Origin of the sequence: Streptomyces aurantiogriseus (assembly GCF_014649375.1) — a bacterium.
Taxonomy (GTDB): Bacteria; Actinomycetota; Actinomycetes; order Streptomycetales; family Streptomycetaceae; genus Streptomyces; species Streptomyces aurantiogriseus.
Genome location: NZ_BMSX01000017.1, coordinates 169,122 through 223,105, shown reverse-complemented (window position 1 = coordinate 223,105; position 53,984 = coordinate 169,122). Strand labels below are relative to the sequence as shown.

At 71.5% G+C, this 53,984-nt stretch carries 58 protein-coding genes (1 of these 58 only partly in view); 24 read left to right on the top strand and 34 right to left on the bottom strand.

Features of this window, described 5'->3' with window-relative positions; all coding sequences use genetic code 11:
• The 16 genes from IE263_RS32085 to IE263_RS32010 all read right to left on the bottom strand — a co-directional run.
• On the bottom strand, positions 1 to 975 hold the 5' portion of the coding sequence (locus IE263_RS32085) for an ABC transporter permease (RefSeq protein ID WP_189941338.1). 321 nt of this gene lie to the left of the window's left edge; the window shows 975 of its 1,296 coding nt (coding positions 1–975); the start codon lies at positions 973 to 975; its stop codon lies beyond the left edge, outside the window.
• Positions 972 to 1,856, bottom strand: coding sequence for an ABC transporter ATP-binding protein (locus IE263_RS32080; protein WP_189941337.1), 885 nt, complete (start codon positions 1,854 to 1,856; stop codon positions 972 to 974). The genes IE263_RS32085 and IE263_RS32080 overlap by 4 nt, the downstream gene beginning before the upstream one ends.
• A 30-nt stretch (positions 1,857 to 1,886) precedes the next feature.
• Positions 1,887 to 3,155: a YcaO-like family protein gene (locus IE263_RS32075; protein WP_189941336.1), complete on the bottom strand. Its 1,269-nt coding sequence runs from the start codon at positions 3,153 to 3,155 to the stop codon at positions 1,887 to 1,889.
• Entirely contained in the window at positions 3,152 to 5,710 is a 2,559-nt protein-coding gene (gene lanKC / locus IE263_RS32070) for a class III lanthionine synthetase LanKC (protein ID WP_189941335.1), read from the bottom strand. The genes IE263_RS32075 and lanKC overlap by 4 nt, the downstream gene beginning before the upstream one ends.
• Before the next feature lie 54 nt (positions 5,711 to 5,764).
• A complete protein-coding gene (gene mpaP / locus IE263_RS32065; protein WP_189941334.1) occupies positions 5,765 to 7,396 on the bottom strand; it encodes a daptide biosynthesis intramembrane metalloprotease in 1,632 nt (543 codons plus the stop codon).
• 175 nt (positions 7,397 to 7,571) lie between these two features.
• Positions 7,572 to 7,733, bottom strand: coding sequence for a daptide-type RiPP (locus tag IE263_RS32060; RefSeq protein ID WP_189941333.1), 162 nt, complete (start codon positions 7,731 to 7,733; stop codon positions 7,572 to 7,574).
• A 75-nt stretch (positions 7,734 to 7,808) separates the two neighbouring features.
• Positions 7,809 to 7,970 carry a daptide-type RiPP gene (locus IE263_RS32055; RefSeq protein WP_189941333.1) on the bottom strand — a complete coding sequence of 54 codons (162 nt, stop codon included), beginning with the start codon at positions 7,968 to 7,970 and terminating at the stop codon, positions 7,809 to 7,811.
• A gap of 53 nt (positions 7,971 to 8,023) precedes the next feature.
• The gene (locus IE263_RS32050) at positions 8,024 to 8,185 is read right to left on the bottom strand and encodes a daptide-type RiPP (protein WP_189941332.1); all 162 of its coding nucleotides are present in this window, start codon (positions 8,183 to 8,185) and stop codon (positions 8,024 to 8,026) included.
• A 50-nt stretch (positions 8,186 to 8,235) separates the two neighbouring features.
• Positions 8,236 to 8,400 (bottom strand): daptide-type RiPP, encoded by a 165-nt coding sequence (locus IE263_RS32045; RefSeq protein ID WP_189941331.1) that lies wholly within the window; start codon positions 8,398 to 8,400, stop codon positions 8,236 to 8,238.
• Positions 8,401 to 8,458: 58 nt separating this feature from the next.
• Positions 8,459 to 9,781 (bottom strand): daptide-type RiPP biosynthesis dehydogenase, encoded by a 1,323-nt coding sequence (mpaC, locus tag IE263_RS32040; protein ID WP_189941330.1) that lies wholly within the window; start codon positions 9,779 to 9,781, stop codon positions 8,459 to 8,461.
• 207 nt (positions 9,782 to 9,988) lie between these two features.
• Positions 9,989 to 10,162 (bottom strand): daptide-type RiPP, encoded by a 174-nt coding sequence (locus IE263_RS32035; protein ID WP_189941329.1) that lies wholly within the window; start codon positions 10,160 to 10,162, stop codon positions 9,989 to 9,991.
• A gap of 41 nt (positions 10,163 to 10,203) precedes the next feature.
• Positions 10,204 to 11,466, bottom strand: coding sequence for a daptide-type RiPP biosynthesis aminotransferase (mpaD, locus tag IE263_RS32030; protein WP_189941328.1), 1,263 nt, complete (start codon positions 11,464 to 11,466; stop codon positions 10,204 to 10,206).
• Positions 11,463 to 12,269: a daptide-type RiPP biosynthesis methyltransferase gene (gene mpaM, locus IE263_RS32025; RefSeq protein WP_189941327.1), complete on the bottom strand. Its 807-nt coding sequence runs from the start codon at positions 12,267 to 12,269 to the stop codon at positions 11,463 to 11,465. Before mpaM ends, mpaD begins: the two co-directional genes overlap by 4 nt.
• On the bottom strand, positions 12,266 to 13,345 hold the full coding sequence (gene mpaB, locus IE263_RS32020) for a daptide biosynthesis RiPP recognition protein (RefSeq protein ID WP_189941326.1): 1,080 nt from the start codon (positions 13,343 to 13,345) through the stop codon (positions 12,266 to 12,268). Before mpaB ends, mpaM begins: the two co-directional genes overlap by 4 nt.
• Before the next feature lie 151 nt (positions 13,346 to 13,496).
• Entirely contained in the window at positions 13,497 to 14,459 is a 963-nt protein-coding gene (locus IE263_RS32015) for an LLM class flavin-dependent oxidoreductase (RefSeq protein WP_189941325.1), read from the bottom strand.
• A gap of 185 nt (positions 14,460 to 14,644) precedes the next feature.
• Positions 14,645 to 14,956, bottom strand: coding sequence for a hypothetical protein (locus IE263_RS32010; protein WP_189941324.1), 312 nt, complete (start codon positions 14,954 to 14,956; stop codon positions 14,645 to 14,647).
• 295 nt (positions 14,957 to 15,251) lie between these two features.
• On the opposite strand from IE263_RS32010, the gene IE263_RS32005 reads away from it, so the two are divergent.
• Both IE263_RS32005 and hemB read left to right on the top strand, forming a co-directional pair.
• Positions 15,252 to 16,196, top strand: a complete 945-nt coding sequence (locus tag IE263_RS32005) for a LuxR C-terminal-related transcriptional regulator (RefSeq protein WP_189941323.1) — start codon at positions 15,252 to 15,254, stop codon at positions 16,194 to 16,196.
• A 359-nt stretch (positions 16,197 to 16,555) separates the two neighbouring features.
• Positions 16,556 to 17,548 (top strand): porphobilinogen synthase, encoded by a 993-nt coding sequence (gene hemB, locus IE263_RS32000; RefSeq protein WP_189941322.1) that lies wholly within the window; start codon positions 16,556 to 16,558, stop codon positions 17,546 to 17,548.
• 23 nt (positions 17,549 to 17,571) lie between these two features.
• On the opposite strand, the gene IE263_RS31995 is transcribed toward hemB, so the two are convergent.
• Complete coding sequence (locus IE263_RS31995) at positions 17,572 to 17,769, bottom strand: hypothetical protein (protein WP_189941379.1); 198 nt, start codon at positions 17,767 to 17,769, stop codon at positions 17,572 to 17,574.
• Here IE263_RS31995 and IE263_RS31990 point away from each other — a divergent pair.
• Together IE263_RS31990 and IE263_RS31985 are read left to right on the top strand one after the other, a co-directional pair.
• The gene (locus tag IE263_RS31990; protein WP_189941321.1) at positions 17,768 to 18,031 is read left to right on the top strand and encodes a hypothetical protein; all 264 of its coding nucleotides are present in this window, start codon (positions 17,768 to 17,770) and stop codon (positions 18,029 to 18,031) included. The two genes, IE263_RS31995 and IE263_RS31990, sit on opposite strands and share 2 nt — an antisense overlap.
• A 60-nt stretch (positions 18,032 to 18,091) precedes the next feature.
• Positions 18,092 to 19,327: an aminotransferase-like domain-containing protein gene (locus IE263_RS31985; protein ID WP_189941320.1), complete on the top strand. Its 1,236-nt coding sequence runs from the start codon at positions 18,092 to 18,094 to the stop codon at positions 19,325 to 19,327.
• A 9-nt stretch (positions 19,328 to 19,336) separates the two neighbouring features.
• On the opposite strand, the gene IE263_RS31980 is transcribed toward IE263_RS31985, so the two are convergent.
• The 3 genes from IE263_RS31980 to argS form a co-directional block, all read right to left on the bottom strand.
• Positions 19,337 to 20,158, bottom strand: coding sequence for a DUF4253 domain-containing protein (locus IE263_RS31980; protein WP_189941319.1), 822 nt, complete (start codon positions 20,156 to 20,158; stop codon positions 19,337 to 19,339).
• Positions 20,159 to 20,269: 111 nt separating this feature from the next.
• Positions 20,270 to 20,434, bottom strand: coding sequence for a hypothetical protein (locus IE263_RS31975; protein ID WP_189941318.1), 165 nt, complete (start codon positions 20,432 to 20,434; stop codon positions 20,270 to 20,272).
• Between the two features lie 87 nt (positions 20,435 to 20,521).
• On the bottom strand, positions 20,522 to 22,288 hold the full coding sequence (gene argS / locus IE263_RS31970; RefSeq protein ID WP_189941317.1) for an arginine--tRNA ligase: 1,767 nt from the start codon (positions 22,286 to 22,288) through the stop codon (positions 20,522 to 20,524).
• Between the two features lie 194 nt (positions 22,289 to 22,482).
• Between argS and lysS the strand changes: the two genes are divergently transcribed.
• Entirely contained in the window at positions 22,483 to 24,225 is a 1,743-nt protein-coding gene (gene lysS / locus IE263_RS31965; protein WP_189941316.1) for a lysine--tRNA ligase, read from the top strand.
• Positions 24,226 to 24,316: 91 nt separating this feature from the next.
• Here lysS and IE263_RS31960 read toward each other — a convergent pair whose 3' ends face one another.
• The 3 genes from IE263_RS31960 to IE263_RS31950 form a co-directional block, all read right to left on the bottom strand.
• Entirely contained in the window at positions 24,317 to 25,696 is a 1,380-nt protein-coding gene (locus IE263_RS31960; protein WP_189941315.1) for a DUF2637 domain-containing protein, read from the bottom strand.
• 76 nt (positions 25,697 to 25,772) lie between these two features.
• Positions 25,773 to 26,687 carry a DUF3558 family protein gene (locus IE263_RS31955; protein WP_189941314.1) on the bottom strand — a complete coding sequence of 305 codons (915 nt, stop codon included), beginning with the start codon at positions 26,685 to 26,687 and terminating at the stop codon, positions 25,773 to 25,775.
• 117 nt (positions 26,688 to 26,804) lie between these two features.
• Positions 26,805 to 27,638: a DUF3558 domain-containing protein gene (locus tag IE263_RS31950; protein ID WP_189941313.1), complete on the bottom strand. Its 834-nt coding sequence runs from the start codon at positions 27,636 to 27,638 to the stop codon at positions 26,805 to 26,807.
• A 214-nt stretch (positions 27,639 to 27,852) separates the two neighbouring features.
• Here IE263_RS31950 and IE263_RS31945 point away from each other — a divergent pair, with 214 nt between their 5' ends.
• A complete protein-coding gene (locus IE263_RS31945) occupies positions 27,853 to 29,046 on the top strand; it encodes an RtcB family protein (RefSeq protein WP_189941312.1) in 1,194 nt (397 codons plus the stop codon).
• A gap of 38 nt (positions 29,047 to 29,084) precedes the next feature.
• Here IE263_RS31945 and IE263_RS31940 read toward each other — a convergent pair whose 3' ends face one another.
• From IE263_RS31940 to IE263_RS31930, 3 genes are all read right to left on the bottom strand, one after another.
• The gene (locus IE263_RS31940) at positions 29,085 to 29,918 is read right to left on the bottom strand and encodes an LAGLIDADG family homing endonuclease (protein WP_189941377.1); all 834 of its coding nucleotides are present in this window, start codon (positions 29,916 to 29,918) and stop codon (positions 29,085 to 29,087) included.
• A gap of 160 nt (positions 29,919 to 30,078) precedes the next feature.
• The gene (locus IE263_RS31935; protein ID WP_189941311.1) at positions 30,079 to 30,255 is read right to left on the bottom strand and encodes a hypothetical protein; all 177 of its coding nucleotides are present in this window, start codon (positions 30,253 to 30,255) and stop codon (positions 30,079 to 30,081) included.
• On the bottom strand, positions 30,255 to 31,031 hold the full coding sequence (locus tag IE263_RS31930) for an SDR family NAD(P)-dependent oxidoreductase (RefSeq protein WP_189941310.1): 777 nt from the start codon (positions 31,029 to 31,031) through the stop codon (positions 30,255 to 30,257). The genes IE263_RS31935 and IE263_RS31930 overlap by 1 nt, the downstream gene beginning before the upstream one ends.
• 151 nt (positions 31,032 to 31,182) lie before the next feature.
• Between IE263_RS31930 and IE263_RS31925 the strand changes: the two genes are divergently transcribed.
• Positions 31,183 to 31,620 (top strand): ester cyclase, encoded by a 438-nt coding sequence (locus IE263_RS31925; protein ID WP_189941309.1) that lies wholly within the window; start codon positions 31,183 to 31,185, stop codon positions 31,618 to 31,620.
• A gap of 36 nt (positions 31,621 to 31,656) precedes the next feature.
• Here the strand turns inward: IE263_RS31925 and IE263_RS31920 are convergent, their stop codons facing one another.
• Entirely contained in the window at positions 31,657 to 31,992 is a 336-nt protein-coding gene (locus IE263_RS31920; protein ID WP_189941308.1) for a YnfA family protein, read from the bottom strand.
• 159 nt (positions 31,993 to 32,151) lie between these two features.
• On the opposite strand from IE263_RS31920, the gene IE263_RS31915 reads away from it, so the two are divergent.
• From IE263_RS31915 to IE263_RS31905, 3 genes are read left to right on the top strand one after another with little or no spacing between them, the layout of a single operon-like run.
• Complete coding sequence (locus tag IE263_RS31915) at positions 32,152 to 32,625, top strand: MarR family winged helix-turn-helix transcriptional regulator (RefSeq protein ID WP_189941307.1); 474 nt, start codon at positions 32,152 to 32,154, stop codon at positions 32,623 to 32,625.
• Between the two features lie 12 nt (positions 32,626 to 32,637).
• Positions 32,638 to 33,669 (top strand): permease, encoded by a 1,032-nt coding sequence (locus tag IE263_RS31910; protein ID WP_189941306.1) that lies wholly within the window; start codon positions 32,638 to 32,640, stop codon positions 33,667 to 33,669.
• Positions 33,666 to 34,466 carry a TIGR03943 family putative permease subunit gene (locus IE263_RS31905; RefSeq protein ID WP_189941305.1) on the top strand — a complete coding sequence of 267 codons (801 nt, stop codon included), beginning with the start codon at positions 33,666 to 33,668 and terminating at the stop codon, positions 34,464 to 34,466. The genes IE263_RS31910 and IE263_RS31905 overlap by 4 nt, the downstream gene beginning before the upstream one ends.
• Positions 34,467 to 34,484: 18 nt before the next feature.
• Here IE263_RS31905 and IE263_RS31900 read toward each other — a convergent pair whose 3' ends face one another.
• Complete coding sequence (locus tag IE263_RS31900) at positions 34,485 to 34,889, bottom strand: winged helix-turn-helix transcriptional regulator (RefSeq protein WP_189941304.1); 405 nt, start codon at positions 34,887 to 34,889, stop codon at positions 34,485 to 34,487.
• A 124-nt stretch (positions 34,890 to 35,013) separates the two neighbouring features.
• On the opposite strand from IE263_RS31900, the gene IE263_RS31895 reads away from it, so the two are divergent.
• Entirely contained in the window at positions 35,014 to 35,904 is an 891-nt protein-coding gene (locus IE263_RS31895) for an NADP-dependent oxidoreductase (RefSeq protein WP_189941303.1), read from the top strand.
• A gap of 84 nt (positions 35,905 to 35,988) precedes the next feature.
• Here IE263_RS31895 and IE263_RS31890 read toward each other — a convergent pair whose 3' ends face one another.
• The gene (locus IE263_RS31890) at positions 35,989 to 36,774 is read right to left on the bottom strand and encodes a helix-turn-helix transcriptional regulator (RefSeq protein WP_189941302.1); all 786 of its coding nucleotides are present in this window, start codon (positions 36,772 to 36,774) and stop codon (positions 35,989 to 35,991) included.
• A 171-nt stretch (positions 36,775 to 36,945) separates the two neighbouring features.
• Between IE263_RS31890 and IE263_RS31885 the strand changes: the two genes are divergently transcribed.
• The 5 genes from IE263_RS31885 (at position 36,946) to IE263_RS31865 (ending at position 42,517) form a co-directional block, all read left to right on the top strand.
• Positions 36,946 to 38,031, top strand: coding sequence for an LLM class flavin-dependent oxidoreductase (locus IE263_RS31885; protein ID WP_189941301.1), 1,086 nt, complete (start codon positions 36,946 to 36,948; stop codon positions 38,029 to 38,031).
• Positions 38,028 to 38,624 carry a CE1759 family FMN reductase gene (locus IE263_RS31880; RefSeq protein WP_189941300.1) on the top strand — a complete coding sequence of 199 codons (597 nt, stop codon included), beginning with the start codon at positions 38,028 to 38,030 and terminating at the stop codon, positions 38,622 to 38,624. The genes IE263_RS31885 and IE263_RS31880 overlap by 4 nt, the downstream gene beginning before the upstream one ends.
• Positions 38,625 to 38,896: 272 nt before the next feature.
• Positions 38,897 to 39,610, top strand: a complete 714-nt coding sequence (locus IE263_RS31875; RefSeq protein WP_189941299.1) for a response regulator transcription factor — start codon at positions 38,897 to 38,899, stop codon at positions 39,608 to 39,610.
• Between the two features lie 11 nt (positions 39,611 to 39,621).
• Positions 39,622 to 41,049, top strand: coding sequence for a sensor histidine kinase (locus IE263_RS31870; protein ID WP_189941298.1), 1,428 nt, complete (start codon positions 39,622 to 39,624; stop codon positions 41,047 to 41,049).
• A gap of 202 nt (positions 41,050 to 41,251) precedes the next feature.
• A complete protein-coding gene (locus IE263_RS31865; RefSeq protein ID WP_189941297.1) occupies positions 41,252 to 42,517 on the top strand; it encodes an ArgE/DapE family deacylase in 1,266 nt (421 codons plus the stop codon).
• A 28-nt stretch (positions 42,518 to 42,545) separates the two neighbouring features.
• Here IE263_RS31865 and IE263_RS31860 read toward each other — a convergent pair whose 3' ends face one another.
• On the bottom strand, positions 42,546 to 43,010 hold the full coding sequence (locus IE263_RS31860; RefSeq protein WP_189941296.1) for a hypothetical protein: 465 nt from the start codon (positions 43,008 to 43,010) through the stop codon (positions 42,546 to 42,548).
• Between the two features lie 210 nt (positions 43,011 to 43,220).
• Here IE263_RS31860 and IE263_RS31855 point away from each other — a divergent pair, with 210 nt between their 5' ends.
• The 4 genes from IE263_RS31855 (at position 43,221) to IE263_RS31840 (ending at position 48,849) form a co-directional block, all read left to right on the top strand.
• On the top strand, positions 43,221 to 44,417 hold the full coding sequence (locus IE263_RS31855) for an MFS transporter (RefSeq protein ID WP_189941295.1): 1,197 nt from the start codon (positions 43,221 to 43,223) through the stop codon (positions 44,415 to 44,417).
• Between the two features lie 128 nt (positions 44,418 to 44,545).
• A complete protein-coding gene (locus IE263_RS31850; RefSeq protein ID WP_189941294.1) occupies positions 44,546 to 45,052 on the top strand; it encodes a hypothetical protein in 507 nt (168 codons plus the stop codon).
• Between the two features lie 117 nt (positions 45,053 to 45,169).
• Positions 45,170 to 45,931: an SMODS-associated NUDIX domain-containing protein gene (locus IE263_RS31845; protein ID WP_189941293.1), complete on the top strand. Its 762-nt coding sequence runs from the start codon at positions 45,170 to 45,172 to the stop codon at positions 45,929 to 45,931.
• A 107-nt stretch (positions 45,932 to 46,038) separates the two neighbouring features.
• Positions 46,039 to 48,849 (top strand): aminoglycoside phosphotransferase family protein, encoded by a 2,811-nt coding sequence (locus IE263_RS31840; RefSeq protein WP_189941292.1) that lies wholly within the window; start codon positions 46,039 to 46,041, stop codon positions 48,847 to 48,849.
• Positions 48,850 to 48,925: 76 nt separating this feature from the next.
• On the opposite strand, the gene IE263_RS31835 is transcribed toward IE263_RS31840, so the two are convergent.
• The 3 genes from IE263_RS31835 to IE263_RS31825 all read right to left on the bottom strand — a co-directional run bounded on the left by IE263_RS31835 (position 48,926) and on the right by IE263_RS31825 (position 51,118).
• A complete protein-coding gene (locus IE263_RS31835) occupies positions 48,926 to 50,077 on the bottom strand; it encodes a substrate-binding domain-containing protein (RefSeq protein ID WP_189941291.1) in 1,152 nt (383 codons plus the stop codon).
• A gap of 102 nt (positions 50,078 to 50,179) precedes the next feature.
• Complete coding sequence (locus IE263_RS31830; RefSeq protein ID WP_189941290.1) at positions 50,180 to 50,539, bottom strand: hypothetical protein; 360 nt, start codon at positions 50,537 to 50,539, stop codon at positions 50,180 to 50,182.
• A gap of 165 nt (positions 50,540 to 50,704) precedes the next feature.
• Positions 50,705 to 51,118, bottom strand: a complete 414-nt coding sequence (locus tag IE263_RS31825) for an arsenate reductase ArsC (RefSeq protein ID WP_189941289.1) — start codon at positions 51,116 to 51,118, stop codon at positions 50,705 to 50,707.
• A gap of 106 nt (positions 51,119 to 51,224) precedes the next feature.
• On the opposite strand from IE263_RS31825, the gene IE263_RS31820 reads away from it, so the two are divergent.
• Both IE263_RS31820 and IE263_RS31815 read left to right on the top strand, forming a co-directional pair.
• On the top strand, positions 51,225 to 51,533 hold the full coding sequence (locus tag IE263_RS31820; RefSeq protein WP_189941288.1) for an ArsR/SmtB family transcription factor: 309 nt from the start codon (positions 51,225 to 51,227) through the stop codon (positions 51,531 to 51,533).
• The gene (locus IE263_RS31815) at positions 51,530 to 52,309 is read left to right on the top strand and encodes an aquaporin (protein ID WP_189941287.1); all 780 of its coding nucleotides are present in this window, start codon (positions 51,530 to 51,532) and stop codon (positions 52,307 to 52,309) included. Before IE263_RS31820 ends, IE263_RS31815 begins: the two co-directional genes overlap by 4 nt.
• Positions 52,310 to 52,336: 27 nt before the next feature.
• Here IE263_RS31815 and IE263_RS31810 read toward each other — a convergent pair whose 3' ends face one another.
• On the bottom strand, positions 52,337 to 52,705 hold the full coding sequence (locus IE263_RS31810; protein WP_189941286.1) for an ArsR/SmtB family transcription factor: 369 nt from the start codon (positions 52,703 to 52,705) through the stop codon (positions 52,337 to 52,339).
• 168 nt (positions 52,706 to 52,873) lie between these two features.
• Here IE263_RS31810 and IE263_RS31805 point away from each other — a divergent pair, with 168 nt between their 5' ends.
• A complete protein-coding gene (locus IE263_RS31805) occupies positions 52,874 to 53,344 on the top strand; it encodes an ArsI/CadI family heavy metal resistance metalloenzyme (RefSeq protein ID WP_229911283.1) in 471 nt (156 codons plus the stop codon).
• Positions 53,345 to 53,487: 143 nt separating this feature from the next.
• Positions 53,488 to 53,907 (top strand): DUF7144 family membrane protein, encoded by a 420-nt coding sequence (locus tag IE263_RS31800; protein ID WP_189941284.1) that lies wholly within the window; start codon positions 53,488 to 53,490, stop codon positions 53,905 to 53,907.
• Positions 53,908 to 53,984 lie beyond the last annotated feature (77 nt).

Here is a 53,984-nt window from a genome sequence, read left to right as displayed (position 1 = left end):
GCCGGCGGCGGCGAAGACGCAGGCCAGGACGGCGATGCCGACCACGTAGTAGACGAGGAACCAGCCCAGGCCCGCGGTGACCTGGCCGAAGGTCTCCTCGTGACCGGCCGCGACCAGGCCGATCGCGGCGGCGGCCGTGAACGCGACCATCTGGGCCAGCGCCAGCGTCGTACTGCCGACGATCTTGCCGATGAGGAGGTCGCGGAGACGGACCGAGCTCGCGATGATCTCGACCACCCGGTTCTGCTTCTCCTCCACGATGCTGGTGGCCAGCGAGACGCCGAGCAGGACGGCGGCGAGGTAGAAGAGGAAGCCGAAGAAGTACGTCGCCATGCGGACGACCGTCTCGGGTGTCTCGTCGGGCGAGAGCAGGGTGTGCTGGAGCGTGGCGCCCTTGGCCAGGTCCGCCATGCTGGTGCCGGCGGCGGTGGCGTTGGCCTCCATCGCGTTCGCCTGGACGGCGGCGCCGAGCCAGGTGGCGGCGGTGGAGTCGGTGTCGGTGTCGCCGAGGAGGGCCCAGCCGGTGGGGGTGCGGAGCAGGCCCGCGTCGACGTCGCCGGAGCGGACGGCGGCTCGTACGGCTTCCTCGGAGGACTCCTGGCGGAGGGTGATGTCGATGTCCTGGTCCGACCGGTCGGCGAGGCTTTCGGCTTGCTTCACCAGTTCCGAGGAGGCCGGGGCGACCGCGGCGACGGTGATCTTGCCGGTCGTCGAGGCGATGTAGAACTGCAGGCCGACCGCGCCGAGGATGACGGCGAGGGTGGCGAGGGTGGAGAGCAGGAAGCCGCGGTCGCGGATCTTCACGGAGATCTCGCGGGCGGTGACGATGCGCCAGGCGGAGGGGATCCGGGGCTGGGGTGCGGGGGGTTCGGTGCGCATGGTGGGGCTGGGCTTCTCGGGGGTCGGGTCGGGGGTCGGGTCGGAGTTCGGCCCGGTGGACGGCTGGGGCGTCGTCTCGGTCGTCAGCGTGGTCATGCTGCGGTCATCTCCCTGAACACGTCGGCGACACTGGGGACGATCTCGGCGAACTCGCGGACCGGGCCCCGGCGCAGTGCCTCCGCCAGGAGTCGGTCGGCCACGTCGTCCGTGGCGAGTTCCAGCAGGGCGGTGCCGTTCTCCGATGTGATGACGTCGACGCCCTTCACGCCGCGCACCCAGTCGGTGGGGCCGCCGGTCACCAGGCGGTGCCGGACGCGGCCGCGGCGGCGCAGGCTGTCGGCGGTGCCGCGGGCCAGGGTGCGGCCCGCGGCCTGGATGACCAGGTCGTCGCAGAGCCGCTCGACGAGCTCCAGCTGGTGGGAGGAGAACAGCACCGGCACACCGCGGTCGGTGTGCTCACGCAGCAGCTCCGCCATGGAGTCGACGGCGTGCGGGTCGAGACCGGAGAACGGCTCGTCCAGGACCAGCAGGTGCGGTTCGCCGATCAGCGCCGCCGCGATCTGCACGCGCTGCTGGTTGCCGAGGGAGAGCGACTCCAGGCGCTCGGTGCGCTTCTCGGTGAGCGACAGGCGGTCGATCAGGTCCGAGGCGGAGCGTTCCGCGGCGCGGGCGGTCAGGCCACGCAGACGGCCCAGGTAGACCAGCTGGCCGAGCACGGTCTGCTTCGGGTACAGGCCGCGCTCCTCGGGCATGTAGCCGAAGCCGCGCCGGTCGGCGGCCGTGACCGGCGTGCCGTTCCAGCGGATCTCGCCGCCGCTCAGGGCCAGGACGCCCATGATCATGCGCATGGTGGTGGTCTTGCCGGCGCCGTTCCCGCCGACGAAGCCGGTCATCCGGCCCTCGTCGACACGGAAGGAGACGTGGTCGACCACGCAGCGGTCGCCGAAGCGGCGTACCACGTTGTCCAGTTCCAGCATCGTGCGTGTTCCTCTTCGTCTCGGCGTGTCTCAGGGCAGGGGGTGGGGGGCGGCGGACCGGTGGTCGGCCAGGCGGGCGGGGCAGCCGGTGCGTTCAGGCACGGTGGTCAGACGGGGCAGGTGCCAGGTCCAGTCGTGGGTCTCGTCCATGCGGAGGTGCTGGTAGCCGGCCGGGATCACTTTCACTGCCTGCCAGCCCATCGCCGTGGTGGTGGCGGGCAGGCGGGGGGTGAGGTCGACGACGAGCGGGTCGGCGCCGTCGGCGAGGAGGGCGGCGGTGAGGTCGTCCGTGCTCACTCGACGTTCCGTCATCGGCTCCTGCGCCGGGGTGAATCCGGCGACCCAGTCGCGTACGGCGGTGCAGGCGCGGCCGGTGAGCATGTACTGGATGCGGTCGTGCTCGGTGACCACCGGGTCCGGCGCGTGGACCGGGCCGCCGTCCTGCCGGGTGGCGTCCAGCGCGGCGCGGACCTGCCAGGCCTCCTGGAGGGCGCCGAGCAGGGCGTCGTGGGGGCGGTCGGAGGCCTTCATGCCGACGGTGGCCGTCGCGCCGGGGCGGTGCGCTTCCACCAGGGAGGCGACCACGCACCACAGGCCGGGGACGGCGTTGGGGATGTACGCGAAGGTCGCCTCGATGCCCTGGTCCACGGCCCGCCGCCACAGGGTGCGGAGGGCTTCGCCGGTGGGGCGGTCGGGGGTGCCGGCCACCGCCTCGAGCGGGTCGGTGTAACTCGGGAGGCGCAACTGGCGGCCCCACGCCGTGGTGAAGGCGTCCCGCTCGACGATCTCGACGAGGGCCGAGCGCAGCGCCATGGCGCGGCCGCTGCCGGACGCGGCGCCGGACGGGGACGGGTCGAACAGCGACGCCGGTGCGGTGGTGGGCCAGTCGACCAGGCCCGCCGGGACCAGCACCGTCGCGCCGTCGCTCAGGCGCAGCGCCGGGTACCAGTCGAGGTGGGCGGTCGCCGCGTCCGGGTGGGCCAGGGCGTGGGCGTGGGCCGGGAAGGCGTCCGCGCCGAGGGCTTCGGCGGTGCCGTGTACGACGGGCAGGCGGTCGTCCGGGTGCAGGGCGCGCCGCTCGACCGCCTCGCCCGCGCCGCGCAGCAGGGCGTCGGCACGGGAGTGGCCGTTGGCGCCGGCGACGAGGGCGGAGAGGGGGACGTGGGTCTCGTCCCACCCCTCGACGGGGCGGAGGGCTACGGCCGTGCTCCACAGGGGGTTGTCGGGCTGCGGGGGGAGCAGGGAGTAGCGGGCGGCTATGCCGGTGGCGGGGGCGAGGGTACGGGGTACGTCGATCACGGCTGACCTCCGGAAACGGGGGTGTCGTCGCTGCCGGCGGCCGCGGGCTCGTTCGGGTTCGGCGTCGCGAACGGCAGTGCCTCCGCGTTGTCCTCCGCTATCGCCGTCAGCGCCAGCAGCACTCCCGCCGAACCCGTCGCGAGGTCTGTCGACAGGCGGTAGCCGTGGTCGCCGAGGAAGTCGATGCGGCCCGGCTCGGCGGCCATGGCCTCCCAGCCGAGGGCGTCGAGGTGGGCGCGGGTCTGCTCGGGGTCGTGGTGGTCGCCGGTGAGGGTGAGCAGGGCGCCTGCCCTGCCGGTGAACAGGCCGCAGGAGCTGGCGAAGTGGGAGTGGACGGTGTCCAGGAGGCGCTCATGGGCCTCGTCGAGGTCGGCGGCGGGGCGGTGCGCGGCGATCGCGCGGATCACCAGGGCGATGCCGGCGCTGCCGATCAGGCCGGGGCCCAGGCGCAGCCGGCTGTCCTCCTGGGTCAGGTCGATGGTCTCCAGGTCGGCGCGCAGCTCGGCCTCGGCGGCGTCCAGGTAGCGCTGCTCGCCGGTGCGCTCGTACAGGCGCAGCAGGAACAGGGCGTGGCCGGAGCGGCCGTAGACCAGGCCGACGCGCTTGGGGCCGGTCGTGGCGCTCTCGGGGCTGCCGATGCGGTCGGCGAGGGTGCGGGCCATGTCCAGGTAGGCCGAGGGGTCGTCGCGGCGGTCGGACAGGTGCAGGGCTGCCAGGCCCAGGCCCGACCAGCCGTTGCACAGCGAGTCGCTGACGCCGGCGACCGGTGTGGCGAAGGCGCGCTGCATCAGGGCGTCGGCCTCCTCCGGGTGGCCGAGGTGGTCCAGGGTGTACGCGATGCCGGCGAGGCCGGTGTAGAAGCCGGGGCCGTCGGTCTCGGCGTCGCGGGCGTGGTCGACGAGCCAGCGGACGTGCTCCGCCGGGGGCCGCTGTCCGGCGCGGGCCAGCGCCCACAGGACGCCCGCCGCGCCGTAGGCGAAGGTGGCGCCGCCGCCCGGCGTGAGGAACTGCATGGCGTCGCCCGGGTAGAGGCGGTCGTCGCGCCCGGGGGAGGCGGCCTCGACGATGGAGCGGGCGATGGCCTCGCGCAGGGCCGCGTCGGGGACGGCGGGCCAGGCGACGGAGAAGTCACGGCCGGCGGTCAGCACGTCCGGGCCGAGGCCCTCGGCGATCGTGGCGACCAGCGACTCGGGCAGGTCGAACTGCTCGGTGGCGACGTCGAGCAGTGTCTGCACCTTGGCCACACCCCACGGCACGATCTGCGGCAGCGGCATGAACATCGTCAGCCGCAGCACGTTCAGGGCGAACAGGTCGCAGTCCGCGCCGGTGAGGTGGTGCGGGGCGTGGAAGCCGAGCGCGCCCATCGCCTGCGGGTGGCCGTCCTCGACCGGGGTGCAGGTCTCCATGTCGATGAACGCGACCGTGTTGTCGGCCTTGAGGAGAATGTTGCCGGGGTGCAGGTCACCGAAGACGACCCCGCGCTCGTGCATCGCGGCCACGCCCGCCGACACCTGGTCGAGGATGTCCAGCGCCCAGGTGGTGTAGGCGGCGCGCGCCTCGGGCGAGTTGTCGCCGGAGGTGAAGGGGTGCCGACGGCGCAGTACGTCGATCAGCGCCTCGCCGTCGATGAACTCGCGGGCCAGGAAGCGGTGTTCGTGGCCGTCGCGGTAGTCGATCAGCGCCGGGACGGCGGGCAGGCCGGCCAGCTTGGTCAGCGCCCAGTGCTCGCGCTCCATCCGGGTGATCGCGTCGGCGCCGCTGGCGTCCAGGCCGGCCAGCGGGCGGGCCTCCTTCAGCAGGACCTCCGTGCCGGTGCGCTGGTCGACTGCGCGGTAGACGCCGCCGCCGTTGGAGAAGTGCAGCGCCTTGTGGACGCGGAACGGGAAGTTCTTCAGCGTGCCCTGCTTGCGCTTCTGGTGGGCCTCGGCGAGGAACGGCGGCAGCGTCACCCACTCCGGCGGACGGAACGCCGGGCGGCGCACGTCCGGGACCATCTCGCCCTGCGGGTTGCGGATGCCGGGGACCAGGGCGCCGTTCTCGGCGCGGGCCATCTTCAGCACGAACCCGCCGTAGCGGACGAACAGCGGGCCCTGCTGCCAGCGCAGGTCGCTGAGGATGTACGGGGCGGGGGTGCCGCCGACCAGCTCCTCCAGCTCGTGGAGGGTGCGCTCCAGGATCTCCTCGTTCGGCGGGTAGATGGTGATGAACTTGCCGCTGGCGCTGCGGTCGCCGTACTTGGAGCCGCGCCGGCCGAGGATCTCGCGGGTGGAGATGTACTTGTACATCAGCCCGTGCTCGACGCAGTACGGGGCGACGGTGTCCAGCAGCTCCGCGGCGTTGTCCGGGGACGCGGAGACGTGGATCTTCCAGCCCTGGTCGGGGACGTCGAGGTCGGGCGGGGTGCAGAACGTCCACTCTCTTCCGCGGGTCACCGTCCAGCCGGGTCCTGGGATGCGGCCCGCGTGGAAGTCCTGGTCGGTGGCGCCGTCGTGGTCGGGGGCGTCGTAGAAGAGGGAGTCCTCGCGGCAGAAGTCGAGGAAGCGGAAGTCGAGCACGGTACGTCTCCTGGCCGTTTCGGGTGGGAAGAGTGGGTGGGCGTTCGGGGCGGGCTACGGGAGGAAGGGGCTCAGGTAGGTGCGGTGGGCGACCTCCCAGAGGGGGAGGCGGCCGGTGTCCACCTCCGCGGCTCCCGTGGGCTCGTCCGGGACGCGGTCGAGGGTCAGCCGGTAGCCGGTGACCGGCAGGTCGTACGCCTCGCCGAGGGCGATCGGGAAGAAGGACGACAGGGGCGCGGTGCCGTCGGGCGCCTCGGCGCCCACGGTCGCGGTGCCCGTCGTGGGGTGCAGGACCGGGCCGTTGGCGGTCAGGGTGACCCGCTGGCCGGGCTTGATCCGGTCGGTGTCCGCGCCGTCCAGGAGCACCAGCTCGACGCCGTCGGCACGGGTGACGTACGCGGCGGAGACGGTGTGCGGGACGGGAAGGAAGAGCAGGGCGGTCGCGAGGGCGGCCAGGGCGCCGGTGACCGTGGCCACCCGGAGGCGGGCGGCCCCGGCGGCACGCACCTCACCGGCCAGCCGGCGCGCCCCGCGGCCCAGGAAGTACAGGCCGTACGACACTCCGCAGGCGGCCAGGCTGACGCCGATCCAGCCGCCGCGCCGCAGCAGGTCGATCCACAGCTGGAGCGCGGTCGACAGCAGGTACAGCGGGAAGACCATGCAGGCCAGGCCGTACCAGGTGGTCCAGCGGGTGGTCAGCTCGCGTTCGTAGCGGCCGCCGAAGAGGAGGCGGGCGATCGCGCGGCGGGCGTCGGTGATGGCGCGGTCGCGCAGGTAGGGGATGTCGGCGTGGCTCATCAGGGCGATGTAGCCGTCGAGCTTGATGAACGGCAGCAGGTTCAGCAGGCCCGTGAGGTAGCTGCCGAGGGCGAAGAAGACGAGCGTGGTCTTCAGGCCCCCTTCGGCCAGCGGCCAGGCGGCGAGGGCGGCGGCGCCGGCGAGGAAGGTCTGCACGGCCGGGCCCGCGAGGGCGACATGGACGCGCTGGCGGCGTTGCGGCAGGCGCCAGGCGTCGGAGACGTCGCAGAAGAACGCCGGCATCAGGTAGAAGAGCATGATCCCGATCCGGGAGGGGCGGCCGCCGTAGCGGATCAGGGTGGCCGCGTGCCCCAGCTCGTGGATCGAGGTGCCGGCGATCAGTCCGACGAGGACGCCCAGGTAGGTGAGGGGCGAGAGCGGGCCGGAGAGCGAGCCCTGCACGTACGTGTTCTGCACGGCGAGCGCGGCGAGGCCGGCCAGCGCGGTCAGCAGGGCGGCGCCGATCAGGTACCGGTTGCCGAGGCGGACGAACAGGGGCTGCAGGGACTGCATCGCGCGGCCCGGCCGCAGCAGCGTGAACTGGAAGGTGAACGGCGGGACCAGCTTGAGGCGGCCTTCGCGGCGGGGCGCCTTCATCTCGCCGTCGTCGATCAGGCCGAGCTCGTCCAGGCGGCGGACGGCGAAGCCGACCATGGCGGCGGACCAGGTGCCGCCCATCAGGCGGGCCAGCTCCGCGTGGTCGCGCTCGCCGTCGAAGTGCTGGGCGAGACCGGCGACATCGGGGCTCACCCGGATGTAGCGCGGGCCACGCTGCAGCACCCAGGTGCCGCCGTCGCCCATGGGCGGGTGGATCTCGGTGCCCGGTGCGCGGTTCGGCCGCTGCGTGTGCGCGGCAGGCGCAGCGGGTGATGCGGTGGTGGCGCTCACGGTGGGTTCCTCACGGGTCGGTTGGTCTTCTTAAGGGGGGCGCCCCCCGCCTCGGCCCAGCTCATTCCTTTGCCGGAAGCAGGGCCGAGGCAGGATCTGCGATCACGCCGTTGCGTGCCGAAGACCTAGTGAGGGCTGCTCACTGGGGGTCGCGTTCCCTTGGTGCGGGGCTCGATCAGGTGAGGGCGATCGAGGTGGCGACGGCGGAGGAGACGCCCGCGCCGATGGAGACGCCGGTCCAGAAGCCGGGGGCCTCCAGCGCTTCGAGCTCCTGCATCTCGAGCTCGACGTTCTCGACGGCGGTCTCGGCGGGGATGTCCTTCTTGATGTCGGCCATGACGGCTTCCCTTTCTTCTCGGGCTGTTCTTCTCGGGCTGTACTTCTTGGGGTGTTGCAGAGGTGCGGGGCTCGATCAGGTGAGGGCGATCGAGGTGGCGACGGCGGAGGACACGCCGGCCCCGATGGAGACGCCGGTCCAGAAGCCGGGGGCCTCCAGGGCCTCGAGCTCCTGCATCTCGAGCTCGACGTTCTCGACGGCGGTCTCGGCGGGGATGTCCTTCTTGATGTCGGCCATGACGGCTTCCCTTCGTTGGGTGCTGGTGGTGTGGGTGTGGGTGTGGGCCTGGATCAGGTGAGGCTGAAGGCGACCGAGACGACCGAGATGCCGACGCTGACGCCCGCGGAGGTCGCCCAGCCCGGGGCCTCCAGGGCCTCCAGCTCCTGCATCTCCAGCTCCGAGTCGGCGGCGACGGCCTGCAGCTCGGTCTCGACGATGTTGTTCTCGCTCATGGGTTTCTCCCTTGAATCGGTTGGTGGTTGACGGTCGAGGGGGGTGTGGATCAGGTGAGGCTCCAGGCGACGGAGACCAGCGAGATGCCGACGCTGACGCCCGCGGAGGTCGCCCAGCCCGGGGCCTCCAGCGTCTCCAGCTCCTGCATCTCCAGCTCGGAGACGGCCAGGTCCTGCAGCTCGGTCTCGACGATGTTGTTCGTGTTCTCGCTCATGTGTTTCTCCTCGGTGTCGGGTCCCGGAGGGTCCGGGACCGCGTTCGGTGGGTTTCCGTCACGGGCGCCGGGCGGCGTCCGTGCGGGTCTGGGGGCCTCGGGCGACGGGGGACGGTGCGCCCGAGGCCGGCTCGGTGGCCTCGGTGAGGAGCGCGCGCACATCGGCGGCGCTCAACTCGTCGAGGATGGGGAGGCCCGCTCCCCAGCCGCGCATGATGCGCGTGGTGGCCCGGTCGATCAGGCCGGTGTCGGCGCGCACCTCGCGGTCGACGCGCCAGTCGCGCATCAGCTGGAGCAGGCCGGCCGCCGGATCGTCGGACAGCCAGGGGGCTGCCGTGCGCAGGCTCGTCCACAGGCGGTGGATACGGGCGGGGCTGCCCAGCCGGGTGTCACCGGCGAGGGTGTGCCGCCACAGCACCGGCCACAGGGCGGAGACCGTGCGCATCTTGGCCAGGTTCAGGGTGGTGGACAGCTCGTTGGCCATCGCCCAGCACTTCACGGCGTAGGGGCTGCGGCCGATGTTGATCCGGCCGATCTGGCTCTCGCCGCTCAACTCGGCGATGCGCAGCCGTAGTTCGGCGGGCACGGGCCGGTGTTCGGCGCGCAGGGCGGCGACTTCGTACCCGGCGACGACCAGACGGGCGGCCAGGGACTCCACCTCGGCGTCCTGCTCGGGGAGTTCGGTGGGGTCGCCGGCGTACGGGCTGACCGTGCGGAAGAGGGCTTCCAGGACGCCGTCGGCGATCAGCTCGCCGGGCAGGGTCTCGGTGGCCTCCGGCGCCCACAGGGCCGCGATCGGCCGTAGACAAGGGCCGGTGGCGAGGAGTTTGCCGCCGTCGCGCTCGAAGCAGGCGACCGTGCCGAGTTCGCTGCCCGTGCCGAGAGTGGTGGGGACGGCGAGGACGCGGGCACTGGAGCCGAGCGCGGCCGGCAGGACCAGGAAGCCGCTGCGTTGCGGGGCGGTGAGGTAGCGGGGGAAGTCGGGGTGGCGGGCGGACAGGGCGGCCAGTTTGGCGAAGTCGAGGGTGGTGCCGCCGCCGATGCCGACGACGAGCTCGTCCGGGGCGAGCAGGGCGGCCGACTCAGCGACCGCGTCCAGGCCGGTGGGGCCGTCCAGGGCGACGAGTGCCGGGGTGATGCCGACGGCCTCGACCTGAGCGAGGATCCCCGTGGTCACGGGCTGTTCGGCGACCGCGGGGTCGGTGACGACGGTGACGGCTCGGGTGCCGTCCTTCCGCAGCCAGCCGGCCAGCTGGTCGATGCCGCGCAGCGGGGGTGCCGGGGGGACGAACTCGGGCCGGATCACTCCCTTGCGGACCTTCGCCGGCCGCGCGGTGCGGTGCCGGGTGCGGGTCGCGGCGGCGGTGGTCTCGGTGGGCACGGCAGCTCCTTGTGCTCTGCGTCGGATACGGTGGGGTGACCTGCCTCGGCCCAGCTCATTCCTTTGCCGGAAGTGGGGCCGAGGCAGGGTTGGCGGCCGGTGCGAACCCCCGGTTCGCCGGGGGCGGTTGGGCCGCCGGGGTTCGGCGGGGTACGGCGGGCGCGGTGGCGTACGGCGGGGTACGGCCGTGTACGACGGCGTAGGGGCTCAGGTCGCGACGACGACCGAGACGCTGACCGCGGTGCCGATCGAGACGCCGGTCCAGAAGCCGGGGGACTCCAGGGCTTCCAGTTCCTGCATCTCCAGCTCGCTGGCGTCGGTGGAGAACTCCTCGGTGGCGAACTGCTCGGCCTGGGACTTGGCGGTGTTCTGCTCGCTCATGGGTGCTGTTTCCTTAGGGAGTCGGTGCGGTTTCGGAGTTCTCAGGCGGCCGGTGCGGCCGTGGGCAGCAGGGCGTCGATCCCTGCCTCGACGCAGGCCATGAGCTCGTCGACCTCGGCGTCGGAGTACGTCAGGGACGGCACGAGCTGGATGCCGGCGGGGCCGGGGTGGACGATGGCGCCGGCCTTGCGGATCGCGGCGACCAGGTGGGCCACGCCGGGCGGTGAGAGCCGGTGGCCGCCGGGGCCGCCGATGTGCAGGGTGTGGAAGCAGCCGCGGCCGGAGGAGCCGGTGACCAGCGGGTGCCGTTCGACGAGGTCGGCGATGGCCGCTTCGAGGCGGGCGGCGACCCGGCGGCCGGCGACGACCGCGTCCAGGCGCCGCATCTCGGCGATGGCCGCGCTGATCGCCGCGGACGGGATCGAGGTGCCGCCCTGGGTCTCGGCGTGGGTGAGGATCGCGTCGTGGCCGGTGAAGGCGTCGGCGATCTCCTGCGAGAAGACGACCGCCGAGGCGGGGCAGGTGCCGTTGGTCAGGCCCTTGGAGGAGAGCAGGACGTCGGGCCGGCCGGGCCAGGTCTGCGAGGCGAAGAAGGTACCGGTGCGGCCGAAGCCGGTGGCGACCTCGTCGGCGACCAGCAGGAACCCGGTCTCGTCGCGCAGCCGGACGAGTTCGGCGAGGTAGTCGTCGGTCAGCGGGACCGTCCCGGTGCCGAGGACCGGCTCGACCACGACGGCCGCGATCTGCTGCCCGCTGCGGGCGATCAGGTCCCGCAGCTCGCCCACGTCGTTGGGCGTGACATGGCGGATCAGCCGTTGGTCCACGCCGTACACGCGCTGGCCGAGGTCCTCGCCGGTGAGGGCGAAGCCGCCGAAGGTCAGACCGTGGAAGCTGCCGCGCAGGGCGACCACGAGAGTGCGCTGCGGGCGGCCCCGCAGGGCGTGGTAGTGGCGTACGAGCTTCATCGCGGCGTCATTGGCGACGCCTCCGCCGGTGGAGAGCAGGACCCGGCCGTAGTGCTCGGGGCCGCACACCTGCAGCAGGTCGTCGGCCGCCTTGCGGGCGTAGGTGTTCTCGAAGCGGAAGGAGTGCAGGTAGGAGCCGTTCGCGGCGGCCTCGGCGACGGCGGCGGCGATCGCCTCGTTGCCGTAGCCGATCTGCACGTTCCACAGACCGCTGTCGGCGTCGAGGACCTCGCTGCCGTCGGCGAAGGTGATGCGGTGACCGCGGGCGCTCACCGCGCAGTTGGCGTCGTTGCCGTGCGTGCTCGGCGGGATCAGGTAGGGCCACAGGGCGCTGCTCATCGGGCGGCCACCGCCTTCAGCAGCGTCACGCGGTGGCGGTCGCCCATGCCGGTCAGCGGCCGGCGACCGGCCACCGTCAGCCCGGCCTCGGCGAGCTCGGCCTCGATGGCGGCGATGCTCATCGTGCCGACCTCGTCGACGCAGACCGTGACCGGACCGTCGGCGGCGGGCTCGGTGGGTGCGATGGTGACGTACCGGTGGGCGGCGCCGGCCGGCCAGTACTCGTACAGGTCGTACGACGTGCCGCTCGCACCCCGCACTCGGGAGTGCACCTCGGTCGGTGCCTCGTCGTCGGCGCGTTCCATCACGGAGACCAGGAACTGTCCGCCCGGGGCGAGATGGGCGGCCACCGACCGGTACAGGCCGGCCCGGCCCTCGGCGTCGAGCAGGGAGAGGGACGTGGTGCCCAGGACGATGTGGCCGAAGCCGCGGCGCAGGTCGAAGGCGGACATGTCGGCCTGGACGACCGTGCAGCGCTCGCGCATCGAACGCGGGGCCTTGGCCAGCCGTGCCCTGAGCAGGTCGAGCATGTCGGCGGACAGGTCGAGGGCGGTGACCTCGCGTCCGGTGGCCAGCAGCGGGAGGGTGAAGCGGCCGGCTCCGGCGGCCAGGTCGAGGACGGGGCCCTCGGCGCCGGTGCGGACGGCGGCCACGATGTCGCCGATCTCGAAGCCGTCGGCGGCGGCGAGGTCGTCGTAGACGGGGGCGCCCAGGGTGTCGTAGAGGCCGCAGATCCGGGCGCGGTCGCCGAGGGCGGTGACGCGCTCGCCGCCGAGGCCGGGCGGGAGGGTGAGGACGGTCATCGGGCACCTGCCGGTATGCGGGTGGTGGGGGTGCCCAGGGGCAGTCCGCGGTCGGTGAAGAAGGCGCGGACCTGGTCCTGGACGTGGACGGGGAGGGAGCCGGTGGCGGTGTCGTCGGTGCTGTCGGTGGGGTCGGTACTGCCGGTGGTACCGGTCAGGAGGCGCTCGACGGCGGCGGCGAAGGCGTGGTCGACGGCGAACACACGGCTGCCGGCGACGACGTAGGCCTGTTCGGTGTTCCACAGCACCAGCGGGAGCGCGGCGTCGCGCAGATCGGCGTCACCCGTGGCCGCGCTCGTCAGTCGGTGGCCGAAACCGGAGACCTTCAGGCCACCGATGTCCTGTGCGGTCAGCGCCCGCAGTGCCTTGACGGCGGCCAGGTAGCGGCCGAGGAACGGGCGGGTCTGCAGAGCCGCGGTGCGCGCCTCCTCGGGTACGGCCGCGCCCAGGCTCACCGCGCAGGGGGCCTCGCTGGCCGCGTTGACGTGCTCGTAGCGGGTGACGAGGGTCGGCAGGTCGTCGCCGACCGTGCCCAGCGGGGAGCCGGACGGCGAGGTGGAGATCCGGCCCTCGGCGTCGACGTACAGGCGCAGGGCGGGGCCGTCGGTGTCGCGGGGGCCGCCGAGCGCGGCCGTGTCGGCGAGCAGGACCGCCGGCGTGATCAGGAACTCGGGGAAGACGCCCTCGTGCAGAGCGCGGTCGGCGTCGGCGACGAAGGCGGAGAAGTCCTCCAGGCCGAAGACGCGGATCAGGGTGGGGCCGAGGACGGACATGTACGCGCTGGAGGCGTAGTCCTGGGTCTGCAGGTAGAAGTCCTCGCCCAGGGCGAAGTCCGCGCCGGGGTCGGCAAGGGATCCGCCGTAGGGGATCGTGCTCCCGGTCGCCTCCCCCGTGCCGGGGACGAAGACGAGCGTGCCGGGGCCGGCCAGGCCGGAGGCGGTGACGGCGTCGAGGTGGCGGGCGTCGGCGAGGACGATCGTGGCGACGGAGCCCTCGGGGACGGAGGCCGGTCGGCGGCCGCCGGAACCCCACGACATGATGTGGTCCTTCGCGCGTCTGCGCGTGGGTGTGTCCATGGCTGTCTTGTCCTGCTTGTCCTGTGGTGTGGGCCGGTGGTCTGGGAAGGGGCTGCGGGCAGCGCTGTGAGAGTGGCCGGGGGCTGGGGCCAAGGGGCCGGGGCCAAGGGGTTGGCGTGCGGGACCGGAGTCCGGGGCCAGGGGCCGGGAGCTAGACGGCGGTGCGGAGGATCTCCGTGAGGTCGCCGATCGCCTCCTGGGCGCCGAACATCTTGTGGACGCCGGTGGTGTTGAGGACGATCTCGTCGACGCCGGCCTGCCGGTACTCGTCGAGCCGTTTGACGACCGTGTCGAGGTCCCCGGTGACGAAGGCGCCCACGTCGACCGCGCCGCGTGCGACGGCGTGCACGTCCTGGCCGTCGATCTCGACGCCGGCCCGCCGGAGCATGTCCAGGTAGTGCGGGGCCTGCAGATGGGCGTAGTTGCTCGCCAGTGCGAGCCGTTCGGGCGCGGTGTCCTCCCGCTGGAGGCCGACCGGGACCATGGCGACGATGCGCGGGCGGTCGGTGCGGCCGGCCCGGGCCATGCCCTCCTCGACCGCGGGCAGCAGCACCTCGCGCAGGTAGGAGGGCGGGGTCAGCCAGGTGATGACGGCGTCGGCGACCTCGCCGGCGAGCCGCGCCATGCCCGGCCGCAGGACACCGAGTCCGACGTCCACGCGGGGGGCGGCGGCCGGCGCGAGCTGCGCCTGGAAGGCGTACTCCGGACCGTCCATCCGCACCAGTTCCCCGTCGAGCAGCCGGCGCACGGCCGTCACGTACTGACGGGCGGCGGCCAGCGGCTTCGGGTACGGCGCTCCCAGCATGTTCTCCTGGAAGGCCGGGGCGCCCGGGCCGAAGCCGGCGATCACCGGGTGGCCGGTGGCCAGCGCCACCGAGCGGGCCTGGTTGGCGGCCTCGAAGGGGTGCCGCAGCGGCATCAGGGTCACCCCGAAGCCCACCGGGACGCGGAACCCGGCTCCGGCCGCCCCGACGAAGGTCTGGTGGGGCTCCAGGAGCATCGACTGTCCCTGCCAGAGCCGTACGGCGGGCGTCCAGTTCACCAGGCCCGCGAACGGCAGCGTCTGCTCCAGGCGGCGCGGCACGAACGGGATAAGAACCGAATAGTCCGTCATAGCGGCATATATCTCTCTCGTTTGAGGGCAGGGGAGGTCCTGGGCGGGTGGGGTGGGGTGGTGGTGCGGCGCGGTGGTGCTGTGGCGCGGTGGTGGTGCGGCGCGGTGGTGCTGTGGGGTCTGGCGGGCGGGCCTTGGTCAGGGGCCCGCCGGCGTCGGTGTGGTCCCGGTCAGTGGCAGGCAACCTAGTCGCGCGGCGCGACGCCCCAGTCGTGGTTGTCGAGGGTGTCGACGACCGGGTCCAGGACGCCGCCGGGGAGCGAGGGGAGGTGGGGCAGCGCCGGCACACCGGGGAGCTTCGGCAGCTTCGGCAGCTTCGGCAGGCCGACGGAGGCCGGCGCCGTCTGGTGGTGCGCCGCGGGCCGGGGCTCGGCGGCCTGGGCGGTGCCCTGGGCCGTCAGAGCGAGGGCACCGGCGGCGAGCAGCGTCGCGGCGGCGCGGACACCGGTGCGGACGAGGCGGGTGGCGGCCTTGGTGCCGGCGGCAGAGCGGTTCATGATTTTCCCCCTGAAAAGCGAATGCTTCTGTTCTCTCCGCAAGTGGTCTGTTCCTTGCGGTCTTGCCTCCTTGCGAGAACAACTCTGCCGTTCCGTCCGCCCCCAAACGAGACGCAGACCGTGCAACTTGCTGCGGCCCGCCCGTGCCGTTTCCTGCACGCGACGAGGCAACCGACGGGTGAAGCACACGAGCGTGGCGCCATGGAGGTAACCCGAGGTATCTCTTGGTGGCGAGATCAACAACAGGTCGTGCGCAGGGGGAACCATGACGCAACCAAGTCTTCAATTCCTTGGTGTGGGCAGAGAGGAGGAAGCTGCCTACCGCCGGCTCCTGCGGGACGGCGCGACGGACCCTGACCAGGCCGTCGCCGACGTCTCCCGGGAGATCGCCGACCAGCTCGTCGAGCTGGGGATCGCCACCCGCACCCACACCGGGGCGGTGCGGCCCGTACCGCCGGCGCGGGCCGTGGAGCGGCTCATCGAGCGCCGACTCGACCGGCTGCGGGGCGAGTTGGAGGACGCCGCCGAGGCCGACGGCATCGTGGACTCGCTGCGCGCGGAGCGGGAGGCGGTGACCGCGCTGCCGTCCGCGCCGTCGGAGGCGCCGACCGTGCAGCAGATCGAGGGCATGGAAGCCGTCCGGGCCGTCATCGACGAGCTCACTTTCTTCGCCCGCACCGAGAGTCTGACCACCAATCCCGGCGGCATCATCACGCCCGAGTCCGCGGACTTCTCCCGGCCGATCGATCTGCGGATCCTGCGGCGGGGGGTGCGGATGCGGACGCTCATGGCCGCGCCCGCGCTGGACGACCCGACCACGCTGTCCTATCTGCGTGAGCTCGCGGCGAAGGGGGCGGAGATACGGATCTCCCACCAGCCCCTGGAACGCATGATCATCTGCGATCGGTCGGCCGCTCTCACGCCCATCGATCCGGCCGACACCTCCAAGGGCGCGCTGCTCACCCGCGAGCCGGGCCTTGTCGCGACCCTCGTCACCCTCTTCGAGAGGATGTGGGCGATGGCGCAGGAGCTGCCCGCGCAGGACGACGAGCTGCTCAGTGAGATCGAGCGGCGCATTCTGCGGACCTTGTACGCCGCTGACAAGGACGAGAGCGGGGCGCGGGATCTGGGGATCTCCGTGCGGACGTATCGCAAGCATGTCGCTTCGCTGATGGTGCGGCTGCAGGCGACGAATCGGTTCCAGGCGGCGTTGCTGGCTCGGGAGCGGGGGTGGTTCTGAGGGGGCGGTGCCTGCGGGGGTGGGGTGCCTGCGGGTGGTGGGTGGCTGGTGCGCCTGCGGTGCGTGGGTGGGTCGGGGTCGTGGCGGTGCGGCGAGCCCGTCGCGTGTTGGGCGTACGGCTGCCTGCTGCCACAGTCCGAGTTGGCTGTGACGAGCTGAGCGACGGGCTCCAGCCGCACCGCCACGACCCGCTCCCGCCGTCGTGCGGGCGCGGGCGCGTGGGGCTTGGGGCCGTTTCCGGGCGTGTTCCGCGCCGTCACTGCCCCCGTGCTGCGGCGGCTGCGGGAGGGTTGTGGGTGTTGTCGTGCGCCGACGGGGCGTCGGCAAAGGGGGTGTCGGGGTGGGCGTAGCTTTGGTGTATGACGAAGTACGGTTCATTTCCCGGTACGCGTCCTCGGCGGCTGCGGACCACCCCTGTGATGCGGCGCATGGTCGCCGAGACCCGGTTGCATCCGGCCGACTTCATCCTGCCCGCGTTCGTGCGGGAGGGCGTGAGTGAGCCGGTGCCGATCCAGGCCATGCCGGGGGTCGTGCAGCACAGCCGGGACAGCCTGAAGAAGGCCGCGCTGGAGGCGGTGGAGGCCGGGGTCTCCGGGATCATGATCTTCGGGGTGCCGGAGGAGGCGAACAAGGACGCCCTCGGGACCGCCGGGACCGATCCGGACGGCATTCTTCAGGTCGCTCTGCGGGATGTGCGTGCCGAGGTCGGGGACGACCTGCTCGTCATGTCCGACTTGTGTCTGGACGAGTTCACCGATCACGGGCACTGCGGGGTTCTCGACGCCGAGGGGCGGGTCGACAACGACGCCACCCTCGAGCGGTACGCCGAGATGGCGCAGGTGCAGGCCGACGCCGGGGCCCATGTGGTGGGGGCCAGCGGGATGATGGACGGGCAGATCGGCGTCACCCGCGACGCCCTCGACCAGATCGGGCGGGAGGACGTGGCCATCCTCGCCTACACCGCCAAGTACTCGTCCGCCTTCTACGGGCCCTTCCGGGAGGCCGTGGGGTCCTCGCTGAAGGGTGATCGGAAGACGTACCAGCAGGACCCGGCCAATGTGCGGGAATCGATGAGGGAGTTGGCTCTTGATCTGGAGGAAGGGGCCGACATGGTGATGGTGAAGCCGGCCGGCCCTTATCTCGACATCCTGGCCCGGGTCGCCGACGCCGTGGACGTGCCGGTCGCCGCCTACCAGATCTCCGGCGAGTACTCGATGATCGAGGCCGCCGCCGAGAAGGGCTGGGTCGACCGCGACCGGGCGATCCTGGAGACGCTGACCGGTATCAAGCGGGCCGGTGCGCAGAACATCCTCACCTACTGGGCGACCGAGGTCGCCCGGAAGATCCGGTAGTCACCGGCCGAGGACGTCGTCACCTACGAGTTCCCGCTCGGCGGTTCCGCGTGGGAGCGGGCCGGGGCCTCGCCGAGCCCGTAGGTGCCCGACTCGGACGGGCCCTCGTCGCGCAGGCCCTCGCCGTCGTGGCACGCCGTGAGGGTGAGGGCGGCGGCGCAGGTGAGGGCGGCGGCGAGGAGGCGGGCGCGGTGACGGGTGGGGGTGGCTTGCTTGGGCATGGGGTCAGCCTGGCCGTACGGCTGCCCTGGGGGCCACCGTCGGCGGGGAATTCGGGACGCTGATGCGGTCCCACCCCCGCTGACCTGCGAGAACGGCGTCGCCCTGGGACGGGATCCGGGACGCCCCGATCCGGTTCCGTCCCGTCAACTGCCCTTCCCCGCTGGCTTTGCCGCCGCCCTCGCCGCCAACCCGCGCGGCTACCGCTACCGGGACATCGACGACGACATCAACGTCTACGGAGCGGCCGGCGCCAAGGCGTGAGCGCTGTCCACATCCCAGAAATCCAGGTGTAGACAGCAGGTATTTCCCTAGGGTGCGGGCATGACTGTCGCATCCGTGGCCGCACTCGCCTCCACACCGGGTTCCGCACCCGCCTCCGTCCCTCCGCTCGCCGCGCGGGCGCGGGCCATCGGTGGCTCGCCCGTGCGGGACATCCTCGCCGTCACCGCGCGCCCCGAGGTGATCAACTTCGCGGGCGGGCTGCCCGCGCCCGAACTGTTCGACCGGGAGGGCGTCGCCGCCGCCTTCCGGCAGGTGCTGGAGGAGACGCCCGGCCGTGCCCTGCAGTACGCCACCACCGAGGGCGAGCCGGCGCTCCGCGAGCGGCTCGCGCAGCGGATGGCGGCGCGGGGGTTGCCGACGAACGCCGACGACCTCCTCGTCACCACCGGCTCGCAACAGGCGCTGTCCCTCCTCGCCACCGCCCTGCTCGACCCCGGCGACACCGTCCTCGTCGAGGACCCCTGCTACCTCGCCGCCCTCCAGGTGTTCGGCCTCGCGGGAGCGCGGGTCGTCGCCGTGCCGGGCGACGCGGACGGCCCCGACCCGGAGGCCCTCGCCGACCTGGTCGTCCGCGAACGCCCCAAGTTGCTCTACACCGTCCCCACCTTCCAGAACCCGACCGGCCGCACCCTCCCCGCCGAGCGCCGCGCCGCCCTCGCCACCGTCGCCGCCCGCCACGGCCTGTGGATCGTCGAGGACGACCCCTACGGCGAACTCCGCTACGACGGTGAGCGCGTCCCCTGGATCGCCGCCCACCCCGACGCCCGCGACCGGACCGTGCTCCTCGGCTCCTTCTCCAAGGTGATGGCCCCCGGCCTGCGGCTGGGCTGGCTGCGCGCCCCGGTGGAGCTACGGCGGGCCTGCGCGGTCGCCAAGCAGGCGGCCGACCTGCACACGCCGACCGTCAACCAGCTCGCCGCCGCTCGCTACTTGGCCGACACCGACCTCGACGCGCACGTCGCCCGCGTCGCCGCCGTCTACCGTGAGCGACGGGACGCCATGCTCACCGGCCTCCGCGAGGCCCTCCCCGAGGGCTCGGCCTGGAACCGCCCCGAGGGCGGCATGTTCCTCTGGGTCCGCCTTCCGGAGACGTACGACACCGCCGCCCTGCTCCCTCGGGTGGTTCAGGAGGACGTGGCGTACGTCCCCGGCGCCCCCTTCTACGCCGGCGAGCCCGACCGCTCGACCCTGCGGCTCTGCTTCGTGACGCAGACGCCGGAGGAGATCGGGGAGGGGCTGCGCAGGCTGGGGCGGGGGCTCAGGGGCGTCGCCTAGGGCGGGCCGTCAGTCCCACCAGAAGGACCAGGCGTGCTCGCCGATCAGCTCCTCGGCGTAGGCGCGCAGGGTGTCCGGGCCGTCGCCGTTCCGGGCGAGGTTGTCCGGGCAGAAGGCGAAGTGCTCCGCCGCCACCGCTTCGGCCTCGGCCAGGGTGGCCGGCGGGGCCGCGACCGACACGGTCAGGGTGTCGAAGCCGAGCGCCACCACCCGTATGCCGAAGCGGTCCTCCCAGGAGCGGAGGACCGCGCAGAGGCGGGCCACGTCGTTCTCGTGGTTCAGCGGGCCGGTCCAGCCGATGGCGGCCGGGATGTCGGCGGAACGGCGGGCCGGGACCAGGGCGAGGTGCGGTTCCTCGAGCCACGTCCGTGTGCCGTCCGTCAGCGAGTCGGCGATCTGCGCTGCGCGCGCGTCCGGGGTGGCGGTGGGCGAAGCGGCGGGCGCGAGACCCGGCCAGTCGGGGCCGAACGGCTCGATCTCCTCGGCCAGTTCCTCCTCCGCGTTGTCCTCCCAGTACTCCGCGAGGACGTCGTCGGGGTCGTGGTCCCCGGGGTACGACATCTCGCCGGGCATCAACTCCCAGTCCGCCAGTCCGCCTTGTGGACCGCCCACGTCCACGAGCACGGGCAGCATCCCCACTCGTGCGGTCTGCGCGCCCAGGGCGTTCCATGTGCCGGGCGCGGCCTCCTTGTCCGCGTGCCACAGCAACGGCTCATGCCACGGACCCTCGTCCGTGGTGTCGATCAGCCGCCCCGGCGGCAGTTGGAGCCCCAGGGACCGCCCACTCGGGTCGGACGCCAGCTTGGGCAGCGGGTTGGGAAGAGTCGCCATGCCGGTGACTGTAGGGGCAGGCACTGACATTCGGGAGCGCGCCGGGAACTCCGAACGGCAACGCCACTGGTCACCCGTAGTGGCGGCCTGTCGCCGAGCCTCTTGCGGCCGTCAGCCGCAGCGCTTCGCGCGTCGGCGCCGCCAGAAGTGCGTCAGCCAGATGCCCAGGCCGATGAGCGGGAGGACGACGAGGGCCGGCAGGACCACCCCCGCCCCTCCGACCAGCAGCAAGCCGATCAGCGCCTCACCGATCGTGGGGTCGTCCGCGCCGCCCAACTGCCGCTCCTCGCACTCGTGTTCTCACGCCCTTGAAGGGGTGGGACGCGCGAGTGCGAGGAGTCGGTTGCGGTCCGGTGGGCCGCGTCAGAGCTTCTCGGGCGTCCGGATGCCCAGCAGGGCCATGCCCTGGTGCAGCGTGCGGGCCGTCAGGTCGACCAGGAACAGGCGGTTCTCGACCTGCTCCGGGGTGTCCGCCTTCAGGACCAGGCACTGGTCGTAGAAGGCGGTCAGGTGAGAGGCCAGCTGGTAGAGGTACGCGGCGAGCTTGTGGGGCTCGTGGGACGCCGCGACCTCCAGGATCGTCTCGCCGAACTGGTCGAGATGCAGGCCCAACGCCCGCTCCGCCGGGGCCAGTTCCAGCTCCGGGTGGGCGACCGGGCGAGCCTCGCCGGACTTGCGGAGGATGGACTGGATCCGGGCGTACGCGTACTGGAGGTAGACGGACGTGTCGCCGTTGAGCGAGACCATCTGGTCCAGGTCGAACTTGTAGTCCCGCACCGCCGACGTCGACAGGTCGGCGTACTTGACCGCGCCGATGCCCACGTACTGGCCGTTCTCGACGATCTCCTGCTCCGTCAGGCCCACCTTCTCGGCCTTCTCGCGGACCACCGCCGTCGCGCGCTCCACCGCCTCGTCGAGGAGGTCGACCAGCTTGACCGTCTCGCCCTCACGGGTCTTGAAGGGCTTGCCGTCCTTGCCGAGGACCGTGCCGAAGGCGAGCTGGAAGGCCTTGACGCCGTCGCCCAGCCAGCCGGCCCGCCGCGCCGTCTCGAAGACCATCTTGAAGTGCAGGGACTGGCGGGCGTCGACCACGTACAGCAGCGACTGCGCCTTGAGGTTGAAGACGCGGTCGCGGATCGCCGACAGGTCCGTCGCCGCGTAGCCGTAGCCGCCGTCCGACTTCTGCACGATCAGCGGGACCCGGTTGCCGTCCGGGCCCTTGACGTCGTCGAAGAAGACGCACAGGGCGCCCTCGGAGCGGACCGCGACACCCGACTCCTCCAGGAGGCGGCAGGTCTCGGCCAGCATGTCGTTGTAGCCGGACTCGCCGACGATGTCGGGGTCCCGGATCTCCATGTCCAGCTTCTCGAAGACGGAGAAGAAGTAGATCTTCGACTCGTCGACGAACTTCTGCCACATGGCGAGCGTGTGCGGGTCACCGGCCTGGAGGTCCACGACACGGCGCCGCGCCCTCGTCTTGAACTCCTCGTCGGCGTCGAAGAGCTTGCGCGCGGCCTTGTAGAGGCGGTCGAGGTTCGACATCGCCTCCTCACCGCTGACCTCGGACTCCTTGTGGTCCAGCTCGTGCGGGTGCTCGTCCAGGTACTGGATGAGCATGCCGAACTGGGTGCCCCAGTCGCCGATGTGGTGCCGGCGGACCACCGTCTCGCCGGTGAACTCCAGCAGCTGGACCATCGCGTCGCCGATCACCGCCGACCGCAGGTGGCCTACGTGCATCTCCTTCGCCACGTTCGGCTGCGCGTAGTCGATCACCGTCGTCCCCGGCGCGTCCGCGTACGGAACACCCAGCCGGCCGGTGTCCGCGTACCGCGCCGCGAGGTTCTCGATGATCGCCCGGTCGGAGATCGTCACGTTCAGGAAGCCGGGGCCGGAGACCTCGATGTCCTTGATCACATCACCGGTGACGACCTGGGAGACGACCTGCGTCGCCAGCTCCCGCGGGTTGGCCTTCACCTTCTTCGCCAGGGCGAGGATCCCGTTGGCCTGGAAGTCCGCCCGGTCGCTGCGTCGCAGCAGCGGGTCTGCGTCGACGGCCTCCGGCAGGGCTGCCGAGAGGGCGGACGCGAGGCGCTGGTGGACAGAAGCGCTGAGGGACGTGACCGAGGCCATAGGAGTGGGTGCCGTTCTCCTCGTGGGGATGGATAGACACGCCCAGTATCCCATGGGGGGTAAAGCGGTTTTCCCGGGCGCACGGTGGTCTGGGAGAATGGTCCGGCCGGAACCTTCCGGCGACGGTTGCACTCAAACCGTCGGACGAACCCCTCAGACGAACCCCTTCAGTCAAGCCTTCAGAACAAGAGGACGTGCCGATCGTGGCTCAGAGCACCGAGACCACCGACTGGGTCTCCCGTTTCGCGGATGAGGTCATCGAGGAGTCGGAGCGTCGGGCCCCGGGCAAACGGGTGGTCGTCGCGTCCGGCCTCTCCCCCTCCGGCCCCATCCACCTCGGCAACCTCCGCGAGGTCATGACCCCCCACCTCGTCGCCGACGAGATCCGCCGGCGTGGGTACCAGGTCCGGCACCTGATCTCCTGGGACGACTACGACCGGTACCGCAAGGTGCCGGCGGGCATCGCCGGGGTCGACGACTCCTGGGCCGAGCACATCGGCAAGCCGCTGACCTCCGTCCCGGCCCCCAAGGGCTCGGCGTACCCGAACTGGGCCGAGCACTTCAAGGCCGCCATGACCGAGTCGCTCGCCGAGCTGGGCGTGGAGTTCGACGGCATCAGCCAGACCGCGCAGTACACCTCCGGGGTCTACCGCGAGCAGATCCTGCACGCCATGCGGCACCGGGGCGATATCGACGCGATCCTCGACCAGTACCGGACCAAGAAGGCCCCCGCGAAGAAGCAGCAGCAGAAGCCGGTCGACGAGGCCGAGCTGGAGGCCGCCGAGGGCTCGGGCGCGGCGAGCGAGGACGACGGCAGCTCCGGCTCCGCCGGGTACTTCCCGTACAAGCCGTACTGCGGCAACTGCGAGAAGGACCTCACCACCGTCACCTCCTACGACGACGACAGCACCGAGCTGACGTACGCCTGCAACGCCTGCGGCTTCTCCGAGACCGTCCGGCTGAACGAGTTCAACCGCGGCAAGCTGGTCTGGAAGGTCGACTGGCCGATGCGGTGGGCGTACGAAGGGGTCGTCTTCGAGCCCTCCGGCGTCGACCACTCCTCGCCGGGATCCTCCTTCCAGGTCGGTGGCCAGATCGTCGGCATCTTCGGCGGGAAGCAGCCGATCGGGCCGATGTACGCCTTCGTCGGCATCAGCGGCATGGCGAAGATGTCGTCCTCGCGGGGTGGCGTGCCCACCCCGGCCGACGCGCTGAAGATCATGGAGCCGCAGATCCTGCGGTGGCTCTACGCCCGGCGCAGGCCCAACCAGTCCTTCAAGATCGCCTTCGACCAGGAGATCCAGCGGCTCTACGACGAGTGGGACAAGCTGGACGCGAAGGTCGCGGACGGCTCTGCCCTGCCGGCCGACGTGGCCGCCCACTCGCGCGCGGTACGGACCGCCGGCGGGGACCTTCCCCGTACGGCCCGGCCGCTGCCGTACCGGACGCTCGCCTCCGTCGCCGACATCACCGCCGGGCACCAGGACCAGGCGCTGCGGATCCTGTCCGACCTCGACCCGGACAACCCGCTCGGCTCGCTCGACGAGGCCCGGCCGCGGTACGACAGGGCCGAGGCCTGGATCAACACGCACGTGCCCGCCGACCAGCGGACCATCGTGCGCGACGAGCCCGACACCGAGCTGCTGAAGTCCCTCGACGAGGCGTCCCGGCAGTCGCTGCGGCTGCTGCTCGACGGGCTGGAGTCGCACTGGTCGCTGGACGGGCTGACGCATCTCGTCTACGGCGTGCCCAAGGTGCAGGCCGGGTTCTCCGCGGACGCGACGCCCAAGGAGCTGCCGGCGGAGATCAAGACCGCTCAGCGGACCTTCTTCGCGCTGCTGTACCACCTGCTGGTGGGGCGGGACACGGGTCCGCGCCTGCCCACGCTGCTGTTGGCTGTGGGGCAGGAGCGGGTGCGGACCCTGCTCGGGGAGTAAGTCGCTCGACACGAGGAGGGGGCGTCCGGTGTTCGCCGGGCGCCCCCTCCTCGTATGCGTTACGGCATGTGCGCGTTGCGGCAGGTGTGCGTCACGCGATGTGGTCCTCTTCCAGTTCCGCCGAGTGGCGCTGCTGGAAGCGTTCCGCGAGGGCCTTCAGGGCGCTCGGGCTCAGCGTGGTGCCGTAGGTCGCCTGGATGTTGTCGCCGAGGACGCGGGGCGTGGGGTAGCTGCCGTCTATCGACTGGCGGAACACCTGGTAGTAGGCGTCCTCGTCCGGTTCCGGGGTGCCGCCGCCCTCACCCAGCTCACGGGTGCGGCCGGGGGCCACCGGGATCGGGAAGCTGCCGGTCTCCTCCGGAGCGGGTTCCTGGGCGGGGGGCTCTTCTTCGTACTGCTCCCGGTACTCCTCGGCCTGCTGCTGCTCCTCGTACCACTGGGCGTACTGCTCCGAGGGGTCGTACGTGGGGTCGTAGCCGCCCTGGTACGGGACGGTGTGCGGGGTTCCCTGGAACCAGGGGCTTTCTTCGGGCCCGGGGCCGTATCCCGGTTGCCCGGCGTTGAGGCCGGGGGGTGGGACGGGGCGCTGCCCGCTGAGGGGTGCCGCTTCCTGTGGGACGGGCGCCGCCCCAGCGGCACGATGGCCCGCGGCGGCGGGGGCGCCGGCCGCATCCGCCGCGAGGGAGGCGGCGGCTGCGGTGGGTGCGCCTGCCGTGAGCGCCGGGTTCGTCGTGGGGGTCGGCGTCAGCTCCTGCTGGGGGGCCGGCGGGAGCAACGCCGGCTCTATGCCCGCCGCCGCCAGGCCCGCCGGGGCCGTGTCCGCCAGGGGGACGCCGTACTTGGCCAGGCGCAGGGGCATCAGGGACTCCACCGGGGCCTTCCTGCGCCAGGCCCGGCCGAAGCGGGAGCGGAGCCTCGCCTGGTAGACGAGACGTTCCTGCTCGAGCTTGATGACCTGGTCGTAGGAGCGGAGCTCCCACAGCTTCATGCGGCGCCACAGGAGGAACGTGGGGACCGGGGAGAGGAGCCAGCGGGTGAGGCGGACGCCCTCCATGTGCTTGTCGGCCGTGATGTCGGCTATGCGGCCGATGGCGTGCCGGGCCGCCTCGACGGAGACCACGAAGAGCACCGGGATGACCGCGTGCATACCGACGCCCAGCGGGTCCGGCCAGGCGGCGGCGCCGTTGAACGCGATCGTCGCCGCCGTCAGCAGCCAGGCCGTCTGGCGCAGGAGGGGGAAGGGGATACGGATCCACGTCAGCAGCAGGTCCAGCGCGAGCAGCACACAGATGCCCGCGTCGATACCGATCGGGAAGACGTAGGAGAAGTTCCCGAAGCCCTTCTTGAGGGCCAGCTCGCGGACAGCCGCGTAGGAACCGGCGAAGCCGATCCCGGCGATGATCACGGCGCCGGTCACGACCACGCCGATGAGAACGCGGTGCATCCGAGTCAGCTGGATTGGCGCGGCCACCCCTACTCCCCTCCCGTTGCGTGTTGGTGCGCGCAACAGGGTGACACACGTGTGCGGCGCACGTGTTGCCGGTACGTCAGCTCTTCTTGGAAGCCGAGGCGGACGGCGAGGCGGAAGGGGAGGCGGAGGAGGACGCGGACGGGGACGCCGTCGACGACTTGCCCGGGGACGGGCTCGTGGTCGAACCGCCGCCCGCAGCCTCGCCGTTGGTCCCCTCGCCGTTGGCCGACTGGACCGCCGCGACCGCCTCCTTGGCCGCCTTCTCCGCCGCCTTCGTCAGGGTGTCCGCGCTCGGCGTCTTCTCGCCCGCCAGACCCGCCCCGTTGTAGTCGACGGTCACGACGACGTTCTCGACCCGCGTCACGACCGTCTGCTGCTTGAAGGCGCCTTCCTTCTTCTTCAGGTCGTAGCGCACGGTCGTCGCCTCGTCGCCCGTCCCGGCGAGCGCCTGCGTCTTCGCGTTCGTCGCGCCCGTCACCGCCTGGGCGTCCTGGATCTGCTTCGTGTAGTACTCCTGCGCCTGCTGCTCGCCGGAGCCGCTCGCCGCGTCCGACTCGAAGCGCAACAGGGAGACGTTCATCCAGCGGAACTGCGAGCCCTTCACACCGTTGTTGTCCAGGCTGGACCAGGAGCAGGAGGCCCGGGTGGCGGTGTCGCTCGACGTGCCCTCCTTGCCCTTCGTCCCCTTCGGCACCAGCTCGGTCAGCGTCTTCTTCGACAGCACCGCACACGGTTCGGGCAGCGACTGGTACGCAGCCGCCTGCACGGTGGGCGCGGCGCTCACGGTGGCGCCGGCGTTGGTGTCGGCGCCGGCCTTCTGCGAGTCGTCGCCGGAGCCGGATCCGGAGTCCGAGGAGCAGCCGGCGGCGATCAGCATCACGGGGAGTGCGGCTGCCGCGGCGAGGAGGCGGTTCAGGCCTCCGGCACGCTTCGTACGCTGGTCACGCTGGTCGTCTCGCTGGGCTCGTCGCTGCATGGTTCCTTCACTCATGACGCTCGTGGTTCCTGCGGTCGGATCGGTCCGAGGGGCCACGGTACGCGGTGAAGAAGCTGTGTGGTTCCGCTTCGAGGGCTTTGCGGGCGAGCGCCGGACGGGCGTGAAGTGGCCTCAGCCGGCCAGGGAGTCGGCGAGCTGGGCGGCCATTTTCCGGGCCCTGTCCTGCATTTCCTTGCTGTCCGGGACCGTGCCGACGGTCGCCGGCTGCTCCTCGTACTGGATGGTCACGATGACGTTGGACGTGCGGAACGCCACAGTCACCGTGCGCTGTTCGGTCGTGGAACCGGAGCCGGCGAGCACGTCGTCGACGAACGCCTCGTCGCCCAGGTCGTCGAGGAGGCGGGGCTGGAGGTCGGCGGGCGTGGTGGAGACGGACGGAGAAGCGGACGTGGAAGCGGAAGAGGACGAGGAAGGGGAAGGGGAGGCGGCGGAGGGGGTCGTGCCGGCGGCGGGGGAGGCGGAGGCGTTCCCGGTGGTCGTCTCCGAGGCCGTGGGCACCGGCAGGTCGGCCGCCGTCACCTTCTCGGCGAACAGCGCCTCGGCCTGACTGTCGTCGCTGACCGCGTTGTCGTAGGACACCACGCGCTCGAAGTCGACGAAGAGGTGGTCGGTGGCGTCCGCGGACTGCACCTTCCAGCGGCAGCCGGCCTTGCGGTCCGTGTCGTACGTCAGGGTCGCCTCGCCCGTGTAGGCGGTCTCGCGCTGGGTCTCGTCGGCGATCTCACGGATGCCGGGGAGGAGGGAGTCGAGGGTGCCGCGGCTGACGGCGCCGCAGGCCTGCGGGAGTGTGTTGTACCGGCCGGGCTCGGCGGTGGCGCTCGCCGTGCCGGCCCGGCCCGGGTTGGAGTTGTCCGTCGGGCCGTCGTCGTCCGAGCCGCCGGTACAGCCGGCCAACAGCACCGCGAGGAGCGCGGCGACGCCGGGTACGTACGCCTTCCGCTGCACGGTCGGCTCCTCTCGACGGTCACTTCGTGGGTGGCTGGTCGTGCCTGGTTCAGTGGTCCCCGCTGGTTATTCGCTTGCCGGGCGGGGGCGGCCCCGGCAGACAATGTGTATCGCACGCACCACCGTGGATGCCGGTCCGTTGTCCCCTTCGTCGACCTTGGCACCGGTTTTGCGATTTCAGACTTCTGCTGTTTTCCGGGGGAATGAGGACGATATGTCGTACGTGGAAATGCCGGGCGCGAAGGTTCCGATCCGCATGTGGACCGACCCGGCGGCGGTCGAGGACGTGGCGCTCCAGCAGTTGCGCAACGTCGCCACCCTCCCCTGGATCAAGGGCCTGGCCGTGATGCCGGACGTGCACTTCGGGAAGGGCGCGACGGTCGGCTCGGTCATCGCGATGCAGGGCGCGGTGTGTCCTGCGGCGGTGGGGGTCGACATCGGGTGCGGGATGTCGGCGGTGAAGACGTCGCTGACGGCGAACGACCTGCCGGGGGATCTGTCGCGGTTGCGGTCGAAGATCGAGCAGGCGATTCCGGTGGGGCGGGGGATGCATGACGATCCCGTGGATCCGGGGCAGCTGCACGGGTTCGCCACCGCGGGGTGGGACGACTTCTGGGGGCGGTTCGGTGGGGTCGCGGAGGCGGTGAAGTTCCGGCGGGAGCGGGCTGCTTTGCAGATGGGGACGCTCGGAAGCGGCAATCACATGATCGAAACCTGCCTCGATCAGTCAAACTCGGTCTGGCTCATGTTGCATTCCGGATCTCGGAACATTGGCAAGGAGCTCGCTGAGTACCACATCGGCGTGGCTCAGAAGCTCCCGCACAACCAGGGTCTGGTCGACCGTGACCTGGCGGTCTTCGTCTCGGACACCCCGCAAATGGCCGCGTACCGGAGCGATCTCTTCTGGGCGCAGGAGTACGCGAAGCACAACCGCGCCATCATGATGGGGCTTCTGAAGGACGTGATCCGCAAGGAGTTCAAGAAGGCGAAGCCGACCTTCGAGCCCGAGATCTCCTGTCACCACAACTACGTCGCGGAGGAACGGTATGAGGGCATGGACCTGCTTGTGACCCGCAAGGGGGCGATCCGTGCCGGCTCCGGCGAGTACGGGATCATTCCCGGCTCCATGGGAACCAGCTCGTACATCGTTAAGGGCCTTGGCAACGAGAAGGCCTTCAACTCGGCGTCGCACGGCGCCGGTCGGCGCATGAGCCGCAACGCGGCGAAGCGGCGCTTCACGGTGAAGGACCTGGAGGAGCAGACGCGGGGCGTGGAGTGCCGTAAGGACTCCGGAGTGCTCGACGAAATTCCTGGGGCCTACAAGAACATCGACCAGGTGATGGAGCAGCAGCGTGACCTGGTTCAGGTCGTGGCGAAGCTGAAGCAGTTCATCTGCGTGAAGGGCTGACGGGTGAGGCCCCCGGTGGGGGCCGGGGGCCTCACCGGCTATCGCTCGGCAGGCATCGGTGCCTGGCCGGTTCGCAGTCGCCAGAGGCGGATGTAGCAGCTCTTCTCGGTTCGGCCGAGCTCCTTTGCTGCCGCAGCATCATTGTTCAGCCGCAGCAGTACACGGTCCTCGTGGGCGGTCCAGCGGCGGCGCTCGGGTGCGATCCTCATGCCTGCCGGCCGGATCCAGCTGCTCAGCGAATCGGCGGCAGTCTTCTTGCGCTCCAGCGACAGGCAGCCGTCGTAGTAGAGGTCGGCTGCCAGCTTCTGGGCGCTCTCGTTGCTGTAGAGAATGTTGTAGATGCCGTCTCGCACATTGCGCTTGAGGGTGCGCTCGGTCCCAGTGACCTTTCCTGCGTAGAAGCACAGGTAGGCGCCGACGGCCGTGCTGGCTGTGGTGAAGGAGACGAAGGGGAAGCCCTTGCCGGTGTGTCCCACCGACCCGTCGGCGTCGATGACACCTCGGAGGTAGTCGCGGCGTGAGAATTCGCCGTGAGGTGGAGAGATCGTCTTCGACTTGGGCCCGTAAGGCAGACCCAGTTCGTTGAGCTTCGTCCGGGCTTCCAGGGAACACAGGCACCATGTGGCCGAGTTATGGACATCGGCGAAGTTCGTGGACCGGGTGCGCTCGGTGATGCTGCTGTTGTATGGCGTCAGCTTCTGGAACCTGCGCAGGAGGTCGATGTCCCGGACGTTGATCTCGACGGTCAACTTGCCCTTCTGTCCGACTCCTTGCTGCAGATGCCCGTCCGCCTGCAGGAAGCCGAACATGTACGCGTAATCCGGGACCGTCAGGTCCATGAACTGGGGAGCGATAGGCTCGCAGTCAGCCATGAGGAAGTCATTCCTTCCTTGCTGGTGAGGTCCTCGGTCGGGACCGGCATCCCAGCCGAGGGCCGTCAGTTTGACGTTCTGGCGCGAGCCTAGATCGCCAGTTCGTCCGCCGATCAGGTGATCGGCGATGTTCACTCCTGTGGGTTAACCTGACGTAACGTCAGTTTCCGTGTTTCACCGCATAGATCATCACGAAGGCGATGATGTGGATGCCGAAGAGGAAGTAGGCCAGGAAGATCCACACCTGGCGTTCGTCCTTCTTCTCCTGGGCCAGACGGCGCAGTTCCGCCGCCCGCTCGGGAGAGGTCTCCGTCTCCTGCGGACGCTGTTCCGTCATCACAGTTCCCGGTGGACCTTGGTGTTGGAGGCCTGGGCGCGGGGGCGCAGGATCAGCAGGTCGACGTTGACGTGGCTGGGGCGGGTCACCGCCCAGGTGATCGTGTCGGCGACGTCGTCGGCGGTGAGGGGCTCGGCCACGCCCTCGTAGACCTTCTCCGCCTTCTCCTGGTCGCCGGCGAAGCGGGTCAGGGCGAACTCGTCGGTCCTGACCATGCCGGGCGCGATCTCGATGACACGGACCGGCTGGCCGACGATCTCCAGGCGCAGGGTCTCGGCGAGGACGTGGGTGCCGTGCTTGGCGGCGACGTAGCCGGCGCCGCCCTCGTAGGTGCCGTGGCCGGCGGTGGAGGAGACGACCACGACCGTGCCGTCGCCGCTCGCGACCAGCTTGGGCAGCAGGGCCTGGGTGAGGTTCAGGGTGCCGATGACGTTCGTCTCGTACATCGTGCGCCAGTCGGCCGGGTCGCCGGTGGCCACCGGGTCGGCGCCGAGCGCGCCGCCCGCGTTGTTGACCAGGACGCCGATGGTCTTGAAGGCCGTCGCGAACTCGTCGACCGCCGCGCGGTCGGTGACGTCCAGCTGGTACGCCGTCGCGGAACCGCCCGCCGCGGCGATCTCCTCGGCCAGGGCCTCGATACGGTCCTTGCGGCGGGCGGTGAGGACCACGCGGTAGCCGGCTGCGGCGAGCTGCCGGGCGGTGGCGGCGCCGATACCGCTGCTCGCACCGGTGACGACGGCGATGCGGGAGGCGGCGGACGGTGCGGCGGTGGCCATGGGAGCTGCTCCTCGGACGGGGTCGAAAGCCTGCTCGGTCAGGATAGGCGGGCGGGGTGCGCGGGCGGTTCGTGGTCTCGCTCTGCGGTCGGCACCTGGGGGCCCCGGTGGGAGAATGAGGTGGGTGATCCCCTGTTCAGGAGGTGGATCGATGGGACAGGCGCGTGAGGTCATGGACCGGCTCACGGAGGCGCTCACCACGAAGCCCGATCTGAACGTCATCGCGGAGCTGTTCGCGGAGGACGCGGTCGCCGTCACTCCGGAGGCCGGGGAGCTGCACGGGCGGGAGGAGATCGTCGAGTACTGGCGCCAGATGACGGACGCGATTCCGGAGGCGACGTACGAGCCGGTGCACTCGTACGAGATCGGCACCACGGCCATCGACGAGGGGTACTTCAGTGGCCGGAACACGGGGCCGCTGCAGCTGCCCGACGGGAAGTCGCTTCCGGCGACGCACAAGGAGGTCAAGGTCCGCGGGGTGGACCTCGCGACGGTGGTGGACGGACGGATCGTCAGCTATCGGCTCTACTTCGACCAACTGGAGTTCCTCGGGCAGCTGGGGCTGGTGTCCGACCAGTCGTCGTCCTGAGTGATCGGGGCCGGGGCCGGGGACTGAGGACGCCGGTCAGCCGCCGCGCGGCCCCCACATGATCACGGCCATGCCCGCGAGACAGATCAGCGCGCCCGTCACGTCCCAGCGGTCGGGGCGGTAGCCGTCGGCGACCATGCCCCAGGCCAGCGAACCGGCGACGAAGACTCCGCCGTAGGCGGCCAGGATCCGGCCGAAGTGGGCGTCGGGCTGGAGGGTGGCGACGAAGCCGTACGCGCCGAGGGCCGTGACGCCCGCGCCGATCCACAGCAGGCCGCGGTGCTCGCGCACGCCCTGCCAGACCAGCCAGGCGCCGCCGATCTCGAAGAGCGCGGCGACGGCGAAGAGGGCGGCGGAGCGGAGGACGGGCATGGCAGCAGCTTCGCACTTCGGTGCCCGTCACCTGTTGGAGGGCGCCTGTCGTCCGGTCCGTCGGGGGATGCATGGCCAGTGGGGTGCCGGTTCTGATCGGTCCGGTTTCCCGCGCGTCGTACGATCTGCGGACGGCGCTGACGAAGGGGTGTGCGGGCGATGTCCGGGAACGTGCGGTCGCGGTTGCTGGACGAGTTGTCCACCGTCTCCCGGCGGTACGTGGCCGCGTTCGCGCTGTTCAACCAGGCCGTCGCCGACCGTCTCGGGCTGCACCCCACCGACCTGCAGTGTCTGAACCTGCTGTCGCTGGAGCGGGGGCCGGTGACGACGGGCCGGATCGCCGAGCTGACGGGGCTGACCACCGGGTCGGCGACGCGGCTGGTGGACCGGCTGGAGAAGGCCGGGTACGTCGTGCGGCAGCGGGACGCGGTCGACCGGCGGAAGGTGCTGGTGGCGACGGTGCCGGAGCGGATCGCCGAGTTCGGGCGGACGTGTGAGCGGCTGGGCGGCGACTGGAGTCCCCTCTTCGCGGACCTGGACGACGCCGAACTCGCCGTGATCGTGCGGCACATGCGGCGGACGGTGGAGTTCAGCGGGGAGCAGGTCGTGCGGCTGCGGGGAGGGCTGGTCTAGGGCATGCGGGCCATGGAGGACACCGACACCGGCATACGGGTACCGGGGGCGCCGGGCGCGGACACGGCCGGCGGGGCGCCCCCGCGCGGGCTGCCCCGGCACTGGCCGTTGCTGCTGGCCGGCGCCGCCCTGCTGCCGGGTGCGGTGCTGGTGCTCGTGGGGCGGTCGCTGGACGAGCCGGCCGTCCAGGCGTGGCGGACGGTGTGTCTCGCGGTGACCGTGCAGGCGCTGCCGTTCCTGCTGTTGGGTACGGCCCTGTCGGGGGCGATCAACGCGTTCGTGCCGGCGAGTGTCTTCAACCGGCTGTTGCCGAAGCGGCCCGCGCTCGCGGTGCCGGTCGCGGGGGCGGCGGGAGTGGTGCTGCCGGGCTGCGAGTGCGCGTCGGTGCCGGTGGCGAGCAGCCTGATCGGGCGGGGGGTCGCGCCGGCCGCCGCGTTCGCGTTCCTCCTGTCCGCGCCCGCCGTGAACCCGGTCGTGCTGACCGCCACGGCCATCGCGTTCCCCGGCAGCCCGGAGATGGTGCTGGCCCGTTTGCTGGCCTCGCTGGTCACCGCGGCCGTGATGGGGTGGCTGTGGCTCTGGCTGGGGCGCGCGGAATGGCTGAAGCCGGCTGTGCGGCACACCGGGCACCGGCCGGGGCAGAGCCGGTGGGCGGAGTTCCGGCGCGGTTTCCAGCACGACTTCCTGCACGCGGGCGGCTTCCTGGTGGTCGGGGCGATGGCCGCGGCGACCTTCAACGTGGCGGTGCCGCGCTCGGTGGTCGACGCGTTCGCCGACTCGCCCTGGCTGTCGGTGCTGTTCCTGGCGGTGCTGGCGATCGTGCTGGCGGTGTGCTCGGAGGCGGACGCGTTCGTGGCGGCCTCGCTGAGCGGGTTCTCGCCGGTCGCGCGGCTGACGTTCATGGTGGTCGGGCCGATGGTCGACCTGAAGCTGATCGCGCTGCAGGCGGGCACGTTCGGTCGGGCCTTCGCGGTTCGCTTCTCGGCGGCCACGGCCGTCGTCGCCGTGGTGTGCAGCGTGGTGGTGGGAGGGGTGTTGCTGTGAAGCGGTTCGTGCAGGTGGGGCTGCTGGTGCTGAGCGGGCTGGGGCTGTTGCGGACTTCGCTCTTCACGGACGCGTATCTGCGGTACGTGAAGGAGGGCATGCGGCCGCTGCTGATCGGCTCGGGAGCGGTGCTGCTCCTGTTGGGGGTGGCGGAGGCGTGGTCCGCGTGGCGGACGGCGCGACCGGCCGGGCACGGTGCGGGGGAGCGCGGCGGGGATCACGGCCACGACGACGATCACGGTCATGACCGCGACCATGACCACGGCCACGACCACTCCGGGGTGCCCCGGGTCGCCTGGCTGCTGTGTCTGCCCGCGCTGAGCCTGCTTTTCTACGCCCCGCCCGCGCTCGGTTCGTACACCGCCTCCCGTGGGGCGCCGAAGGAGGTCGCCGTCGTCGAGGAGGACGGCTTCGAGCCGCTGCCCGCGACCTCGCCGCTGCCGATCACGCTCACCGACTTCACCCAGCGGGTGCGGCAGGACACCGGGCAGGCCATCAAGGGGCGCACGGTCCGTATGACCGGCTTCGTCACGCCGGCCGGCGAGGGCGACGGCTGGTATCTGACGCGGATCCTGGTGTCGTGCTGCGCGGCGGACGCGGAGTCGGTGAAGGTGCGGGTGTACGGGGTCGAGGCCCCGGCCGCCGACACCTGGGTGACGGTGACGGGCACCTGGCACGCGGGCGGGGGAGGGAGCCTGGGCACCTCGTCGGCGGCGGTCGCGCTGGACGCCCGCGGCGTCGAGAAGGTCGAGCGGCCGACGAACGGGTACACGGACGCGCTGCCGCTCATGTCCTGACGGCCGAGCGCCCTGGCCTCAGCGGTCGGTCTCCTCGTCGTAACGCTCGCGGGCCGCGTGGACCTCGTCGAAGTGGTTCTCCGCCCAGTCCTTCACGGCGGTCAGGAGCAGGGCGAGGCTGCTGCCGAGCGGGGTGAGGGCGTAGTCGACGCGGACGGGGACGGACGGGGTCACCGTGCGGGTGAGGATGCCGTCGCGCTCCAGGGTGCGCAGGGTCTGGGTGAGCATCTTGGGGCTGACGCCGGCGATCTTGCGGGCCAGGTCGCTGTAGCGCATCGGGGCCGGGGCGAGGGCGGCGACGACCAGGCTGACCCATTTGTCGCTGATGCGGTCCAGGAGCTGGTTGGTCGGGCACGCCCTGATGAAGGCGTCGTACTCGGCGCGTGCCTTCTCGCGCCGCTGGGCCGCGGTCATCGTCGCCATGGCTCTCCTCCTGGTGAGGTAGGCACCTTCAGGTAACTACTTCCTCCTGGATAGTAGCTCTTCATAGGGTTGCTGCTGCAAGCGAGGAAGTGGATCGAACGCCTGAGTTTCAGGGGGAGTTGTCATGCGTGCAGCAGTGGTGCGGTCGTTCGGCGGGCCCGAGGCCGTGGAGGTCGTGGAGGCGGAGGCGCCGGAGCCGGGTGCCCGACAGGTGCGGATCAAGGTGGCGGCGGCCGCGCTGAACCCGGTGGACGCCGGGGTGCGCTCGGGTGCCTTCGGGGGCGCCGGCAAGCAGATCGGGCTCGGCTGGGACGTCGCCGGGACCGTCGACGCGACGGGCGTGGCCACGGCCTGGAGCGTCGGGGACGAGGTCGTGGCCCTCGACTACGGCATGGTCAAGCCGCTCGGTACGCACGCGGAGTACGTCGTCGTGGACACCGACGCGGTGGCGAAGGCGCCGGCGGGAGTGGACGCGGTGCATGCGGCGACGCTGCCGCTGAACGCCCTGACGGCCGCGCAGGCCCTCGACCTGCTGGAGCTGGGGGAGGGGGCTTCGCTGCTGGTGACCGGTGCGGCCGGTGCGGTCGGGGGGTTCGCCGTGCAGCTCGCGGCGCGTCGGGGGCTGGCGGTGACCGGCCTGGCCCGGGAGGGGGACGAGGAGTTCGTACGGTCGCTGGGTGCGGCCGGGTTCAGCGCCGGGGACGTCGAGCCGGGCGGCTTCGACGCGGTGCTGGACGCGGCGGTGCTGGGGGAGCGGGCCCTGGCGTGGGTGCGGGACGGGGGTGTTTACGCGGGGGTCATTCCGCAGGCGGAGCCGGCCTCGGTGAGGGGGGTGCGGACCGGGGCCGTCGAGGTGAGTGCGGACGGTGCGCAGCTGGGGGAGTTGGTGCGCCTCGTGGAGGAGGGGGTGCTGACCCTGCGGGTGGCGGAGACGTTCTCGTTGGGCGAGGCTGCCAAGGCACACGCCCGGTTGGGGGAGGGCGGGGTTCGGGGGCGGCTGGTGATCGTGCCCTAGTGCGGGTGCGTGGGGCTGGTCGCGCCCTGGTGAGGGCTGGTCGCGACCGCGTGGCGCAGCAGCGTGTGTCCCGGCCGCGCGTCCCTACCGGGGTGCGTATGCCGTCGGTGATACGCCCACGGTTGCCTTGAAGTCCCTCACCAGGTGGGCCTGGTCCGCATATCCCAGGTCCGCTGCCAGGGCCGCCCAGTCCACCCTCTCCTCGGTCTCCGCCCGCTCCAGGGCCTCATGGATCCGGTACCGCAGGATCACCCACTTCGGGCCGACTCCCACGTACGCGGCGAACAGGCGCTGCAGCAGTCGTACCGACACGCCCTCCGCTTTCGCGAAGTCGGTCACGCGGCGGATCGTGCGGTCGGTACGGATGCGGTCGACCAGAGTCATCGCCTGGTCGGCCTGGGGGTCGGGGCGGGGGCCGAGCCCGAGGAGGCAGGTGTCGAGGGCGGTCACGCGGGCGTCCTCGTCGTCGGGGGAGAGGACGGGCTCCGGGTCGGTGTCCGGGAGGCGGATCAGGCGGCCCGTCCAGTCGCTCACCGGGTGGTCCGGTGCGAAGGGGCGGAAGCCGCCGGGGCGGAACTGGATGCCGCAGACCCGGCCTCTCCCCTCCAGTTTCCGGGTGAAGAGGCCGAGGCCGATCCCGGCGAGCTCGGCGAAGGGGGCCTCGCCCTCGTACCGCTGGAAGACGAGGTTCACCGACGGATGCGGGACCACGTGGGAGGCGTACGGCTGCTCCAGGTCCCAGTCGATCAGCCAGTAGTGCTCCAGATAGGGGCGCAGCGGCGGGGCCGGTTCGCGGCGCCGGAAACGGACGCGCGCGAAGAGTTCCGCGGCGTCGACGATGCCTCGGGTGTCACGGCGTGGGGCGGCCATGTCGGGATCGTAGGGCGGGGCACTGACAGTCGGGGGTACGCGGGAGGAGGCGGGCGAAGGGGACAGGTGAGGTGCGGGGAAGGTGGCGGGAAGTTGCCGGGGAATACGGGCCGCGGGGTGGTCGTTCAGCGGTATAGTTGAACGGTCAACAACTTTGGAGGTTGAGCGACCATGCAGTTCGGGATCTTCACGGTGGGCGATGTCACGCCGGACCCGACGACCGGCCGTACGCCGACCGAGCGCGAGCGGATCAAGGCCATGGTCGCCATCGCGCTGAAGGCGGAGGAGGTCGGGCTGGACGTCTTCGCGACCGGTGAGCACCACAACCCGCCGTTCGTGCCCTCGTCCCCCACCACGATGCTCGGCTACATAGCCGCGCGGACCGAGAAGCTGATCCTCTCCACCTCGACCACGCTGATCACCACCAACGACCCGGTGAAGATCGCCGAGGACTACGCGATGCTCCAGCACCTGGCCGACGGGCGCGTCGACCTGATGATGGGCCGAGGCAACACCGGGCCGGTGTACCCGTGGTTCGGGCAGGACATCCGGCAGGGCATCAACCTCGCCATCGAGAACTACGCCCTGCTCCACCGGCTGTGGCGCGAGGACGTCGTCGACTGGGAGGGGAAGTTCCGTACGCCGCTGCAGGGCTTCACCTCCACGCCCCGGCCGCTGGACGACGTACCGCCGTTCGTCTGGCACGGCTCCATCCGGTCGCCCGAGATCGCCGAGCAGGCCGCCTTCTACGGCGACGGCTTCTTCCACAACAACATCTTCTGGCCGGCCGACCACACCAAGCAGATGGTCGAGCTGTACCGGGCCCGGTACGCGCACTACGGGCACGGCACGCCCGAGCAGGCCATCGTCGGCCTGGGCGGTCAGGTCTTCATGCGGAAGAACTCGCAGGACGCGGTGCGCGAGTTCCGGCCGTACTTCGACAACGCGCCCGTGTACGGGCACGGGCCGTCGCTGGAGGACTTCACCGAGCAGACCCCGCTGACGGTCGGCTCGCCGCAGCAGGTGATCGAGAAGACGCTGTCCTTCCGTGAGTACGCGGGCGACTACCAGCGTCAGCTGTTCCTGATGGACCACGCGGGGCTGCCGCTGAAGACCGTCCTGGAGCAGCTCGACATGCTCGGCGAGGAGGTCGTGCCGGTGCTGCGCAAGGAGTTCGCGAAGGGCCGTCCGGCCGATGTACCGGAGGCGCCGACCCACGCTTCCCTCAAGGCCGCCCGGGAGGTGACCGTCGCATGAAGCTCGTCGTCGTCTCGGCGGGGCTGAGCGTCCCGTCGTCCACCCGGCTGCTGGCCGACCGGCTCGCGGCGGCCACCGCCGGGCGGGCCTCCGCGGAGGTGGAGGTGGAGGTCGTGGAGCTGCGCGACCTCGCCGTCGAGATCGCGCACCACTTCACCAACGGGTTCCCGGGACGGAAGCTGGCGGCCGCGCTCGACGCGGTCACGGCGGCGGACGGGCTGATCGTCGTCACGCCGGTGTTCTCGGCGTCGTACAGCGGCCTGTTCAAGTCCTTCTTCGACGTGCTGGAGAAGGACGCGCTGGCGGGGAAGCCGGTGCTGATCGCGGCCACCGGTGGTTCCGCCCGGCACTCGCTCGTACTGGAGCACGCCCTGCGACCGCTCTTCGCCTACCTGCGGGCCGTCGTCGTCCCGACTGCCGTCTACGCCGCCTCGGAGGACTGGGGCGCGGAGGGGCTGCCGGAGCGGATCGAACGCGCCGCGGGGGAGCTGGCGGGCCTGATGGCGGGGCTGTCGGTGGCGCGGCCGGCCGTGAAGGACGAGTTCACGGTGGTGCCGTTCGCGGAACAGCTGGCGGCGCTTTCCCGCCAGTGACCTCTCGGGCGCCGGCCAGGGGCAGTCCCCGTCCGGCGCCTTACGAGAGAGGCTCGGTGCAATCAGCCCGTCCGGCGTTCACCGTGGAGCGCCGGTCGGGGTGAACCAGCCCGTCCGGCGTTTGAGGACGAGGCCCGTTCAGGGCCGACAGCGGGGGTCTGGGGGCGGCAGCCCCCAGGCACGCCCACCGCGACGGTGAGAGCCCAGTAAGAAGGGTGACCGTACCGACCTCAGCCCCGCCCAACCGCCGGAGGCCTTGGCAGACTGGGCCTGTGCCTCAGACCGTGCTCCTCGCCGAAGACGACCGCGCCATCCGTCACGCCCTGGAACGGGCCCTGACGCTGGAGGGCTACCAGGTCACTGCGGTCGCCGACGGCGTCGAGGCGCTGGCGCACGCCCACCGGACGCCGCCGGACGTGCTCGTCCTCGACGTGATGATGCCCGGCATCGACGGCCTGCAGGTCTGCCGGGTGCTGCGCGCCGAGGGCGACCGTACGCCCATCCTGATGCTGACGGCGCTCGTGGAGACCGCCGACCGGATCGCCGGCCTGGACGCGGGCGCCGACGACTACGTGGTGAAGCCCTTCGACGTGGAGGAGGTCTTCGCCCGGCTGCGGGCCCTGCTGCGCCGCACCAACCCGGGGGCCGTGGTCGACGTACCGAAACCGGTGGCGACGCCTCCCGCGCGGTACGTGGAGGCCGCCGGGCTGCGGATGGACCCGCAGGCGCGGCGGGCCTGGCGCGGGGAGCGGGAGCTGGAGCTGACCCGCACCGAGTTCGAGCTGCTGGAACTGCTCGTGCGCAACGCGGGCATCGTCCTCGACCATGCCACGATCTACGACCGCATCTGGGGCTACGACTTCGGCCCCGGCTCCAAGAACCTCGCCGTCTACGTCGGCTATCTGCGCCGCAAGCTCGACGCGCCCGGCGCCCCGCAGCTGATCCACACCGTGCGGGGCGTGGGCTACGTGCTGCGGGAAGAGTGAGGGGCGCGCGGATGGGCGGCCGTCTGCGGCGCTGGGTGTCTTCCCGGCGGCGCCCGAAGCTCGTCTCGCTGCGGACGACCTTCGCGGTGTCCTTCGCGGCCGTGACCGCCGCCGTGACCGTCCTCGTCGGTGTCCTGTCGTACTCGGCTGCCGCCCGGCTGGTGCGGGTGGACCAGGAGTCGGTGTTCGACGAGGTCGTGCAGGACCTGCGGGACGAGGTGCGCGACCGGGCGATGGACCCGGAGGACTTCTCCTCCTCCGCGCCGGGCCACGACATCGTGCGGCCCGCCCGTACGGACGTGCAGGTGCTGGGGCCGGACGGGGCGGTCGTCGACCCGGGCAGCCCCGGGCTGCCGGTGAAGGACGCCGACCGGGAGGTCGCGGCCGCCGCGACGGCCGGGACGCTCACCGAGCACAAGGACGTCGACGTCGGCAGCGACGTCTACCGCGTCGCGACCGTCGCGCTGGGCGGCGGGCGGGGCGCGGTGCAGGTCGCGCAGGAGTTCAGCGACACGGAGGATCTGCTGCGGGCGCTGCAGCAGCGCACGCTGGTGCTGATGATCGCGGTCGTGACGGCGGCGGGCCTGTTCGGCTGGTGGCTGGCCCGGCGGATCACCCACCGCCTGGTCATCCTCACCACCGCCGCCGAGGATGTCGCCCGCACCCGCCGGCTCGGCATCCAGGTCCCCGTCACCGGCTACGACGAGGTCGGCCGCCTCGGCCGCGCCTTCGACCGCATGCTGGGCCGCCTGGCGCAGTCCGAGGAGGACCAGCGCCGCCTGGTCCAGGACGCGGGACACGAGCTGCGTACGCCGCTGACGTCGCTGCGTACGAACATCTCGCTGCTGCGCCGTATCGACGAGCTGCCCCCCGCCACCCGGGACGAACTCGTCGCCGACCTGGGTCAGGAGGCGCGCGAACTCACCGACCTGGTCAACGAGCTGGTCGACCTCGCGGCCGGCCAGTCCGACACCGAGCCGCCCCAGCGGGTCGACCTCGCCGACCTCGCCGAGGATGTCGCCGGTCTCGCCCGTCGCCGTACCGGTCGCCGGATCCTGGTCCGTACGAGCGGCGACACCACCACCGACGGCCGGCCCGGCATGCTCCAGCGCGCGCTGTCCAACCTCGTCGAGAACGCCACCAAGTTCGACCGCGAGGGCAGGGCGCCGATCGAGATCGACGTCACCGGTCCGGCTCGGCCGGGCACGGTCCGCGTCGAGGTCCTCGACCGCGGGCCCGGCATCACCGAATCCGACCTCACCCGCGTCTTCGACCGCTTCTACCGCGCTGCGGACGCGCGGTCCCTGCCGGGGTCGGGGCTGGGCCTGTCGATCGTGCGGGAGGTGGCACTGGCTCACGGGGGTGCGGCGTTCGCCTTCCGGCGGACGGGGGGTGGGTCGGTGATCGGGTTCACGGTGGGCGGGGGACTGGGGGACTGAGCCTTCGGCTGACGGGGGCTGCGCCTGCTGCCGGGGGGCGGGCCGGGGTCGTGGCGGGGCGGGTGCGGGGCGTGTCCGCCTGGGGCCTCCGGGCCCCGCCGCGGGCGACACGGCCGCCGTTGCCGCTTACGAGCGGGCCGGGGCGAGCAGGTATGCGTTCGGGGTGGCGGGAGCGGCCCGCTCCGAGGGAGGGAGTCGACGCGTGCTGGATGCCCAGGAGGCTGCCGCGCTGGCGGCGATCGATGAGGCGGACGTCGGGCGGACGCTGCTGGAGTTGATCGGGATACCCAGCGTCGGCGGGAGCCCGGCCGAGTCCGAGATACAGCATCACCTCGCCGGGCGGCTGGAGCGGCTCGGGCTGGAGGTGGATCTGTGGAGCATGGATCTGGCCGCGCTGCTCGCGCATCCGGAGTTTCCCGGCACCGAGGCGCCGCGCGACGAGGCCTGGGGGCTGGTCGGGCACACGGCGGACGGGGGTGACGGGCCGACGCTGATTCTGCAGGGGCACGTGGACGTCGTACCGCCCGGAGACCTCGCGGCGTGGGACGGGGACCCGTTCGTGCCCCGGGTGACCGGCGATCTCGTGCACGGGCGGGGCGCCTGTGACATGAAGGCCGGGCTGGTCGCGCAGCTGGCCGCGCTGGCGGCGATCCGGGCGGCCGGGGTGCGGTTGCGCGGGCGGGTCGCCGTGCACTTCGTAGTGGGGGAGGAGGACGGGGGGCTCGGTACCTTCGGGACCCTGCGGCGGGGCCACGGCGGAGACGCGTGTCTCATCGCCGAGCCGACGGCCGGGACGGTGATCACCGCGAACGCGGGTGCGCTGACGTTCCGGATCAGCGTGCCCGGCAGGGCCGCGCACGCGAGTTCGCGGGAGCGCGGGGTCAGCGCCATCGACGCGTATCTGCCGCTGCACCGGGCGCTGGCCCGGCTGGAGGGGGAGCGCAACCGCGCCCCCGATCCGCTCCTCGCCGAGTACCCGATCCCGTACTCCCTGTCCGTCGGCACCCTGCGCTCCGGTGACTGGGCGAGCAGCGTGCCGGACCTGCTCGTCGCGGAGGGGCGGCTCGGGGTGCGGCTCGGCGAGGATCCGGCCGAGGCGCGGGCGGAGCTGGAGCGGTGGGTGGCCGAGGCGTGCGCGGCCGACCCCTGGCTGCGGGAGCATCCGGCGACGGTGACCTGGCCGGGCGGGCAGTTCGCGAGCGGGCGGCTGCCGGCGGGGCATCCGCTGCGGGACACGGTGGCGGGGGCGTACGCCGACGCGACCGGTGCCCCGCGCCCGAGGGAGCGCGGGGCGACGTACGGCAGCGACCTGCGGCTGTACGCCGCCGCGGGGATCCCGGCCCTGCAGTTCGGGCCGGGCGACATCGCGGTGGCGCACAGCGCGCGGGAGCATGTGTCCGTCCGTGAGGTGGTGGACGTGGCGCGTGCGGTGGTGCTGACGGTGCTGCGGACGGTCGGGACGAAGTGAGCGGCGCGGTCCTGCGGGCCTGCCCTCGCTACTCGATGGGCCAGTGCGTGATGCCCACGCCGGCGCTGCAGTCGGTGGTGTCCGTCGTGCCCCGGCAGACCTTGAGGGTGCCGGACGTGAGGTACGTGTAGTCCCTCGCGGCGGTGAAGTCGACGGAACCGGCGCCGCAGATCTCGCTGTGCTTGACCCACGGCCTCACCACCCAGTCGTGGACGAGCCGCGTCCACACCGAGTAACACCCAGTGCCGGTGTTGGTGAGCGTTCCGTCGAGGACGAGCTTGCCGTTCTCGAGCCACCGCTCGCCCGCCGCCGAGGCCGTCCCGTGGGAGTCCGACCAGGGGACGACGGCGGCGGCGGAGGCCGGTGCGGGGGCGGCGGTCGCGGGGCTCGTGCCGCCGCTCGCCGAGGCCGGGGCGGCGCCCGCCAGGGTGAGGCCGGCGGCGGCGAGTGCCGCGGTCGCGGTGATCGCTCGGACACGCGTGCGCATGGACATCGGGTGACCCTCTTTCCGTGTCGGTGGCTTACGGCTTTCGCAAGGGTGGTGCCTCGTGCTTCTCGCGTCCTTTGTGCTGCTCGTGCTTCTCGTGCTTCCCGTGTTCCTGGTGCCTGCTCCTCGTGCGTCGGACACGATCATCGTGCCCATGACACAAAGGGGATCACCAGGGCGTTTCCGGTCCATCGGCGGCCGATTCCGGAGGTTCGTGTGAAGGTGCTGTCGTTCGCGGCCGTGCTGCGGCACGCCCGGTTCCGGCGGGTGTGGTGCGGGCAGGCGGCGAGTGCCGTCGGCGACGGCATCACGCTGGTCGCCCTGCCCGGCGCGATCCTGACCCACCACTCGACCACCGACCTGGGCCTGGTCCTCGGCGCGCAGAGCCTCGCGCTGGTCGCGGCCGCACTGGTCGGCGGGGTGCTGGCCGACCGATTACGACGGGCGAGCGTGATGGCGGCGGACCTGGTCCGCCTGGTCACCGCGGTCTGCTTCGCGCTCGGCGCCGCCCGCGGCCCGCTGCCCGTCGCGGTGCTGCTCGCGGTGGTGACCGGCTTCGCCGCCGGCGTCTTCACGCCCGCCTTCGGGGCGCTGATCCCCGAACTCGTCCCGGACGAGGACCTGCCCAAGGTCAACGCCCTGCGCTCGATCACCGTACGGACCGGGCAGGTGCTGGGCCCGTCGCTCGGCGGTCTGCTGCTGACGGCCGGGACGGCGGACACCGCTTTCTGGGCGGACGCGGGGACCTTCGCCGCGAGCGCCGTCACCCTCGTCGGGGCCGGCGGCACCCGGCCGGTGCGCACAGCGGGCGGGACACTGCTCCGCCAGGCCCGCGAGGGTTTCACCGCCGTACGGGAACGCCCCTGGGTCCTGACGATCATCGTGCAGGGCACCCTCCAACTCCTGCTGGTGATGGCCCCGGTGGCGGTCCTGCTGCCGATCATCCTCGAGGAACGGGGCCAGTTCACCGCGTACGGCCCGCTCATCGCGCTCCAGGCGCTCGGCTCCGTCGTCGGCGGCATGGCCATCGCCGCCTGGAACCCGCGCCGCCCCGGCACGGTCGCCGTCCTCGCCCTGGCCCTGCTCGCCACGCAGCTGGCCTGCCTCGTGACCGCGGCCCCGCTCGTCCTCCTCGGCGCGTCGGTCGTCGCCACCGGCTTCGGCTACGCCGTGTTCAACGTGGCCTGGGCGAGCGCCCTGCAGCGCGCCATCCCCGCCGAGATGCAGGGCCGCGTCTTCGCGATCGACACGATCGGCACGTACGGCCTCCAGCCGGTGGGCCTGGCCCTGGCCCCCGTCGCGGCGACCGCCTACGGCAACGACCCGGTGCTGTGGGTGGGGCTGGTGGCGCTGGCGGCCACGACGGTGATCCCGCTGTTCCAGCGTGACGTACGCCTGTTCGCGTCATCATGACGGGTACGCCATGACGGGTGCGCCATGACGGGTACGCCAGAACGGATACGCCCGTCGCCGAGAGAGACACCCCGAGAGAGACACCCCGAGAGAGACCCCCGAGAGGGGCACGCCGAGAGGGGCACCCCATGACCACCATCGCGGTGACCGGCCACACCGACCTCACCGAGGACAGCGTCCCTCTGGTCCGCGCCGCCCTCGACGACCTGCTCGCCCGGTACGCGTCCGACGGCGACCTCGTCGGTGTCTCCTGTCTCGCCGCCGGCGCCGACTGCCTCTTCGCGGAGGCCGTACTCGCCGCCGGCGGCAGCCTGGTCGCCGTCATCCCCTCCCGCGACTACCGCCGTACCAAGGTCGGACCCGCCCACGCCCCGGTCTTCGACCACCTCGTCGACTCCGCCACCGAGGTCCTCGTCCTCCCCCGTGACATGGCCGACCACCAGGCCTACGAGGCCGCCAACGCCGTCCTCGTCGAACGCGCCGACCGCCTCGTCGCCGTCTGGAACGGCGCACCCCCGAGCGGCCGGGGCGGCGGCACGGCCGACGCGGTGCTGGACGCGCGAGCGGCGGGGGTGCCGGTGGAGGTGGTGTGGCCGGTGGGGGCCGAGAGGGTGAGTGGGGTGCGGGGGCTGTGACGTCGACTGTCGGTCACCGGATCGGTGGTTCCTGTCGTGATCCACGCCCGAGCGGGTTGATGAGCACATAGATTGTGCGATGCCCAGGCGGGGGTCCGGGCGGGGAGGAAGCGGCGCGTGGTCGAGAAAATCGTCGGTGGCATCGTGGTGGCACTGCTGTCGTACATCGGCCGGACCATCTGGCAGAACCGACGCCATCTGACCCTTCTGCGTGTCCTGCTCACGCCGTGGAGCCGCACGCGGATCTCCGTCGCCGTGCTGCTCCGCCTCCACGACGAGGACCACTTCGTGCTCTTCGGGTCCGCCACCCGTCCGGGAGCCTTCGGGCCGCCCGGCGGAGTCGTGAAGTACCAGGAGTCCGCGAAGCCGTTCCTCGAGAAACTGGGCTTTGAGCCCGAGAGCCGTGCGCGGGACGTGATGCGCCACGACCTGCGGGGCTTCCTGTCCGCCGCGCGGGTCCTGCGCTTCGCCCGCTGGGTGCACCGCGGCGCCGACCGCGAGCCGGCGACGGAGTGTCTGCGCCGCGAACTCGTCGAGGAACTGGGCGAGGTCGGGCACGAGGAACTGGTCCCGCTGGCGCGGGAGGTCTCCTTCCGCCCCGTGCGTAAGGTCATCGACGGCCCGATGAAGGTGGCCGGCGAGTCCTACCGGCAGATCCGCTTCTTCGAGGTGTACGACCTCGTGGCCGACAAGCCCGCCGCCGAGGAGCTGCGCGCGACCCTGCTGGCCCTCGCGGCGAATCCCGACGAGGACCACGTCATCGGCGCGAACCGGCGCGAGATCGCTCGTGGCCGGGCCGACCGCCATGTCGTTCTGCCCCAGTCCGCCTTCCTCACCGGTGACCGGCGTCTGCGGGAGGACATCGAGCCGGTGGCCTGACGGCGCGACGGCGGGCGGGCACCCCGTGTGCTCCTCTCGCCCGAGAAGCGCCCGGAAAATGCTGAAAAATCACCATCCGAACGGGAGTGTCAATGACGACTGCTGCCTTGAGCCCTGAAGATTTCCAGCAAGCACTCGCCCTGACCAAGGCAGCCCTGCGGGACGCCTTCCAGGCCGACCCCGAACTGGAACACAGTCTGCCCAAGGCCGGACCCGGACTGCAGAAGGCCGCGGAGCAGCTTGCGGCGGGCAATCTGGTGGGGCCCGTCTTCCAGATCGCCAATGCCGCGCACGACCTCGTCGCCCACCACTACTTACAGGCGGACGCCGAACGCGCACGGCTCCTGCTCGAACTGGCCGTCCGGTTATACGAGTCCAACAACTCCACCGGGACCTTCAACCGTTCCCTCGACTCCTGCCGCAATCACCTCGACACGCTTGGCCTCACGCCCATCCAGCACGCTGCGGCCCCGGACGTCGTCGAGGTCCGCTCGCCGGACGCCGCCGCCCTGTACATCGCCGTTCCGAAGCAGACCACCCCCACGGCGACGCGCCCCGTCCCCGACACCGAGGTCACGGACGGGACGGAGCCGGACGGGCCGGCGAACTGGGAGCGGTTCCTCGAGGAGTGGCGCTCCGGCGCGGAGGGCGAGACGCCCGTCCGGGAACTGATCGAGGGTCTCGGTGAGCAGATCACCGGCCTGCTCGCCCAGCATGCCCCCGCGGCGGCCGAGCGGCTGAGGCCCTTGATCGAGCAGGACCTGCGCCTCCTGGGGGAGCACCTCGACGGCGTGATGGTCCCGCTGGAGGACTCCCTGGCCATCCATCAGCGGGCCAAGGACGCCCGGCGCGCCTCCTCGCAGGCGACCACGCTGTATGCGAAGGGCGACACCGTCGTCGGCCCGGCAGCGCTGCGGACGCGGTGGCTCACCAGCGCACTGTGGAACCGGTGCCTGCGCCGCCACATGCACACCAACGACCACCAGACCGTCACCGACGTCTTGGGCTACCTCCAGGTCTTTCAGATCGAGAACCGGCACCGCAACGAGCAGCGCGAGCTGCTTCTGACCGTCACCGAGGCCACCACGCTGCTGACCGTCGGCGAGCTCCAGCCGTTCGACCTGAAGAGGCTGTGGTTCGTGCACGGCTGGCTGCGGCACGCCGTCGGCATCCAACTGCACATCGGGGGGCCTGACCCCCTGGAGCCGTCCGTCGCCCGTCGCCACGATCGGGTGCGGGACCCCCACGACGACCGGCGCTCGATCCACGCCGAGCAGTGGGCGACGCATCTGCTCAACCAGTGGGTCGACAAGCAGGAGTACTGGCGCAGCGTCGCCTTCATCCTGCTCATCCTCTCCGGCTGGAAGACCGACCAGCTCGAGCGCCTCCTCGAGGCGCTTTATCCCACCAGCCCCCTGGCCAACAAGGCACGGGACTTCTGGCACCAGCAGGCAATGGACATGCTCGCCAAGACCCGCACCGTCCGTGTCGTGAAGAACGCCTGGGAGCCGGGGGTCGCGACCGCGAGCAGCTCGTTGTCCATGCGCGATCGGGACGACGACTTCCTCCAGCTTCCCAACCGCCTCCTGCAGGGCGTCGTAGCCGAACTCGCCCCGCGCTCGCACGGCACCGTCGTGCAGGGCGCCCTGTTCGCAGACCGTCCGGTACCGACCTTCCTCGCCTCCGACAACTTCGGCCCCGTCGGCATCCTCAAGATCGACGAAGCGGGCAAGGTGCAGCGGGAGAAGGAGAACTTCGACGAGTTCGGGGAACTGCTGCACCCCTACTACCGGTCGAGCAAGTGTGTGGTCGGCACCACGACCATCCCCAACAGCAGCAACGGTGAGCGCTACCAGGCCATCCTCACCTCGTACGTCTTCCGTGAAAGCGACAAGCCGACGACGTTGCGCGGGTGGCTGTGCAAGAGCGGCGACCTCATCGTCAAGGCGGCCGGCGCGGACAAGCAGTCCGACCGCGGGCACGCGGACGACGAGGTACTTCGGGACGTCATGCAGGAGGTGTTCCTCAAGGCGCTCGGCCCCTGGCTGAGCAACGCCAGCCGCACCATCGGCGACCTGCGTGGCGAGTACCCGGCCCTGCGGCCCGCCAGTTTCGAACGGACCAGTTACGCGCCCGGCAAGGACGCCGAGTCGGAACTGGCCCACTTCCAGTCCCAGGACGTCGCCGAGACCTTCGGCATCGAGGGCGGCCTGCCCTGGCGGCCCCCCGCCCTGGGGCCCCTGCTGGAGAACTCCGGCCTCGGCAGAAGCCCTCTGGTCACGGAGCGCGACATCGAGGTGACCAACCCCCTGTGGCTGGTCGCGCACGCCGCGGACGTGCAGCGGCCGGACGAGGACACGGCCCCGCTCATCGACTGGCTGCTCTACGACCCGCAGTACGGGATGACCACGCGGTCGTACCTCACCTGTGTCTCCCACGGCGACCTGCACGGCGAGAACATCCTCGCCACAGGGCCCGACGACCGCAGCCCCGCGCTGTACATCATCGACTTCGAGACCACCCACCGCGGGCACATCTGCAAGGACTTCGCCCGCCTCGAATCCGCCCTGTGGTCCCGGACGTTCCCCTGGAACGCCGGGCAACTCGCTGAGATCCGGACCTGGTTCGCAGGAGCCCTGCACGGCGAGGACCTGTGGACGGCACACATCCCCGAGGATGCGGACCCGCAGGTACGGCGTGTGCTGACCTGCGTGACGAAACTGCGCTCGATCCTGCGGGACTGCGAGCAGCGCAACTGGCCGTTCGGCGACCTCGAGTACCAGTGGGCGCTCCTCGCCTCCCTGCTCCCCTTCGCCCGCTACCGGGACCACCACTCCCGGGGCAATCGCCACCTGCCCTTCCTCCTCGCCGCCGACGTGGCCGATGTCCTGGTCACCAAAGCGAGGTCCGCGGTCTGAACACCGGACGGGAGCGGAGGCAACCGACCCCAGACCTGTCGGGCCTGGGGTCCGGCCTTCTCCTGCTGCCGCAGTTCTACGCGTCACCGCACCGCATCCCCTCCACCGCGGCGTCCCGCAGCTCCCGGCACGGGAGGAAACCCTGGCCTTCGAGGAGCTTCGAGATGCCCCGGCTGCGGAGGAAGTCCAGGAAGTTGCGGGTGAGTCCGGTCGCGTCCTCGCGGGTGTAGAGGACCTCGGAGGCCCAGAAGCCGTAGTCGCCGTCGAGGACTTCCTCCTTGGTGGGGGGAGTGGTGTTGATCGGCACGGTGCGGACGTTGGGGAAGAAGGGCAGGGCGTCCGCCTCCGCGTATCCGATGGCGTTCGGGGTGCGGTTGACGCAGTCGAGGAGCTCCGTGGTCGACTTCACCGAACAGGTTCTGGGGGCGGCCTGGGCAGTGGACTCGTTCGGCGCCTCGCCCGGTGCCGGGAGTGCGCAGTAGGCGGGGGTGCCGTGTTCGGTGCCGATCACTCTCGACTCGAAGACCTTCCGTGTGCCGGAGCCCTCCTCCCGGAGCACCGCCACAGGCGTGCTGTCGGCGAGGCGTCCGTCCGCGTCCTCGACCTTCTTCCCGGTGAAGATCCGCGCGAGCTGTTCCTGCGTCAGGCCCCGGCCCCAGAGCGACGGGCCGGCGCCCAGGTCTCTCGCCAGCTGCCGGTTGGCGACCACGGCGTAGACGACGACGCCGACACGATGGGCGTCCATGCCCTTCTCCGGTTCCTGCCCGGCCACGGTGTCCACCATGGCGATGGTCTCCGCGGCCGGGTTCTGGCGCAGTCGCGCCAGCCCCTGGTCGCTGCCGACCGCGTCCAGCGCGACCTCGGCCTGCGCGCACTGCTCCTCGTAGGCCTCCTTGACCTCGTGTGCGAGGGGTGAGAAGGCGGTCGAGCCGGTCACCGTGAGGCGGCCCGAGGAGTAGGTGGCGTTCAGCGCCAGGCTCCGGTTGGAGACGTACACCCCGCCGCCGACACCCAGCGCGACCGCGAGGACCATGGAGATGAGGGCGGCCCGTCGGCGGCGGGTCGGTCCCGCCCTGCGGATGATGCGGCCGCCCCTCAGCCTGCCGCCCGCGGTGATCTTGGGCGTCTTCCCCGAGGGGCCTGCCCCGTCGTCCTCCAGCAGCACCAGGAGGCGGAAACCTTCCCGCCGGTTGAGGGTGAAGTCCGGGAGCGTGATCGTGTCGGTCATCCGGCCCGTGGTCCGGACGGTGGCCGGCCGTGGGGCGGGGCCGGTGGCGTCCGCCGGTTCGGGCGCGGGGCGCGTGGGCAGCACCGGGCGGAGGGCTTCCTCCTACGGCTGCTTGGCGTCCCGCACCTTGTAGTGCACGACCTTCTTGCCGGCGAAGGTGAAGGTCAGCGGGGCGGCGAAGTGCTCCGGCTCCAGCGTCTGCACACCGGAGTTGCGCACTTCCAGCATGACGAGGCTGCCGTAGCGGATCGCCCGGCCCTCCCAGTGGACCTCCCACATACCGGGCCCCACCTTGCTGTTGATGGGCCCGTTGTACACCTCGCTCCAACTGATGCGCCGCCAGCCGAGGAACCGCGCCAGCAGCAGCGCCCCGAGGCTGGCGCACACGGCGCTGGTCGCGGCGCTCGCCCAGGTCGGCCCGTCGAACAGCCCGCCGAAGAAGTCGGTGATCGTCTCGAACATCTCAAGTCCCCCTGCTCGAGCGTCGATTCAGGAGCACCAGATGGTCGGGAAGCGAGGCTTCGGCGGGACGAGAGGGCGGGGTCACACGGGTGACGGGGCACGAACAAGATGGCGCGCCCCGACTCCAGACTTTCGCGACGCCCCGTTCTCGTGCCGGGCTCGTGCTCAGACCTGACGTTCCGGCGCGATCTCCTTGATCAGGCCCTCGACGAGCACCTTGATCTCGTCACGGATCGGGCGGACGGCCTCGACGCCCTGGCCCGCCGGGTCCTCCAGTTGCCAGTCCAGGTACCGCTTGCCGGGGAAGACGGGGCAGGTGTCGCCGCAGCCCATGGTGATGCAGACGTCGGACTCCTTGACCGCGTCCACGGTGAGCATCTTCGGCACCTCGGCGGAGATGTCGATGCCGACCTCGGCCATGGCCTCGACGGCGGCCGGGTTGACGTCGGCACCCGGGTCGGAGCCGGCGGAACGGACCTCGACGCGGTCCCCGGCCAGGTGGGTCAGCCACGCGGCGGCCATCTGGGAACGGCCGGCGTTGTGGACGCAGACGAACAGCACGGAGGGCTTGTCGGACATCGGGGGCTCTCTTGTCTCGCGACGGGCATCAGGTGCGAACGGCACAGGTGCGAACGGCATCGGCATGCGGTGATGTCAGCCACCGCTGATGTGAAAGTATCAGTCCATGATGACGTCAGTCGACACTGACCTGATCCGGGTGCTGGCCGACCCGCTCAGGCTGCGGATCGTGACCCTGCTCGCCGAAGAGACGCTGTGCACCACCCACCTCGTGGAGGAGACCGGTGCCCGGCAGACCAACCTCTCGAACCACCTGAGAGTGCTCCGTGAGGCCGGGGTCGTGGAGACGGAGCCGTGCGGCCGGTTCACCTACTACCGGCTCAAGCCCGACGTCATCGCCTCGCTCGCCGGTCAGTTCGCCGAACTGGCCGAGTCCGCTCGTAACGCCGCTGAGAACAAGAGGGCCTGCCCATGACCCCCGCCGAAGCTCCCGCGACCGAGGCGTCCGCGACAGCCGTGGACGAACCCGAGTCCGTCGGACCCGCCCCGGGCGCCACCCCGCCGCGCAGGCCCCTGGTCGCCCGGGTCGCCGCCGAACTGATCGGCACCGCGGCCCTCGTGACGGTCGTGGTCGGCTCCGGCATTCAGGCCACCGACCTCAGCAACGACGTGGGCGTACAGCTGCTGGCCAACTCCCTCGCCACCGTCTTCGGTCTCGGGGTCCTGATCCTCCTGCTCGGTCCGGTCTCCGGCGCGCACTTCAACCCGGTCGTCACGCTGGCCGAGTGGTGGACGGCGCGCCGCGGCGGCGCCGGCGTCACGCTGCGCGAGGCCGCCGCGTACGTGCCCGCGCAGATCGTCGGCGCGATCGCGGGCGCGATCCTGGCTGACGCGATGTTCGGCGAGCCGTTGGTGGAGTGGTCCACGCACGACCGCTCGGCGGGGCACCTGCTGCTGGGAGAGGTGGTCGCGACGGCGGGTCTGATCCTGCTGATCTTCGGTCTGGCCCGCACCGACCGCCTGCAGTTCGCGCCCGTGGCCGTCGCCTCCTACATCGGCGCCGCGTACTGGTTCACCTCGTCGACGTCGTTCGCCAACCCGGCGGTGACCATCGGCCGTGCCTTCTCCGACACCTTCGCGGGTATCGCGCCCGGCTCGGTCGCCGGGTTCATCGGCGCCCAACTCGTGGGTGCCGTCGTCGGGTCGGCCCTGGTGGCGCTCCTCTTCATGCGCCCCCGGCCGGCCGAATGACGTACGGGCCCGCCCTGCGGAGTCCGCTCAGCCCAGGGTGCCGAGCATCTGCCCCATCGCCGCCACCACCGACGGCTCCACCCGGTAGTACACCCACGTGCCTCGCCGCTCGGAGGTGAGCAGCCCGGCCTCCTTGAGCTTCTTCAGGTGGTGGGAGACGGTCGGCTGGGAGACGCCGACGTCGGAGATGTCGCAGACGCACGCCTCGCCGCCCTCGTGCGAGGCGACCAGCGAGAACAGCCGCAGGCGCACCGGGTCACCGAGCGCCTTGAACATCCGGGCGGTCTTCTCGGCCTCGTCGGCGGTCAGCGGGCGCTCGGTCAGTGGCGGGCAGCAGGGCACCGCCGACTCCGGGGCCTCGGGCTCCAGCAGCGGCAGCGCCTCAATGTTCGACATGCGTCTATGTTGACACGCCCGCGCCAGCTATTTTGATGAATGTCTATGTTGACGTTTGTCGAAGCAAGTGGGAGGCTGGCAGCAAGACATCGATGGATGTCGAAACAAAGGGTTCCCCTCGGCCTCCACCGGCGGCTGATGAACCCCACCCTCGCTAGGAGGCTCACCGTGTCATCCCGAGTACAACTGGCCCTCCGCGTCCCCGACCTCGCCGAATCCGTGGCGTTCTACACGAAGCTCTTCGGCACCGGGCCCGCCAAGCTCCGCGACGGCTACGCCAACTTCGCCGTCACCGAGCCCCCGCTCAAGCTCGTCCTGATCGAAGGCACCGCGGGCGAGGCCACGCACCTGGACCACCTCGGCGTCGAGGTCGCGACCACCGAAGCGGTCCATGCGGCGACGACCCGGCTGGGCGAGGCGGGCCTGGCCACCGACGTGGAGAGCGACACCAGCTGCTGCTACGCCCTCCAGGACAAGGTCTGGGTCCACGGGCCCGGACGGGAACCCTGGGAGGTGTACGTGGTCAAGGCCGACGCCGACACCCTGGCCAGGCACGACGGCAGCACCTGCTGCGGCGGCCCGGCCGACGCCGACGCCGACGCCGTACAGGAACCGGCCGCGGTGGGCGGCTGCTGCTGAGGTGCCGAGGGGGGTCCGGTCCGTTCCGGGACCGTCCGCCGGTCACCCGCTCAGGGTGACGACGCGGCGAGCCATGGGGCGAAGCCTGGGAGCAGTGCGGCTGTGTCCGGCAGCCCGAAGGCACGAAGGAACGGAGACCCTCCATGGCCACCTCCACACGTCACGAACGGGCGGCTGGCGCCCGTGCCGCCGCCACCGGCCTGACGCTGTTCGCCGCCGTGATGCTGTTCGTCGCCGGTGTCCTCGACCTCTTCCGGGGCATCATGGCGATCGCCCAGGACGACGTCTTCGTGACCACGCCCAACTACGTCTTCAAGTTCGACCTGACGAGCTGGGGCTGGATCCAGCTGTTCCTCGGCCTCGCCGCGATCATCGTGAGCCTCGGTCTGTTCACGACGGCCACCTGGGCCCGGGTCGTCGGTGTGGGCGTCGCGGCGCTGCTGATCATCGCCAACTTCCTGTCCATCCCGTACTACCCCGTCTGGTCGCTCACGCTGATCGCCCTGTACGGGTTCACCATCTGGGCGCTGTGCGTCGTCCAGCGCGACTCCCGGACCGGATGACTCCCGTCCGGCATCGCGATCCCGGGATCACCCGCCACGGGTGATCCCGCACGCGTTCGACGCGGCGCCGCCCGCGC

What these genes read in the sequence shown, in the direction of transcription:
- IE263_RS32080 (WP_189941337.1), bottom strand. Translation starts at nt 1,856, where the DNA reads ATGCTGGAACTGGACAACGTGGTACGCCGCTTCGGCGACCGCTGCGTG.
- IE263_RS32060 (WP_189941333.1), bottom strand. Translation starts at nt 7,733, where the DNA reads ATGGCCGACATCAAGAAGGACATCCCCGCCGAGACCGCCGTCGAGAAC.
- IE263_RS32055 (WP_189941333.1), bottom strand. Translation starts at nt 7,970, where the DNA reads ATGGCCGACATCAAGAAGGACATCCCCGCCGAGACCGCCGTCGAGAAC.
- IE263_RS32050 (WP_189941332.1), bottom strand. Translation starts at nt 8,185, where the DNA reads ATGAGCGAGAACAACATCGTCGAGACCGAGCTGCAGGCCGTCGCCGCC.
- IE263_RS32045 (WP_189941331.1), bottom strand. Translation starts at nt 8,400, where the DNA reads ATGAGCGAGAACACGAACAACATCGTCGAGACCGAGCTGCAGGACCTG.
- IE263_RS32035 (WP_189941329.1), bottom strand. Translation starts at nt 10,162, where the DNA reads ATGAGCGAGCAGAACACCGCCAAGTCCCAGGCCGAGCAGTTCGCCACC.
- mpaD (WP_189941328.1), bottom strand. Translation starts at nt 11,466, where the DNA reads ATGAGCAGCGCCCTGTGGCCCTACCTGATCCCGCCGAGCACGCACGGC.
- mpaM (WP_189941327.1), bottom strand. Translation starts at nt 12,269, where the DNA reads ATGACCGTCCTCACCCTCCCGCCCGGCCTCGGCGGCGAGCGCGTCACC.
- mpaB (WP_189941326.1), bottom strand. Translation starts at nt 13,345, where the DNA reads ATGGACACACCCACGCGCAGACGCGCGAAGGACCACATCATGTCGTGG.
- IE263_RS32015 (WP_189941325.1), bottom strand. Translation starts at nt 14,459, where the DNA reads ATGACGGACTATTCGGTTCTTATCCCGTTCGTGCCGCGCCGCCTGGAG.
- IE263_RS32010 (WP_189941324.1), bottom strand. Translation starts at nt 14,956, where the DNA reads ATGAACCGCTCTGCCGCCGGCACCAAGGCCGCCACCCGCCTCGTCCGC.
- hemB (WP_189941322.1), top strand. Translation starts at nt 16,556, where the DNA reads ATGACGAAGTACGGTTCATTTCCCGGTACGCGTCCTCGGCGGCTGCGG.
- IE263_RS31990 (WP_189941321.1), top strand. Translation starts at nt 17,768, where the DNA reads ATGGGGTCAGCCTGGCCGTACGGCTGCCCTGGGGGCCACCGTCGGCGG.
- IE263_RS31995 (WP_189941379.1), bottom strand. Translation starts at nt 17,769, where the DNA reads ATGCCCAAGCAAGCCACCCCCACCCGTCACCGCGCCCGCCTCCTCGCC.
- IE263_RS31985 (WP_189941320.1), top strand. Translation starts at nt 18,092, where the DNA reads ATGACTGTCGCATCCGTGGCCGCACTCGCCTCCACACCGGGTTCCGCA.
- IE263_RS31980 (WP_189941319.1), bottom strand. Translation starts at nt 20,158, where the DNA reads ATGGCGACTCTTCCCAACCCGCTGCCCAAGCTGGCGTCCGACCCGAGT.
- argS (WP_189941317.1), bottom strand. Translation starts at nt 22,288, where the DNA reads ATGGCCTCGGTCACGTCCCTCAGCGCTTCTGTCCACCAGCGCCTCGCG.
- IE263_RS31955 (WP_189941314.1), bottom strand. Translation starts at nt 26,687, where the DNA reads ATGAGTGAAGGAACCATGCAGCGACGAGCCCAGCGAGACGACCAGCGT.
- IE263_RS31945 (WP_189941312.1), top strand. Translation starts at nt 27,853, where the DNA reads ATGTCGTACGTGGAAATGCCGGGCGCGAAGGTTCCGATCCGCATGTGG.
- IE263_RS31940 (WP_189941377.1), bottom strand. Translation starts at nt 29,918, where the DNA reads ATGGCTGACTGCGAGCCTATCGCTCCCCAGTTCATGGACCTGACGGTC.
- IE263_RS31935 (WP_189941311.1), bottom strand. Translation starts at nt 30,255, where the DNA reads ATGACGGAACAGCGTCCGCAGGAGACGGAGACCTCTCCCGAGCGGGCG.
- IE263_RS31930 (WP_189941310.1), bottom strand. Translation starts at nt 31,031, where the DNA reads ATGGCCACCGCCGCACCGTCCGCCGCCTCCCGCATCGCCGTCGTCACC.
- IE263_RS31925 (WP_189941309.1), top strand. Translation starts at nt 31,183, where the DNA reads ATGGGACAGGCGCGTGAGGTCATGGACCGGCTCACGGAGGCGCTCACC.
- IE263_RS31920 (WP_189941308.1), bottom strand. Translation starts at nt 31,992, where the DNA reads ATGCCCGTCCTCCGCTCCGCCGCCCTCTTCGCCGTCGCCGCGCTCTTC.
- IE263_RS31915 (WP_189941307.1), top strand. Translation starts at nt 32,152, where the DNA reads ATGTCCGGGAACGTGCGGTCGCGGTTGCTGGACGAGTTGTCCACCGTC.
- IE263_RS31910 (WP_189941306.1), top strand. Translation starts at nt 32,638, where the DNA reads ATGGAGGACACCGACACCGGCATACGGGTACCGGGGGCGCCGGGCGCG.
- IE263_RS31900 (WP_189941304.1), bottom strand. Translation starts at nt 34,889, where the DNA reads ATGGCGACGATGACCGCGGCCCAGCGGCGCGAGAAGGCACGCGCCGAG.
- IE263_RS31895 (WP_189941303.1), top strand. Translation starts at nt 35,014, where the DNA reads ATGCGTGCAGCAGTGGTGCGGTCGTTCGGCGGGCCCGAGGCCGTGGAG.
- IE263_RS31890 (WP_189941302.1), bottom strand. Translation starts at nt 36,774, where the DNA reads ATGGCCGCCCCACGCCGTGACACCCGAGGCATCGTCGACGCCGCGGAA.
- IE263_RS31885 (WP_189941301.1), top strand. Translation starts at nt 36,946, where the DNA reads ATGCAGTTCGGGATCTTCACGGTGGGCGATGTCACGCCGGACCCGACG.
- IE263_RS31880 (WP_189941300.1), top strand. Translation starts at nt 38,028, where the DNA reads ATGAAGCTCGTCGTCGTCTCGGCGGGGCTGAGCGTCCCGTCGTCCACC.
- IE263_RS31870 (WP_189941298.1), top strand. Translation starts at nt 39,622, where the DNA reads ATGGGCGGCCGTCTGCGGCGCTGGGTGTCTTCCCGGCGGCGCCCGAAG.
- IE263_RS31860 (WP_189941296.1), bottom strand. Translation starts at nt 43,010, where the DNA reads ATGTCCATGCGCACGCGTGTCCGAGCGATCACCGCGACCGCGGCACTC.
- IE263_RS31850 (WP_189941294.1), top strand. Translation starts at nt 44,546, where the DNA reads ATGACCACCATCGCGGTGACCGGCCACACCGACCTCACCGAGGACAGC.
- IE263_RS31835 (WP_189941291.1), bottom strand. Translation starts at nt 50,077, where the DNA reads ATGACCGACACGATCACGCTCCCGGACTTCACCCTCAACCGGCGGGAA.
- IE263_RS31830 (WP_189941290.1), bottom strand. Translation starts at nt 50,539, where the DNA reads ATGTTCGAGACGATCACCGACTTCTTCGGCGGGCTGTTCGACGGGCCG.
- IE263_RS31825 (WP_189941289.1), bottom strand. Translation starts at nt 51,118, where the DNA reads ATGTCCGACAAGCCCTCCGTGCTGTTCGTCTGCGTCCACAACGCCGGC.
- IE263_RS31820 (WP_189941288.1), top strand. Translation starts at nt 51,225, where the DNA reads ATGATGACGTCAGTCGACACTGACCTGATCCGGGTGCTGGCCGACCCG.
- IE263_RS31815 (WP_189941287.1), top strand. Translation starts at nt 51,530, where the DNA reads ATGACCCCCGCCGAAGCTCCCGCGACCGAGGCGTCCGCGACAGCCGTG.
- IE263_RS31810 (WP_189941286.1), bottom strand. Translation starts at nt 52,705, where the DNA reads ATGTCGAACATTGAGGCGCTGCCGCTGCTGGAGCCCGAGGCCCCGGAG.
- IE263_RS31800 (WP_189941284.1), top strand. Translation starts at nt 53,488, where the DNA reads ATGGCCACCTCCACACGTCACGAACGGGCGGCTGGCGCCCGTGCCGCC.